Origin of the sequence: Marinobacter sp. GH_1 (assembly GCF_048595985.1) — a bacterium.
In the GTDB taxonomy this organism is placed as follows: domain Bacteria; phylum Pseudomonadota; class Gammaproteobacteria; order Pseudomonadales; family Oleiphilaceae; genus Marinobacter; species Marinobacter shengliensis.
Genome location: NZ_CP184460.1, coordinates 2,641,466 through 2,698,826 on the forward strand (window position 1 = coordinate 2,641,466; position 57,361 = coordinate 2,698,826).

Annotated in this window: 50 protein-coding genes, 3 tRNA genes and 1 rRNA gene (1 of these 54 only partly in view); 32 read left to right on the forward strand and 22 right to left on the reverse strand. The window is 55.9% G+C overall.

All coding sequences use genetic code 11. From position 1 onward, the window contains the following. Window positions 1–267: 267 nt before the first annotated feature. From ACNSOI_RS12060 to ACNSOI_RS12090, 7 genes are all read right to left on the reverse strand, one after another. Window positions 268–343 (reverse strand) — tRNA-Ala (locus ACNSOI_RS12060). 124 nt (window positions 344–467) lie between these two features. Next, window positions 468–544 (reverse strand) — tRNA-Ile (locus ACNSOI_RS12065). 111 nt (window positions 545–655) lie between these two features. Next, a 16S ribosomal RNA gene (locus ACNSOI_RS12070) occupies window positions 656–2,196 on the reverse strand. Between the two features lie 496 nt (window positions 2,197–2,692). Then, window positions 2,693–3,895, reverse strand: a complete 1,203-nt coding sequence (gene purT / locus ACNSOI_RS12075; protein WP_420194117.1) for a formate-dependent phosphoribosylglycinamide formyltransferase — start codon at window positions 3,893–3,895, stop codon at window positions 2,693–2,695. 22 nt (window positions 3,896–3,917) lie between these two features. Beyond that, window positions 3,918–4,100, reverse strand: a complete 183-nt coding sequence (locus ACNSOI_RS12080) for a DUF1289 domain-containing protein (RefSeq protein WP_072676999.1) — start codon at window positions 4,098–4,100, stop codon at window positions 3,918–3,920. 2 nt (window positions 4,101–4,102) lie between these two features. Continuing rightward, window positions 4,103–4,630: a gamma carbonic anhydrase family protein gene (locus ACNSOI_RS12085; RefSeq protein WP_152438437.1), complete on the reverse strand. Its 528-nt coding sequence runs from the start codon at window positions 4,628–4,630 to the stop codon at window positions 4,103–4,105. A 17-nt stretch (window positions 4,631–4,647) separates the two neighbouring features. After that, window positions 4,648–5,229 (reverse strand): NUDIX hydrolase, encoded by a 582-nt coding sequence (locus tag ACNSOI_RS12090; protein ID WP_058090203.1) that lies wholly within the window; start codon window positions 5,227–5,229, stop codon window positions 4,648–4,650. Between the two features lie 95 nt (window positions 5,230–5,324). Here ACNSOI_RS12090 and ACNSOI_RS12095 point away from each other — a divergent pair, with 95 nt between their 5' ends. Next, window positions 5,325–5,873 carry an NUDIX hydrolase gene (locus ACNSOI_RS12095; protein ID WP_420194118.1) on the forward strand — a complete coding sequence of 183 codons (549 nt, stop codon included), beginning with the start codon at window positions 5,325–5,327 and terminating at the stop codon, window positions 5,871–5,873. Here ACNSOI_RS12095 and ACNSOI_RS12100 read toward each other — a convergent pair whose 3' ends face one another. Together ACNSOI_RS12100 and purL are read right to left on the reverse strand one after the other, a co-directional pair. Next, window positions 5,874–6,185 carry a YqfO family protein gene (locus ACNSOI_RS12100; RefSeq protein ID WP_061333142.1) on the reverse strand — a complete coding sequence of 104 codons (312 nt, stop codon included), beginning with the start codon at window positions 6,183–6,185 and terminating at the stop codon, window positions 5,874–5,876. It abuts the gene before it with no gap. Between the two features lie 434 nt (window positions 6,186–6,619). Beyond that, window positions 6,620–10,525, reverse strand: a complete 3,906-nt coding sequence (gene purL / locus ACNSOI_RS12105) for a phosphoribosylformylglycinamidine synthase (protein ID WP_420194119.1) — start codon at window positions 10,523–10,525, stop codon at window positions 6,620–6,622. Between the two features lie 253 nt (window positions 10,526–10,778). On the opposite strand from purL, the gene mltF reads away from it, so the two are divergent. Continuing rightward, window positions 10,779–12,311 (forward strand): membrane-bound lytic murein transglycosylase MltF, encoded by a 1,533-nt coding sequence (gene mltF, locus ACNSOI_RS12110; protein ID WP_420194120.1) that lies wholly within the window; start codon window positions 10,779–10,781, stop codon window positions 12,309–12,311. A gap of 21 nt (window positions 12,312–12,332) precedes the next feature. Here the strand turns inward: mltF and ACNSOI_RS12115 are convergent, their stop codons facing one another. Continuing rightward, complete coding sequence (locus ACNSOI_RS12115; protein WP_420194121.1) at window positions 12,333–12,827, reverse strand: regulatory protein RecX; 495 nt, start codon at window positions 12,825–12,827, stop codon at window positions 12,333–12,335. Between the two features lie 146 nt (window positions 12,828–12,973). On the opposite strand from ACNSOI_RS12115, the gene ACNSOI_RS12120 reads away from it, so the two are divergent. Beyond that, a complete protein-coding gene (locus ACNSOI_RS12120; protein WP_420194122.1) occupies window positions 12,974–15,439 on the forward strand; it encodes a DUF349 domain-containing protein in 2,466 nt (821 codons plus the stop codon). 2 nt (window positions 15,440–15,441) lie between these two features. On the opposite strand, the gene ACNSOI_RS12125 is transcribed toward ACNSOI_RS12120, so the two are convergent. Further along, complete coding sequence (locus ACNSOI_RS12125) at window positions 15,442–15,705, reverse strand: late competence development ComFB family protein (RefSeq protein ID WP_058090209.1); 264 nt, start codon at window positions 15,703–15,705, stop codon at window positions 15,442–15,444. Window positions 15,706–15,895: 190 nt separating this feature from the next. On the opposite strand from ACNSOI_RS12125, the gene ACNSOI_RS12130 reads away from it, so the two are divergent. The 4 genes from ACNSOI_RS12130 (at window position 15,896) to ACNSOI_RS12145 (ending at window position 22,489) form a co-directional block, all read left to right on the forward strand. Beyond that, window positions 15,896–17,104 carry an acetyl-CoA C-acetyltransferase gene (locus ACNSOI_RS12130; protein WP_058090210.1) on the forward strand — a complete coding sequence of 403 codons (1,209 nt, stop codon included), beginning with the start codon at window positions 15,896–15,898 and terminating at the stop codon, window positions 17,102–17,104. A 29-nt stretch (window positions 17,105–17,133) separates the two neighbouring features. Beyond that, window positions 17,134–19,284, forward strand: coding sequence for a 3-hydroxyacyl-CoA dehydrogenase NAD-binding domain-containing protein (locus ACNSOI_RS12135; RefSeq protein ID WP_420194123.1), 2,151 nt, complete (start codon window positions 17,134–17,136; stop codon window positions 19,282–19,284). 266 nt (window positions 19,285–19,550) lie between these two features. Then, complete coding sequence (locus ACNSOI_RS12140) at window positions 19,551–21,725, forward strand: carboxy terminal-processing peptidase (protein ID WP_138436156.1); 2,175 nt, start codon at window positions 19,551–19,553, stop codon at window positions 21,723–21,725. A 5-nt stretch (window positions 21,726–21,730) separates the two neighbouring features. Next, complete coding sequence (locus tag ACNSOI_RS12145; RefSeq protein ID WP_061333135.1) at window positions 21,731–22,489, forward strand: helix-turn-helix domain-containing protein; 759 nt, start codon at window positions 21,731–21,733, stop codon at window positions 22,487–22,489. Here the strand turns inward: ACNSOI_RS12145 and mtnA are convergent. Further along, on the reverse strand, window positions 22,478–23,533 hold the full coding sequence (gene mtnA, locus ACNSOI_RS12150) for an S-methyl-5-thioribose-1-phosphate isomerase (RefSeq protein WP_061333134.1): 1,056 nt from the start codon (window positions 23,531–23,533) through the stop codon (window positions 22,478–22,480). The two genes, ACNSOI_RS12145 and mtnA, sit on opposite strands and share 12 nt — an antisense overlap. 194 nt (window positions 23,534–23,727) lie before the next feature. On the opposite strand from mtnA, the gene ACNSOI_RS12155 reads away from it, so the two are divergent. From ACNSOI_RS12155 to rdgC, 8 genes are all read left to right on the forward strand, one after another. Beyond that, entirely contained in the window at window positions 23,728–25,056 is a 1,329-nt protein-coding gene (locus ACNSOI_RS12155) for a TRZ/ATZ family hydrolase (RefSeq protein ID WP_286250491.1), read from the forward strand. Between the two features lie 23 nt (window positions 25,057–25,079). Beyond that, a complete protein-coding gene (gene ubiG, locus ACNSOI_RS12160; protein WP_061333132.1) occupies window positions 25,080–25,796 on the forward strand; it encodes a bifunctional 2-polyprenyl-6-hydroxyphenol methylase/3-demethylubiquinol 3-O-methyltransferase UbiG in 717 nt (238 codons plus the stop codon). Further along, window positions 25,786–26,451: an HAD family hydrolase gene (locus tag ACNSOI_RS12165; protein WP_061333131.1), complete on the forward strand. Its 666-nt coding sequence runs from the start codon at window positions 25,786–25,788 to the stop codon at window positions 26,449–26,451. Before ubiG ends, ACNSOI_RS12165 begins: the two co-directional genes overlap by 11 nt. Window positions 26,452–26,516: 65 nt before the next feature. Then, window positions 26,517–27,269 (forward strand): YciK family oxidoreductase, encoded by a 753-nt coding sequence (locus tag ACNSOI_RS12170; protein ID WP_061333130.1) that lies wholly within the window; start codon window positions 26,517–26,519, stop codon window positions 27,267–27,269. Continuing rightward, a complete protein-coding gene (locus tag ACNSOI_RS12175) occupies window positions 27,269–27,502 on the forward strand; it encodes a glutaredoxin family protein (protein ID WP_058090219.1) in 234 nt (77 codons plus the stop codon). Before ACNSOI_RS12170 ends, ACNSOI_RS12175 begins: the two co-directional genes overlap by 1 nt. A 12-nt stretch (window positions 27,503–27,514) precedes the next feature. Continuing rightward, complete coding sequence (gene yaaA / locus ACNSOI_RS12180; protein WP_061333129.1) at window positions 27,515–28,285, forward strand: peroxide stress protein YaaA; 771 nt, start codon at window positions 27,515–27,517, stop codon at window positions 28,283–28,285. A gap of 26 nt (window positions 28,286–28,311) precedes the next feature. After that, window positions 28,312–28,512 carry a DUF2788 domain-containing protein gene (locus ACNSOI_RS12185; RefSeq protein ID WP_058090221.1) on the forward strand — a complete coding sequence of 67 codons (201 nt, stop codon included), beginning with the start codon at window positions 28,312–28,314 and terminating at the stop codon, window positions 28,510–28,512. A gap of 99 nt (window positions 28,513–28,611) precedes the next feature. Beyond that, complete coding sequence (rdgC, locus tag ACNSOI_RS12190; protein WP_072676985.1) at window positions 28,612–29,538, forward strand: recombination-associated protein RdgC; 927 nt, start codon at window positions 28,612–28,614, stop codon at window positions 29,536–29,538. A gap of 15 nt (window positions 29,539–29,553) precedes the next feature. Here the strand turns inward: rdgC and ACNSOI_RS12195 are convergent, their stop codons facing one another. Next, complete coding sequence (locus ACNSOI_RS12195) at window positions 29,554–32,301, reverse strand: GNAT family N-acetyltransferase (protein WP_061333127.1); 2,748 nt, start codon at window positions 32,299–32,301, stop codon at window positions 29,554–29,556. 207 nt (window positions 32,302–32,508) lie between these two features. Here ACNSOI_RS12195 and ACNSOI_RS12200 point away from each other — a divergent pair, with 207 nt between their 5' ends. Then, window positions 32,509–33,435, forward strand: coding sequence for a histone deacetylase family protein (locus tag ACNSOI_RS12200; protein ID WP_072676983.1), 927 nt, complete (start codon window positions 32,509–32,511; stop codon window positions 33,433–33,435). Window positions 33,436–33,450: 15 nt separating this feature from the next. Here the strand turns inward: ACNSOI_RS12200 and ACNSOI_RS12205 are convergent, their stop codons facing one another. Further along, on the reverse strand, window positions 33,451–34,377 hold the full coding sequence (locus ACNSOI_RS12205; RefSeq protein ID WP_420194124.1) for a flagellar protein MotY: 927 nt from the start codon (window positions 34,375–34,377) through the stop codon (window positions 33,451–33,453). 159 nt (window positions 34,378–34,536) lie between these two features. On the opposite strand from ACNSOI_RS12205, the gene pyrC reads away from it, so the two are divergent. Beyond that, on the forward strand, window positions 34,537–35,568 hold the full coding sequence (pyrC, locus tag ACNSOI_RS12210) for a dihydroorotase (protein ID WP_420194125.1): 1,032 nt from the start codon (window positions 34,537–34,539) through the stop codon (window positions 35,566–35,568). A 37-nt stretch (window positions 35,569–35,605) separates the two neighbouring features. Then, window positions 35,606–36,271: a ribonuclease T gene (gene rnt, locus ACNSOI_RS12215; RefSeq protein WP_072676981.1), complete on the forward strand. Its 666-nt coding sequence runs from the start codon at window positions 35,606–35,608 to the stop codon at window positions 36,269–36,271. A 57-nt stretch (window positions 36,272–36,328) separates the two neighbouring features. Here rnt and ACNSOI_RS12220 read toward each other — a convergent pair whose 3' ends face one another. Then, on the reverse strand, window positions 36,329–38,314 hold the full coding sequence (locus ACNSOI_RS12220; RefSeq protein ID WP_061333123.1) for an SDR family oxidoreductase: 1,986 nt from the start codon (window positions 38,312–38,314) through the stop codon (window positions 36,329–36,331). A 378-nt stretch (window positions 38,315–38,692) separates the two neighbouring features. Here ACNSOI_RS12220 and ACNSOI_RS12225 point away from each other — a divergent pair, with 378 nt between their 5' ends. Both ACNSOI_RS12225 and ACNSOI_RS12230 read left to right on the forward strand, forming a co-directional pair. Further along, window positions 38,693–38,992 (forward strand): hypothetical protein, encoded by a 300-nt coding sequence (locus ACNSOI_RS12225; RefSeq protein WP_061333122.1) that lies wholly within the window; start codon window positions 38,693–38,695, stop codon window positions 38,990–38,992. Between the two features lie 36 nt (window positions 38,993–39,028). Then, window positions 39,029–41,881, forward strand: coding sequence for an insulinase family protein (locus ACNSOI_RS12230; RefSeq protein WP_420194126.1), 2,853 nt, complete (start codon window positions 39,029–39,031; stop codon window positions 41,879–41,881). Here ACNSOI_RS12230 and ACNSOI_RS12235 read toward each other — a convergent pair. After that, the gene (locus ACNSOI_RS12235; protein ID WP_286250517.1) at window positions 41,878–42,519 is read right to left on the reverse strand and encodes a TIGR04282 family arsenosugar biosynthesis glycosyltransferase; all 642 of its coding nucleotides are present in this window, start codon (window positions 42,517–42,519) and stop codon (window positions 41,878–41,880) included. The two genes, ACNSOI_RS12230 and ACNSOI_RS12235, sit on opposite strands and share 4 nt — an antisense overlap. Further along, window positions 42,506–43,225: a TIGR04283 family arsenosugar biosynthesis glycosyltransferase gene (locus ACNSOI_RS12240; RefSeq protein ID WP_420194127.1), complete on the reverse strand. Its 720-nt coding sequence runs from the start codon at window positions 43,223–43,225 to the stop codon at window positions 42,506–42,508. The genes ACNSOI_RS12235 and ACNSOI_RS12240 overlap by 14 nt, the downstream gene beginning before the upstream one ends. Window positions 43,226–43,554: 329 nt before the next feature. Between ACNSOI_RS12240 and ACNSOI_RS12245 the strand changes: the two genes are divergently transcribed. Further along, window positions 43,555–44,778: a tyrosine-type recombinase/integrase gene (locus ACNSOI_RS12245; protein WP_420194128.1), complete on the forward strand. Its 1,224-nt coding sequence runs from the start codon at window positions 43,555–43,557 to the stop codon at window positions 44,776–44,778. Window positions 44,779–44,787: 9 nt separating this feature from the next. After that, window positions 44,788–45,711, forward strand: coding sequence for a hypothetical protein (locus ACNSOI_RS12250; protein WP_420194129.1), 924 nt, complete (start codon window positions 44,788–44,790; stop codon window positions 45,709–45,711). A gap of 180 nt (window positions 45,712–45,891) precedes the next feature. Here ACNSOI_RS12250 and ACNSOI_RS12255 read toward each other — a convergent pair whose 3' ends face one another. Both ACNSOI_RS12255 and ACNSOI_RS12260 read right to left on the reverse strand, forming a co-directional pair. Continuing rightward, a complete protein-coding gene (locus ACNSOI_RS12255; protein WP_420194130.1) occupies window positions 45,892–47,865 on the reverse strand; it encodes an AAA family ATPase in 1,974 nt (657 codons plus the stop codon). Window positions 47,866–47,944: 79 nt separating this feature from the next. Further along, the gene (locus ACNSOI_RS12260; protein ID WP_420194131.1) at window positions 47,945–48,160 is read right to left on the reverse strand and encodes a helix-turn-helix transcriptional regulator; all 216 of its coding nucleotides are present in this window, start codon (window positions 48,158–48,160) and stop codon (window positions 47,945–47,947) included. 1,013 nt (window positions 48,161–49,173) lie between these two features. Between ACNSOI_RS12260 and ACNSOI_RS12265 the strand changes: the two genes are divergently transcribed. The 7 genes from ACNSOI_RS12265 to ACNSOI_RS12295 all read left to right on the forward strand — a co-directional run bounded on the left by ACNSOI_RS12265 (window position 49,174) and on the right by ACNSOI_RS12295 (window position 51,932). Then, window positions 49,174–49,698 carry a hypothetical protein gene (locus tag ACNSOI_RS12265; protein WP_420194132.1) on the forward strand — a complete coding sequence of 175 codons (525 nt, stop codon included), beginning with the start codon at window positions 49,174–49,176 and terminating at the stop codon, window positions 49,696–49,698. Window positions 49,699–49,712: 14 nt separating this feature from the next. Further along, window positions 49,713–50,294 (forward strand): hypothetical protein, encoded by a 582-nt coding sequence (locus ACNSOI_RS12270; RefSeq protein ID WP_420194133.1) that lies wholly within the window; start codon window positions 49,713–49,715, stop codon window positions 50,292–50,294. Next, window positions 50,287–50,445 (forward strand): hypothetical protein, encoded by a 159-nt coding sequence (locus ACNSOI_RS12275; protein ID WP_420194134.1) that lies wholly within the window; start codon window positions 50,287–50,289, stop codon window positions 50,443–50,445. Before ACNSOI_RS12270 ends, ACNSOI_RS12275 begins: the two co-directional genes overlap by 8 nt. Window positions 50,446–50,628: 183 nt before the next feature. Continuing rightward, the gene (locus ACNSOI_RS12280) at window positions 50,629–51,108 is read left to right on the forward strand and encodes a hypothetical protein (RefSeq protein WP_420194135.1); all 480 of its coding nucleotides are present in this window, start codon (window positions 50,629–50,631) and stop codon (window positions 51,106–51,108) included. Beyond that, complete coding sequence (locus ACNSOI_RS12285) at window positions 51,095–51,472, forward strand: hypothetical protein (protein ID WP_420194136.1); 378 nt, start codon at window positions 51,095–51,097, stop codon at window positions 51,470–51,472. Before ACNSOI_RS12280 ends, ACNSOI_RS12285 begins: the two co-directional genes overlap by 14 nt. Beyond that, window positions 51,469–51,684, forward strand: coding sequence for a hypothetical protein (locus ACNSOI_RS12290; RefSeq protein ID WP_420194137.1), 216 nt, complete (start codon window positions 51,469–51,471; stop codon window positions 51,682–51,684). The genes ACNSOI_RS12285 and ACNSOI_RS12290 overlap by 4 nt, the downstream gene beginning before the upstream one ends. A 171-nt stretch (window positions 51,685–51,855) precedes the next feature. Next, window positions 51,856–51,932: transfer RNA gene (locus ACNSOI_RS12295), tRNA-Arg, on the forward strand. A gap of 77 nt (window positions 51,933–52,009) precedes the next feature. Here the strand turns inward: ACNSOI_RS12295 and ACNSOI_RS12300 are convergent. Continuing rightward, window positions 52,010–52,564, reverse strand: a complete 555-nt coding sequence (locus ACNSOI_RS12300) for a PEP-CTERM sorting domain-containing protein (protein WP_286250521.1) — start codon at window positions 52,562–52,564, stop codon at window positions 52,010–52,012. 215 nt (window positions 52,565–52,779) lie between these two features. Between ACNSOI_RS12300 and ACNSOI_RS12305 the strand changes: the two genes are divergently transcribed. Next, window positions 52,780–53,454 carry a spermidine synthase gene (locus tag ACNSOI_RS12305; RefSeq protein ID WP_058090233.1) on the forward strand — a complete coding sequence of 225 codons (675 nt, stop codon included), beginning with the start codon at window positions 52,780–52,782 and terminating at the stop codon, window positions 53,452–53,454. A gap of 145 nt (window positions 53,455–53,599) precedes the next feature. After that, window positions 53,600–54,133: a hypothetical protein gene (locus ACNSOI_RS12310; RefSeq protein WP_286250524.1), complete on the forward strand. Its 534-nt coding sequence runs from the start codon at window positions 53,600–53,602 to the stop codon at window positions 54,131–54,133. Here ACNSOI_RS12310 and ACNSOI_RS12315 read toward each other — a convergent pair. Next, window positions 54,126–55,166, reverse strand: a complete 1,041-nt coding sequence (locus ACNSOI_RS12315) for a hypothetical protein (protein WP_420194138.1) — start codon at window positions 55,164–55,166, stop codon at window positions 54,126–54,128. The genes ACNSOI_RS12310 and ACNSOI_RS12315 overlap by 8 nt on opposite strands. Window positions 55,167–55,380: 214 nt before the next feature. Here ACNSOI_RS12315 and ACNSOI_RS12320 point away from each other — a divergent pair, with 214 nt between their 5' ends. Further along, window positions 55,381–57,225 (forward strand): diguanylate cyclase domain-containing protein, encoded by a 1,845-nt coding sequence (locus ACNSOI_RS12320; RefSeq protein WP_420194139.1) that lies wholly within the window; start codon window positions 55,381–55,383, stop codon window positions 57,223–57,225. Between the two features lie 6 nt (window positions 57,226–57,231). Here ACNSOI_RS12320 and ACNSOI_RS12325 read toward each other — a convergent pair whose 3' ends face one another. Then, window positions 57,232–57,361, reverse strand: the final stretch of a protein-coding gene (locus ACNSOI_RS12325; RefSeq protein WP_197463858.1) for a condensin complex protein MksE. The gene runs 494 nt beyond the window's last position; only the last 130 of its 624 coding nucleotides appear in the window; the start codon falls outside the window, past its right edge; its stop codon occupies window positions 57,232–57,234.

A 57,361-nucleotide genomic window follows, 5' to 3' on the forward strand; every position in this document is an offset into this window, starting at 1 on the left:
CAGGAAGACGATAACTGGAGACAGTTCCTTGAAGCGATATAACAACCACTTCAACGACAACACCGGATAACGCTTGAAATCGCTATCACTTTGAACAGTTTCTCTCGGAGATAATGAGAGAAATCTATTCGTGTTCTATCTCGTCCAATTTGTTAAAGAGCAAATCTGACCCAGTGATCAGAAAGAAGGACTTCGCTTAACAACCGATGTCATTAAATCGAAATACTTGTTTCTGCACACTGCTAACCGGAGTTAGTCAGTAAAGTTTGGTGGAGCTAGGCAGGATCGAACTGCCGACCTCCTGCGTGCAAGGCAGGCGCTCTCCCAGCTGAGCTATAGCCCCTCATCGAAACCACTCACCAAGCCGGCCAGATGCCGTACTCGGAAAATCGTTCAGATCTAGGCGCTTTCAGGTGTAGCGTGCGAGTAGCACGTGAGCCTGGAAGCAACGACGAGCTGAGCGATTTTGGTGGGTCTGGGTGGACTTGAACCACCGACCTCACCCTTATCAGGGGTGCGCTCTAACCACCTGAGCTACAGACCCGGTTTTGCTTGTCATACAACAAGCCAAGTCGGGTCTGAAAGACCCTTTTGCTCTCTTTATTAGCCAACCAAGTAATTCGTGTGGACTCTGACCGAAGCATTCGGCTTCGTTTAAGGAGGTGATCCAGCCGCAGGTTCCCCTACGGCTACCTTGTTACGACTTCACCCCAGTCATGAACCACACCGTGGTAATCGTCCTCCCGAAGGTTAGACTAACTACTTCTGGTGCAATCCACTCCCATGGTGTGACGGGCGGTGTGTACAAGGCCCGGGAACGTATTCACCGCGACATTCTGATTCGCGATTACTAGCGATTCCGACTTCACGGAGTCGAGTTGCAGACTCCGATCCGGACTACGACGCGTTTTAAGGGATTGGCGCACTCTCGCGAGTTGGCAGCCCTCTGTACGCGCCATTGTAGCACGTGTGTAGCCCTGGCCGTAAGGGCCATGATGACCTGACGTCATCCCCACCTTCCTCCGGTTTGTCACCGGCAGTCTCCCTGGAGTTCTCAGCATTACCTGCTAGCAACCAGGGATAGGGGTTGCGCTCGTTACGGGACTTAACCCAACATCTCACGACACGAGCTGACGACGGCCATGCAGCACCTGTCTCAGAGTTCCCGAAGGCACCAATCCATCTCTGGAAAGTTCTCTGGATGTCAAGGCCAGGTAAGGTTCTTCGCGTTGCGTCGAATTAAACCACATGCTCCACCGCTTGTGCGGGCCCCCGTCAATTCATTTGAGTTTTAACCTTGCGGCCGTACTCCCCAGGCGGTCAACTTAGTGCGTTAGCTGCGCCACTAAGACTTCAAGAGTCCCAACGGCTAGTTGACATCGTTTACGGCGTGGACTACCAGGGTATCTAATCCTGTTTGCTCCCCACGCTTTCGCACCTCAGTGTCAGTGTTGGTCCAGGTAGCCGCCTTCGCCACTGGTGTTCCTTCCTATATCTACGCATTTCACCGCTACACAGGAAATTCCACTACCCTCTACCACACTCTAGTCAGACAGTTCGAAATGCCGTTCCCAGGTTAAGCCCGGGGCTTTCACATCTCGCTTACCTAACCACCTACGCGCGCTTTACGCCCAGTAATTCCGATTAACGCTTGCACCCTCCGTATTACCGCGGCTGCTGGCACGGAGTTAGCCGGTGCTTCTTCTGCGAGTAACGTCAATCCCTGAAGGTATTAACTTCAGAGCCTTCCTCCTCGCTGAAAGTGCTTTACAACCCGAAAGCCTTCTTCACACACGCGGCATGGCTGGATCAGGGTTGCCCCCATTGTCCAATATTCCCCACTGCTGCCTCCCGTAGGAGTTCGGGCCGTGTCTCAGTCCCGATGTGGCTGATCATCCTCTCAGACCAGCTACGGATCGTCGCCTTGGTAGGCCTTTACCCCACCAACTAGCTAATCCGACTTAGGCTCATCCAGTAGCGCAAGGTCCGAAGATCCCCTGCTTTCTCCCGTAGGACGTATGCGGTATTAATCCGGGTTTCCCCGGGCTATCCCCCACTACTGGGCAGATTCCTAAGCATTACTCACCCGTCCGCCGCTCGTCAGCGGGGTGCAAGCACCCCCTGTTACCGCTCGACTTGCATGTGTTAAGCCTGCCGCCAGCGTTCAATCTGAGCCATGATCAAACTCTTCAGTTTAAATCATACAAGAACTCGAAAGTTCTTAATTCTTGCTCAAGACAAAACTCAATTTCGACGAGTCACTGTCCTGATATTTCGTATCCGAAATACCTCGGCCAGCGCCCACACGAATTACTTGGTTAACTTTTTAAAGAGCGTTTGAGCTGTTGCTCAATCAAGGCCGCGTATTCTACATCGTTCCGCTGCCCTGTCAACCGTTTATTTTTCGCTGTTTCCGCTTCCGAAAACCGCCGAAAAACTGCCCGGCTTACTGCCTGTTTCGAGGTGCGCATTCTACACTGAACCGCCTTCCTGTCAACCGCTTTCTGAAGAATCTTTCGAACTTTTTCTTCAGTGCTTTCAAGCAGTTATCGCCGAGGCCTTACCCCTTCTCCGTGGCCAGCCCCTCAAGCGAGATGCGCATTCTACAGACCTCAGCCGAGGAGTCAACGGTGGATTTGAACTTTTTTCGGAAGGCCACTTTCCAGCCCTCAGAGAGCCCTCATCCACCCTCTCAGTCTAGATCCACTTTAACCTGCTGCGCTACCTTGATTGCACGCTGGCGCGCTTCTTCTATGGTACTGCCTTTGGCGAGGGCAACACCCATACGCCGACGCCCTTTCAACTCCGGCTTACCGAACAGGCGAACCTGGGTATCAGGCTCTGCCAGGGCATGTTCCAGCCCCGAGAACACCACGTTATCGGAATCTCCCTCCGGCAGGATGACCGCCGACGCGGTTGGGCCCTGTTGGCGAATGGCAGGGATGGGCATACCCAAAATGGCGCGGGCATGCAGCGCGAACTCTGGAAGGTCCTGGGACATCAAGGTGACCAGGCCAGTATCGTGGGGTCTGGGAGAAACCTCCGAGAACCATACCTGGTCACCCTTAATGAACAGCTCAACACCGTAGATGCCGTAGCCACCCAGATTCTCTACCACTGCCCGTGCAATCTCTGTTGCTCGGGTAAACGCCGCATCGGACATAGGGTGTGGCTGCCATGACTCACGGTAATCGCCGTCTTCCTGCCTGTGACCAATCGGATCACAGAATGAAATACCATCGCGATGCCTCACTGTCAGCAGGGTGATTTCATAGTCGAAGTCCACAAAGCCTTCGACGATCACCCGACCCTTGCCAGCCCTACCACCGGTTTGGGCGTACTCCCAAGCAGCCTCTACCTCCGCTACACTCTTCACCGTACTCTGACCTTTACCGGACGAGCTCATAACCGGCTTCACCACCAATGGCAACCCGACCTCATCAATGGCAGCCAGATACTCTTCCCTGGTACCGGCAAAACGGTACTTTGATGTGCTTAGCCCAAGCTCCTCAGCCGCAAGCCGGCGGATACCTTCGCGATTCATGGTCAGATTAACCGCCCGGGCGGTGGGCACCACGCTGTAGCCTTCTTCCTCCAATCGAACCAGCTCGGCGGTGGCAATCGCCTCAATCTCCGGAACGATCAGGTCAGGCTTCTCCGCTTCAACGATGGCGCGCAACGCTGCACCATCCAGCATATCGATAACGTGGCTCCGATGCGCAACCTGCATGGCGGGCGCATTCTCGTATCGGTCGACTGCAATCACTTCTATGCCGAAACGTTGCAGCTCTATAACCACCTCTTTCCCGAGCTCCCCGGCACCGCAAAAAAGCACACGGGTAGCCGATGGCTTCAGAGGCGTGCCAATACGCACCGTTCTGTTTGAACCAGTCATATAGTTTGATGTCCTGTTACTGTCAGAGTGCGACCTGCTTTTCCCGTTCCGCCACTTTCAGCAGAACCTCCCGTCGCTCGTCATTACTCATGGTGGTCCAGCGGAGGATTTCATCTCCTGTGCGCTGGCAACCGATACACATGTCATTTTCGTCCAGCGCGCAAACATTCACGCATGGCGATCGAACCTTGTCGGCCACCTTCATCTTCAGATATCCACCTTTGTCAGTGTCGCCAGGTAGCGCTCTGCATTTTTTACATAGTGCATTGCGCTGAACTCGAGCATCTTTTTCTGGTTATCGTTGAGTTCGCGGCGAATTTTCCCTGGAGAGCCCACCACCATCGAGCCATCCGGCACTTCCATACCCTCCGGGATCAGAGTATTTGCTCCGATCAGACAGTGTTTGCCAATCTTCGCGCCGTTCAGAATCACCGCATTGATCCCAACCAGGGAGTAGTCGCCGATCTCGCATCCGTGCAGCATGGCTTTGTGGCCAACCGTCACCCCACGCCCAAGGGTTAGCGGAATGCCCGGGTCGGTATGCAGTACTGAGCCATCCTGTACGTTCGTTTCGGGGCCGATCGTAATCAGTTCGTTATCACCACGAATGACAACATTGAACCAGATACTCGATTTTTCCATCAGCTTTACGCGCCCGATCACCGTGGCGTTGTGGGCGACAAACTGGCCATCGCCTTCCTTTTCTGGCTGATATTGATCAATTCTGTAAAACATCAATCTCTCCGGCTAATTCAACGGGGTGGCTCGAGAATATCGATTCCGGCATCGTACACAGCATTCAGAAAATCGACCAGCACCACCGCAGACAACCCCCATATCTGATACTGCTGCCAACGATAGCAGGGCACGTACAGAGTGCTGTTCAGAAAACTGAGCGTGTCGGTACGCTCCCTTTGATCTTCCAGGAACCAGGAGATCGGAACTCGGAAGACACTTTCGATCTCGTGGGGGTTTGGCTCCAGGGGATGATCGCCTGGCACAACGCCCACGTATGGAGTGACAAGGATACGGTGCAGCGACATAACCTGGCTTAACGGCGCAATGACTTTTACCTGATCCGGGGGCAGACCGATTTCTTCGTGGGTTTCACGCAGTGCGGTTGCAATCAGGGAGGCGTCGTCAGGATCCCGCTTGCCGCCAGGATAGGCCACCTGCCCCCGATGCGTTTTGAGGTTGGATGACCTCAGGGTAAAAATCATCTCCGGATCACGCTCGTTATCCGTAATAGGCACCAGGATACCGGCTTCAGGGTAGTCCAGTGCCAGTTGTCTGGGCGCGTAATTCGACAATCGCTCGGTTAACAGGTCTTGCACTCTTTACTCCGGCAACTTCCTGATATTGAGTGAGACACAGGCAGTCCGGATCGTTAAACTGACTACCAACGGACACTCAGTATACGGGGAAAACGATGAAGTATTGCAGCACTTGCGGCCAACCGGTTGAGCAACGCATTCCCGAAGGCGACAATCGGCACCGTTATGTTTGCATCAGCTGCGAGACCATACATTACCAGAACCCGCGGATTGTCGCCGGTACGGTTCCCGTATGGGAAGGCAGAATCCTGCTATGTCGCCGAGCCATCGAACCCCGGTATGGCTATTGGACTCTGCCGGCAGGCTTCATGGAAAATGCAGAAACGACGATAGAAGCAGCAGCCCGGGAAACCCGCGAGGAAGCACTGGCGGAAGTGGACATTCAGGGGCTTTACTCCATCATCGATGTTCCGCACATCAACCAGGTCCACATGTTCTACCGTGCCACACTTAAAGACGGCCTATTCGGCGCCGGAGAAGAATCTCTGGAATCAAAACTGTTCGAGCCGGCCGATATTCCCTGGGATGAGATATCTTTCCCCACGGTACGCAAAACGCTTGAGCTGTTCCTTGTGGACATGAAGTCTGAATCCTACAACGTCCATGTCACCGATATTCGCCACCCAATGGCGAAAAAAGCCTGATCAGAACGTTTCCAGGCGATACACCTCATAGGCGGGCTCCTCGTAAGGATGGGCCTGCTTGAGTGCATAGACTGCAGGCTTGATAAGCTCGTCGCTACACACCAGTTCCACCTTGAATTCCCTAACACGCTCAAGCTCTCCCTGGCTTCCCAGAAACGGATCACTCCCCGCCAGGGGTCGGAACTGCCCCTCGCCTTCACACTGCCATGCGCAGCTGTCGTAATCTCCGATTTTTCCCGCGCCAGCATCAAATAATGCCTGCTTGGTTTGCTCAAGATGGCTCTCCGGTACGAAGTAGCAAAGCTTGTACATAGTCACCCTCAAATTGGTCAACTTTTATCCGGAACAAGGCATTACAAACTTACCCACAGAATCTGTGGATAACTCTGGGGAAAGTTTTTGGGAATCGGCCTCCAACCCCCACAGTTACTGACCTCCCCTCAAATTGGCGACAAAATCGCCCATTTGTTTTTATTTATATTTTTCAATATCTTACGATGCTATAGCAAAAAATGAACGCAATTCTTGGACTTTGTTCACAGTTCAGCCAGCAAAGCACCAGGAATGTGCATAAAGTTCTCTAGTCAAGGCCTTGACTGACAAATTTCAGAACTTTTAGAGATTTTATTTGCTCACTTTTTGCGCAGCAAGCCTCATCATTGAGCATAAAAAAACCGGTCCGAGAAATGCCCCGTCAGGGACACTCTGCAGACCGGTTTCCATCACGCCCGGATTGACTGGCTTAATCAGCCAAGCCAGCGCCTCGCATTCCTGAACATGCGGATCCAGGGACCATCTTCCTGCCAGCCATCTGGCCGCCAGGAGTGCTGCACCGCCCGGAAAACACGCTCTGGGTGCGGCATCATGATGGTCACCCGGCCATCCCGGGAAGTAACACCAGTAATGCCAGCCTCTGAACCGTTGGGGTTGTACGGATACCGCGCGGTCTGCTGGCCCCGGTTGTCCACATACCGCATGGCCACCAACTCGCTGTCTGCAAGGGACTGAGCCGAATTACCAGAGGCAAACTCCACTCGACCCTCACCATGGGCAACGGCAATCGGCATGCGAGAACCGGCCATGCCATCAAGGAACGCAGACGGTGACTGCGCCACCTCCACCATGACCAGGCGGGCCTCAAACTGTTCGGACTGGTTACGTACAAAACGCGGCCAACCTTCGCTTCCCGGAATCAGTTCATGCAAGTTGGAAAGCATCTGGCAACCATTGCAAACGCCCAACGCGAGAGTGTCCTGACGGTTGAAGAAGGCAGCAAACTGATCTCGCACCCGATCATTGAACAGAATGGACTTGGCCCAACCCTCACCGGCGCCCAGAACATCGCCGTAGGAGAAACCACCACAGGCAACCAGGTTCTGGAATGTCTCGAGCGTAATGCGACCGGACAGCAGATCGCTCATATGGACGTCTACTGCCTCGAAACCAGCCCGATCAAACGCTGCCGCCATTTCAACCTGGCCGTTAACGCCCTGCTCCCGAAGCACCGCAACCTTCGGGCGTGCACCGGTACTGATATACGGCGCAGCAATATCTTCATTGATGTCGTAACTAAGCTCAACACTCAACCCCGGATCGTTCTCGTCCAGCAGGTTGTCGAACTCTTCCTGGGCGCAGTCCGCGTTATCCCGCAGCGACTGGATACGGTAACTGGTTTCCGCCCACAGACGCTGCAGCTCGGTACGGGATTCATCCACCACGGTGTCACCACCGAATGTCAGGCGCACGCGGTCCTTGTCATTCAGTGTGCCCACAACGCTTGTATGGTCGCCCAGGCCGGCGGCCGAGAACTGCTGCAGGACAAAGCTGGTGTCGTCACGGCGAACCTGGATCACAGCGCCCAGTTCTTCGTTGAAGAGCTCACGGGCAAACTGGGAGCTGTCTTCGGCAAGACCATCCAGCTTGATGTCCAGACCTGTCCGGCCTGCAAACGCCATTTCCGCCAGCGTGACAAACAGACCACCGTCTGAGCGGTCATGGTAAGCCAGCAGCTTGCCGTCGGCGTTCAAGCCCTGCACGACTGCAAAGAAAGCCTTGATATCTTCCGGATCATCCAGGTCAGGCGCTACCGCGCCAACCTGACGGTACACCTGCGCCAGTGCAGAGCCACCAAGGCGATTCTGGCCGGCGGCCAGGTCAATCAGAATAAGGTCTGTTTCACCGGCATCCGATCGCAACTGCGGAGTAAGTGTACGGGCAACGTCGGTTACCGGCGCAAAACCACTGACAATCAGAGACAGCGGTGCGGTAACACTCTTCTGCTCACCGTTGTCCTCTTCCCAGGTGGTTTTCATCGACATGGAATCTTTACCCACCGGGATGGTAATACCCAGGTCCGGACACAATTCCATGCCAACCGCTTTTACGGTCTCGTACAGATTCTCGTCTTCACCCGGATGACCGGCTGCAGCCATCCAGTTCGCCGACAGACGAATGTCAGAGAGCTTACCGATAGCTGCTGCCGCCAGGTTGGTGATCACTTCACCTACGGCCATACGGCCCGAGGCTGGGGCATCAATCACCGCCAGTGGCGTGCGCTCACCCATGGCCATGGCTTCACCGGCACGCACATCAAACGACGCGGCGGTAACCGCTACGTCACTGACCGGCACCTGCCAGGGACCAACCATCTGATCACGGGCGACCAAACCGGTGATGGTGCGGTCACCGATGGTAATCAGGAAGCTTTTGGAGCCCACCGACGGCAAGCGGAGTACGCGACGAATGGCGTCGTGCAAATCGATCTTGGTGGAATCGAAGATCGGTTTGGTAAACGACGAACGCGCAACACTGCGATGCATTCTCGGCGGTTTGCCAAACAACACTTCCATTGGCAGGTCGACAGGCTTGTCATCAAAATAGGAGTCACCCAGTTCCAGGTGGTGCGCTTCGGTAGCTTCACCGATCACGGCATAAGGACAGCGCTCACGGCGGCAAAGGGCATCGAACGAGTCCAGATTTTCCGGTGCCACGGCCATCACGTAGCGTTCCTGGGATTCGTTACACCAGATTTCCAGGGGTGACATGCCCGGCTCGTCACTCGGGATGTCACGCAATTCGAATTTGCCGCCCCGGCCCCCATCTTTGACCAGTTCAGGCATGGCGTTGGAGAGACCGCCCGCGCCCACATCGTGGATGAAGCAAATCGGGTTGTCTTCCCCCATCTGCCAGCAACGGTCAATCACTTCCTGGCAACGGCGTTCCATCTCCGGGTTGTCCCGTTGAACCGACGCAAAATCCAGATTCTCATTGCTGGAACCGGAATCCATGGAGGACGCAGCGCCACCTCCAAGTCCGATCAACATGGAAGGGCCGCCCAGCACGATCAGTTTGGCGCCGACCGGGATATTGCCCTTCTCGACGTGATTCTCGCGAATGTTACCCAGGCCGCCGGCAATCATGATGGGCTTGTGGTAACCACGCACTTCTTCACCCGCCGCACCGGGAACCTTCTCTTCAAAGGTCCGGAAGTAACCCGCCAGGTTGGGCCGGCCAAACTCGTTATTGAAAGCGGCACCACCGATGGGACCTTCAATCATGATATCCAGCGGCGAGGCGATCCGGTCCGGCTTGCCATAACCAAACTCCCAAGGCTGCTCGTCGCCCGGAATATTAAGGTTGGAAACGGTAAAGCCGGCAAGGCCCGCCTTGGGCTTGGAACCACGACCGGTCGCACCTTCATCGCGGATCTCGCCACCGGAGCCTGTTGCGGCGCCGGCAAAGGGTGAGATAGCAGTCGGGTGGTTATGGGTTTCCACCTTCATCAGAATATGCACCGGCTCCCGGTTATAACTGTAAACACCGGTTTCCGGTGCCGGGAAGAAACGGCCCGCCTCGCTACCAGTAATAACTGCAGCGTTGTCCTTATAGGCAGAGAGCACACCTTCGCTGTTCATCTCGAAGGTGTTCTTGATCATTGCAAACAGGGATTTTTCCTGGCCTTCGCCATCAATATCCCAGGAGGCGTTAAAGATCTTGTGGCGGCAATGCTCCGAGTTTGCCTGGGCAAACATCATCAGCTCGACGTCCGTCGGATCACGCTCAAGGTCGGTGAACGCCGTTACCAGGTAATCGATCTCGTCGTCGGCCAGGGCAAGGCCGAGGCGCCCGTTTGCCTCAACCAAAGCACCCCGGCCACCGGCCAGCACCGGCACCCGGCCGAGGGGCCGGGGCTCGTCATGACTGAACAGCAACTCGGCGCCACCCGTCTCATGGAATACTTTCTGGGTCATCCGGTCATGCAGCAGGGTTGCAATTTTTTCTCGCTGTTCGAGGCCAAGCTTGCTGGAGGAGCGAACGTAGTAAGCGATACCGCGTTCAATTCTGCGAATCTGTCGCAGGCCACAGTTGCGAGCGATATCGGTAGCCTTACTGGACCACGGAGAAAGTGTGCCTGGGCGCGGGACCACCAGAAACAAAACACCATCTGGCTGCTCCAGTTCGACACTGGGTCCGTAGGTCAGAAGGCGATCAAGTATTGCCTGTTCCGCATCGGAAAGGTCGGCATCGAGATCCACAAAGTGCATGAATTCTGCGTACACATGCTCCACATCAGGAACAAGTTGCTGAATCCGGGAGTGCAGCTTTCTGGAACGGAAAGGCGAGAGCGCGGGAGCGCCGCGAAGTTCAAGCATGATATCAACCTGTATCGCGCGAATCGGGGGACGTCTGAAAGGCCGCCATGATACTTGAAACCGAACGCAGGATACAGCGCAAGGTAGGTTCTTTAGCGGCTGTACAATTAACATTGTTTTGCACAGTCATTAATCAGTTTGATTGACCCCGCTGAAGTCTCAGGGGATCATTGGTCAGGAGCATGGAAAGCCTCAGGCATCATAAAACAGGAAAAACAGTGACCCGGTCACAACCTCCTGAACATTGAGCTATATGGAGATCAGGGATTTGTCGCGATTTTTCAGGCATCTTCGCAGTACCAGTTTACCGCTGGCGTTAGTGTTGACCACAGCATTGTCCGCGACCGGCTGTTCCCGCCCGACCACGCTCCAGGAGGTCAGGGACGTGGGTGTGCTTCACGTGATTACCCGCGTAGCGCCTTCCATCTACTACGAGGGCCGAGACGCACCAACCGGATACGATTACGAGCTTGCCAGCCGGTTCGCTGAAGAACTGGGGGTCGAACTGCGTGTGCGGGTGGCCGAAGACAACACCGAAATTCTCTCCGTACTCTCGCGTAATTACGCCCACATCGGCCTCGCAGGCATGGCGGAGCAACCCGATTTTGAAAGCAGGTATCGCGCAGTTCCCATCGGCGTGCAGGCGCAATCGGTTGTGGTTTATAACCGTGATTTCCCCCGTCCAGCCTCACTGGCCGACCTTGGCGGTGAAACCCTGCACCTGCTCGCTGACAGCAACCATGAGCACCTGATTGCCGATGACCCGGAAGGCACCCAGGTTCACCGGCACATCCATCCTGGGCTGGATGCTGCGGGGCTGCTGGCGAGGGTTGAAACCGGAGAAATTGCCTACGCTGCCGTTTCATCGAATGAGCTGGACCTGAACCATGTCTACTTTCCGATGGTCAAGGAAGGCTTTGCTCTAGGTGAGCCCAGAGACCTGGTGTGGCTGTTCCCGATCGCCCAGGACGAAACGCTGGCAAACGCTGCCAAAGATTTTCTGGAGCGGGCCAGGGGCAATGGCTCGATGGCCCAACTGGCAGAACGCTTTTACGGCCACCTCGACCGTTTGAACTATGTGGGCGCGCGCACATTTATGCACCACGTGGAAAATCGCCTGCCGAAGTACCAGTCGCTGTTCCAGAATTACGCAAGAGACATTGACCTCGACTGGCGACTGCTGGCTGCGATCGGTTACCAGGAATCCCACTGGCGCCCGAACGCAGTGTCACCCACCGGGGTTCGGGGCTTGATGATGCTCACCCGCACCACCGCCAGCTACATCGGCATCAACAACCGCCTTGATCCTGAAGAGAGCATTGAAGGTGGCGCCCGCTATTTCAAGATGGTGCACGCCAAGATCCCCGAGCGTATTCCGGAGCCTGACCGCACCTGGTTCGCCCTGGCATCTTACAATGTCGGGTTCGGCCACCTGGAAGATGCGAGAAGGTTGACGGAATCCGCCGGAAGAAATCCGGATCGCTGGATGGATGTTAAAGAGTTTCTGCCGCTGCTGGCCCAGAAAGAGTGGTACACCAAAACCCGCTTTGGCTATGCCCGCGGCCACGAACCGGTGGTGTACGTTCAGAACATTCGCCGGTATTACGATGTACTCACCCGCATCACGGAGCCCGACCAACCCAAACCTGACGCTGATCAGGAAGTGGTGTGGCTTGATCGGCAGTCTGAAGAAGCAGCCGCACAGACAGAATCACCTGAGACGCCGGGGCCGGATTTGCGGGCAGCCTTGCCGCCGGAACTGGGGATGATTCCACCCACTCTGTAAGTGGGCAGTTGCTCCCCAGACTCACCACGAGAACCCATCGCCCCATTCTTCCTCACGTGCTCCCAGCGCCCGCTCTACCTGAGTCGCGGAGAAGCCTCTGCGACTCAGGAATCGTGACTGCCGTAGCTTCTCCGGCAAATCATCGTCCAGCCGCCCCAGACCGTAACGTTTGGCACGCAAGCGAACAGCCCGCTGGCACCAGTCTTCCTCTGAGACTTCATCGAGACATTCCGGAGTGAAATGAACGCCCCGCTGTTGCAGCTCTGCCAGAATCCTCAAGGGCCCATAGCCAAGGTCCATTCTCTGCCGGGCATACACATCGGCGAAGCGCTGATCGCTCAGCCAGCCTTCGTGCTCATACTCGTCGAGAACAGTATCAATCAGATCGCCTTCAATATGCCGTTGCCGCAGTTTTAATGCCAGCTCGTAACGACTGTGCTCTCGGCGGGCGAGCAGGCGCAGTGCCGCAGAGCGGGCTTTGTATTCCGGGTCCTGATCTTTTTCGTGTTTTGCCATAAAGCCCCTTCCCGCAAATGCATCCAAAACGCTAGACTAGCGGCCGATTCTTTCAACTACCCGGCCCACGCCTGTGAGCCGATGAACGGTGGCGGCCCACTTTGCCGCCACTGCTGACTGGTTTCAATCCCGAAGGATACCTTTGTATGGCTGCATTCATTCAGAAACTGTTCAAGTCTCGCAAGGCCAACCCGGCAACCGCACCCCGGACACCGGCAAAATCTGAACCCAGTCAACCCTCACAGGAAGAAACCAGGCAACTCCTGAAAAACCAGCAGGAACAACAACTCGGAAGCAACCCGGACCAGGCCCAACTGACAACATTGGCGATTGACGGGGTGACCGCAGCCATCCGACTTGAAGCTGCCGCCGCTCTTACAGATGAGACCCAGCTACAGCAGGTCCAGAAACAGGCCAAGGGCCGGGACAAAAGTGTTTACCAGACCGTCAAGCAGAGCCTTCAAAGCCTGAAGGAACAGCAAGCTGCCGAAGCCGCCGTTCGCCAGCGAATAAAAACCCTGATCGGCCAGGCTGAAGACCAGGCCGCCAGTGAAGACCTCAAGCTCTATCAGGCGCGGCTGGAGGCACTGCAGGATAACTGGAGTGAGGTCCAGTCAAGCGCCACAGCAGAGCAATCCCAGCAGTTTCTGGAAGCCGTGCACCAGTGCCGGGAGCGCCTGAAACAGATGGAACAGGCGCGGCAGGAGGAGGCACGCCACCGGGAACAGGCGCTTCAACGCTCAGAGACACTGGCCCTGCTTGAGCAGACCCTGAACGACCTGACTTCCCAGGAATCCAGCACCCTACCCTCCCTATCCGCCCTGGATGCCCTGCAGAAGACCCAGGAAAACCGATGGCTGGAAGCCACCCGGAATACCCAGGTAGAGAAGCAGGAGCAAAAAGATTACGAATCGCGAATGCTGGCACTGCGCAACTATCTCAGTGCGGTTCGACGGTTTACACAGGCCAGGGACACTCTCTCAGAACTAACACAGGTAGCAGGTACTGAAGAGGCTGACGATGGCCATCGTCAGAAAGCCCTGGCGCTGCTGAAGGAAATTGAGTGGCCATCAGACTTCCCCCAGCCAGCTGAGCTTGCGCCGGTTCGCAAACTGGCGGGCAAACCACGGCCAGCTCAGCCGGCCGGCGGCAACCGGGACGAGCAGAAAGCCGCCGCCGAGGCACTGCACAACACCCTTCCGAAGCTGGAATCGGCCCTCGAGGCCAAGCAGTTCAAGGAATCCAAGCAGCTGCTCAAGCTCGCCCAGAACCAGTTCCAACAATTGGACGGTCGCCAGCGCAAACAGCTTCAGGCCAGGATGCAACTGCTCACCGGCCAGTTCCGAGAGCTGAGCGACTGGCAAGGGTTTGCGACAGAACCCAAACAACTCGCCCTCTGTGAACAGATGGAGCACCTGGCGGATCAGCCCATTGAGCCGGAGATCAAAGCCGAGCGCATCAAAGAACTGCAGAACGAATGGCGCGACTTGGGTGGCTCATCCGACCGGTCGCTCTGGAGTCGTTTCAAAGCGGCGTCCGATACAGCTTACGAGCCCTGCAAAGCCTACTTTGAGGCAAAATCGGACCTGAAAGAGGCCAACCTGCACACGCGGGAAGCGATCTGTGACCAACTGGAGCATTTCCTGGCCAATGCAGACTGGTCGGCCATCGACTGGAAGGCGGCCGAGCGCATTCACCAAACCGCCCGTCAGGAATGGAAAAGCGCCTGGCCGGTGGATTTCAAAGACAATCGCCTGGTTCAGAAGCGTTTCGACGAGCTTCTCAAAAAACTGGAACGTCCTCTTGACGATGAACGCCTGAAGAACGAAGCCCTGAAGCAGACCATTGTTGACCGCGCAAGGGCACTGATCGAGCACGAACCCCTGCAGGAAGCCATGGAGCAGGCGAAGGCACTGCAAACCGAATGGAAAGCCATCGGCATTACCCGCCACCGGGAAGATCGCAAAATGTGGCAGGCATTCCGCAAAGCCTGTGACCAGATTTTTGCGCGCCGGGATGCCCAGCGTTCAGCACGTCAGCAGGCGACAGAAGAGGCGGACCAGGCCGCACAGGCCGTGCTGGCCCAATACCAACACCTGGGCGCAGAAGCCGATGACGCCGTGCTGAGTGAAGCCCGGGGTGCGGTAAAGCAGATTGCCGGCGGCGGGCTTTCGGGTGAGGTTAAAGAACGGGTTCAACAGCTGCGACAACGGCTGGACAGGATTACCCAGGCCAGAGCAATGGCCAATACTCTCGAGTCCTGGAAAACGCTGATCACCGACAAGGCCCAGGGACGCCTGGCCGACGATGCCCTGCCATCCCATTGGGCCAAATTGTGCAACGGGACCGACCGATTAGCTGGCAGAGATCTGGCCATACGGGCCGAAATTCTGGCGGGCGCACCCACTCCGGAACAGGACCAGCAGCGCCGGATGGAAATTCAGGTTCAGAGGCTGGCAGAGGGGCTTGGTAATGGTGAGACCGAAACGCCGCTCAAAGAGCTGGAACGACTGGTGGCCCTATGGTGCAGCCAGCCTGGCGGCGATGATGTAACGCCGGAAAATGCCGACCGTCTGAACCGGGCGCTGGATGCCATGCTTGCGTCAGGCTGAACTCAGTCCCGCTGGTGCTCACTGACAAAATCCCTGGCCTGCTTCACCGCGGCCAGGGATTTCTGTTTCATCTCTTTCAACTCTTCATCTGCCAGATAAAACATCATATCAATCGTGTGCCGATAGTAGCGGGCGGGCAACCGGTTCAAAGCCACACACATCACGTCTGTCAGGTAATCCGCCGTGTCCGTTTCCTGCCGAGTGGCATCAATGGCGTCCAGCACCAGCCGTTCGTAGAAGTTGTCGATCGCGTCTCTCAGTGACATAACCACACCTATGCCTGCTTGCTGATGATCTACTCTTCAACATAGAAGGCGAACCGCCTGCTGTCATTGTGACTGAGCAATTTAGCCAATGGGATTGGCAGCGCCTGTCATTACCCAGCGCAGCGAGTAACCGCTATGGTTACTGCTCTGAATCTAACGTGCCCGGAAAACAATCAACAGAGGAACAACCATGACAACCGAGGCGTACATCTTCGATGCCGTCCGCACGCCACGCGGCCGCGGAAAGAAAGACGGATCTTTGCACAGTGTCAAACCCATCTCCCTGCTGACCACCGTGCTCAAGGCGCTGCAGGAGCGTAACCAGCTCGATACCGCCCAGGTAGACGACATTGTAATGGGTTGTGTCACCGCCGTGGGCGATCAGGGTGCGGATATCGCCAAGACCGCAGCCCTGGCCGCCGACTGGGACGAAAAAGTGGCCGGCGTCACTTTGAACCGTTTCTGCGCCTCCGGCCTGGAAGCCGTTAACCTGGCTGCCATGAAAGTGCGTTCCGGATGGGAAGACATGGTGGTTGCCGGTGGTGTAGAGGCGATGTCTCGCGTTCCGATGGGCTCCGATGGCGGCGCCTGGGCCACAGACCCGGAAACCAACCTGCACACCGGTTTCATGCCTCAGGGCATCGGTGCCGATCTGATCGCCACTCTGGAAGGCTTCAGTCGCGAAGATGTCGATGGCTTTGCTGTGAAATCCCAGCAAAAAGCGGCCAGCGCCTGGGATAAGGGCTACTTTGCGAAATCCATTGTGCCGGTCACCGACCAGAACGGCGTGGTCATCCTGGACCGGGACGAGCATGTACGCGGTAACACCACCGTAGAATCCCTGGCCGGCCTCAAGCCCTCGTTCCAGATGATGGGCGAAATGGGCTTTGATGGCGTCGCCCGAGAGAAGTATCACTACGTAGAGAAGATCAATCACGTGCACCACGCCGGCAATTCCTCCGGCATTGTCGACGGCGCCACCGCCATGCTGATCGGCAGCGAAGCCAAAGGCAAAGAACTGGGCCTGAAGCCCCGCGCCCGCATTGTCGCCACTGCGGTTACCAGCACCGACCCCACCATCATGCTCACCGGCCCTGCCCCCGCCGCCCGCAAGGCGCTGGAGAAAGCCGGTATGACGGTGGACCAGATCGACCTGTTTGAAGTGAACGAAGCCTTCGCCTCGGTGGTGATGCGCTTCCAGAAAGAACTGTCCGTTCCGGACGAGAAAGTGAATGTAAACGGCGGCGCCATCGCCATGGGCCACCCGCTGGGTGCTACCGGCGCCATCATCCTTGGCACTCTGCTGGATGAACTGGAACGCCGTGAACTGCGCTACGGCCTGGCCACCCTGTGTGTGGGCGGCGGCATGGGCATTGCCACCATCATCGAGCGCGTCTGAACACCACTTTCAAAAAAAAGGAACCGACCATGAGTGCCATCCAATACGACCTGGGTTCAGACCAGATTCTGACCCTGACCATCGACATGCCAGGCCAGTCCGCCAATACCATGAATGGCGAATTTCGGACCGCCCTGACCGACACCGTCAATAAAGTCAAAGGTGACCTGGACAACATCAAAGGTATCATTCTCGCCTCCGCCAAGAAGACCTTCTTCGCCGGCGGCGACCTGAACGAACTGTACAAAGTCACCCGCCAGCAGGCCAAAGAATTCGAAGATATGGTCAACGGCCTGAAAGCCGACATGCGGGTGCTGGAAACCTGTGGCAAACCTGTGGTGGCTGCCATCAACGGCACCGCTCTGGGTGGTGGCCTGGAACTCGCCCTGGCCTGCCATCACCGCGTTGCCATTGATGACGACCGCACCCAACTAGGCTTGCCAGAGGTGACCTTGGGCCTGCTACCCGGCGGTGGCGGTACCCAGCGTCTTCCCCGGATGATTGGTCTGGAAGCGGCCTTCCCGTTCCTGATGGAAGGCAAGAAAGTAAATCCGAAAGCCGCCCTGAAAGCGGGTATCGTGAACGAGTTGGCCAGTTCACCGGAAGACATGATCGCCAAGGCCCGAGCCTTCATCGAAGCCAACCCCAAGTGCCAGCAGCCCTGGGACCAGAAAGGCTTCCGATTCCCCGGCGGCGCCCCGCACCATCCTGCCATGGCGCAGAAGCTGGCCATCGCACCCGCGATGCTCAAGCAAAAAACCAAGGGCTGTTACCCTGCCCCTGAGCGGATTCTGGCCGCCGCCGTGGAAGGCGCCCAGGTGGACTTCGACAACGGCAGTCTGATTGAAACCCGCTACTTCGCCGAGCTGGCCACCGGCCAGGTGGCCAAGAACATGACCGGCACCTTCTGGTTCCAGCTCAACGCCATCAAGGCTGGCGGCAGCCGCCCGGACGGTGTTGAAAAAGAAACTTTCAAGAAAGTCGGGGTATTGGGTGCCGGCATGATGGGTGCCGGCATTGCCTACTCCACCGCCAGCCGCGGCATTGAGGTGGTGCTTAAGGATGTTTCCGTGGAAAACGCGGAGAAAGGCAAACGCTACTCCGAAAACCTGCTGGCCAAGAAAGTCAGCCGCGGCCGCATGACCGAAGCCCAGAAAGACGAGGTGCTGGCCCGCATTAAAGCCACGGGTTCCGCCGACGATCTGGAAGGTTGCGATCTGATCATCGAAGCAGTCTTTGAAGACAGCGATCTCAAAGCCAAGGTAACCCAGGAAGCCGAGCCGAAAATGGTGGCCAACGGCATCTTTGCCTCCAACACCTCCACCATTCCCATTACCCAGTTGGCCAAGGCTTCTGCCAAGCCGGACAACTTCATCGGTCTGCACTTTTTCTCCCCGGTGGACAAAATGCAGCTGGTGGAAATCATCGTTGGCGAGAATACCTCTGACGACACCCTGGCCCGGGCCTTCGATTACGTGCAGCAAATCGGCAAGATCCCCATTGTGGTGAACGACAGCCGCGGCTTCTTCACCTCCCGAGTGTTCGGTACGTTCGTGAACGAAGGCATCAGTATGCTGGCTGAAGGCATTCATCCCTCAAGTATCGAGAATGCAGGGCTTCTGGCCGGCATGCCGGTGGGGCCACTGGCCATCTCCGACGAAGTCAGCATGACGCTGATGCAGCACATCCGCGCGCAGAGCAAGAAAGACACCGAAGCCGCCGGCGGCACCTGGCAGCCACACCCGGCCGAAGCTGTCATCGATGCCATGGTCGACACCCATGGTCGCAAGGGCAAAGCCGCCGGTGCCGGTTTCTACGAGTACCCGGAGAAAGGTAAAAAGTACCTGTGGCCGGAACTGGAGAACCTGTTCGTAGACCAGGCCAAGGCTCGCAGCGCCCAGCTGCAGGACCTGAAAGACCGCATTCTGTTCATGCAGGCGATCGAGACCATCCGTTGTCTCGAGGAAGGCGTGCTGAGAACCGTGGAAGATGCCAACATTGGCAGCATCTTCGGCATCGGCTACGCCCCCTGGACGGGCGGTGCCATCCAGTTCGTCAACCAGTATGGAGTTCGTGCTTTCGCTGAACGGGCACAGCAGCTGGCGGACCAGTATGGTGAGCGCTTCACGCCACCAGCACTGCTTCTGCAAAAGGCAGAAAACAACGAGTCCTTCGCCTGACCCAACCGGCCGGAGGGATTCCTCCTCCGGCCATTTTACGCCCCCTCCTCTTTACTTCCTGCAACCTGCCCCAATCTGAAAAGATAGGCAGCAACGTATATGGACATATTGTCACGAAGCGATACCCATGGCCTATGGCAACAGGTGTAGCGGTTGCCTACAATAAATTCATTACGGGTCAGAGCCGTCGTCACAGTCATCGGCGTCTGAACATGTTAGGCTGAAATCCGATTGTTCAGCCGTCCAGTATCGTCAGGTATGCATTTATGGCCATTGCGGAAAAACTCATGCAGCGTCACACCAAGCCATCCAGAGCCAGCAGGGTGGGCGCTTGCACAGCACTGACACTCTCTTTGCTGATGTCTGGCATGTCCGTCGCGCAGGCAAAAATTGACGACACGGCGGTTTACCAGCCTGTGGCCCCAACCATTGACCAGGCCCGGGCCAACATCCTGATCGCTCGCCAACTGCAATTCACACATTTTCGTAATCTTGGCATCAGTGATGAGCTGTCTGGCGATGTTTTCGATGCGTACCTGAAATACCTGGATGGCCAGCGCATCTATCTGTCCCAACAGGATATCGACCTGCTCGCCAAGGCAAAATCCCGGCTCGGTTCCGCCCTGAAAACAGGCCAGCTTCAGCCAGGGTTCGAGATCTACAACCTGGTCCAGCAGCGCATCATCGAGCGGCTTCAGTTTGCCCTGAACGTTATTGATAACGGCCTGGATGAGCTTGATTTCAACACAGATGAGCGCATTCGGGTGGATCGCTCCAAGGCCGACTGGGAACCAGACCAGGAAGCCCTCGATGCCCTCTGGATCAAGCGAATCAAGAATGCCGTACTGGCCCAGCGCCTGAACGGTACGGAAGACGACACCATCAAAGACAACCTGCGCCGCCGGTATGAAGGTCAGCTGAAACGCGCCTACCAGGCCCGCAGCGAGGATGCGTTTCAGGCGTATATGAATGCCTTTGCCGGCATGTGGGACCCGCACACGTCCTATTTCTCACCGCGCACGTCTGAAAACTTCAACATCAATATGAGCCTGTCACTTGAGGGCATCGGTGCGGTCCTGCAATCCGACAACGAATACACCAAAGTGGTTCGCCTGGTGCCGGGTGGCCCCGCCGCCAAGCAGGGCCAACTGCAAACGGCAGACCGTATTATCTCCGTGGCTCAGGAGGGCGAAAAGCCGGTAAACGTCATTGGCTGGCGTCTGGACGAGGTGGTTGACCTGATACGTGGTCCCCGTAACTCCACCGTTACCCTGGAAGTGATTCCTGCCAACGCCGCCGACGAGAGCGTCACCCGCACCATTGCCATCAGCCGGGATGAAGTCAAACTGGAAGAACAAAGCGCCAGCAAGGACATCATCGAGCTGGACCGTTCCGGCGAAACCTACCGTGTTGGCGTGATCACCATTCCGACCTTTTACGCCGACTTCCAGGCCATGCAGGCCGGTGACCCCAACTACAAGAGCACGACCCGTGACGTTCGCAGGCTTCTGGACGATCTCAAGGAACAAGGTGTTGACGGCGTCGTCATGGACCTCCGCAACAACGGTGGCGGTGCCCTGCATGAGGCCAATGACCTGGTAGGCCTGTTCATCGACAAGGGCCCCACCGTGCAGATTCGTAACGCCAATAATGATGTGCAGATTCTTAACGACGAAGACCCCTCGGTTGCCTACGACGGCCCCCTGGTGGTTTTGGTGAATCGGATGAGTGCCTCGGCCTCGGAGATCTTTGCCGGCGCCATTCAGGATTACGGCCGCGGCCTGGTGGTGGGCTCTCAGACGTTCGGCAAGGGTACGGTTCAAGCCGTGCGGCCACTGAACCACGGCCAGCTGAAGATCACCCAATCCAAGTTCTATCGGGTGTCTGGTGGTTCTACCCAACATAAGGGTGTCATTCCGGATATCGAGATTCCGTCACGGGTCGACACGTCGCGAATTGGCGAAGACGCGCTGGATCATGCCCTGCCCTGGGACCAGATCGAAGCCGTGCCCCACACCCGGTACTTTGATTTCAGCGGTGTTATTGACGAGCTGCGCAGGCGCCATGAAGCCCGTTTCTCGGCCAGCCCCGAATTCAGCCTGCTGGAGCAGGAAATTGAGTTCCTGACCAAGCAACGTGAAATGACCTACGTCAGCCTCAATATGGATGAACGCAAGGCACACCACGAACAGATTGAGAGAACTCGGCTGACCATTGCCAACGCACGTCGGGAACTGCGCGGAGAAGAGCCGTTCAAGACCCTGGATGAGCTGGAACAATGGCAGGACGAACAGGCCGCAGATCTCGACAGCACCGATGAAGAGCTGGACTTCGTGATCCGCGAGGGTGGTCATATCATGGCCGACCTGCTCGAGCTTGATCAGCGTACCGCGTCTATCCTGAAGCCAACACAATTTGCCGCCAAGGCTGAAGCCAGATAATCGCCATGGCTGACCGGGCAACGAAGGATCAACCGGAAAGCAGCCAACGGGCCCGCGTCCTGCAGGACATGCTGCTGGACGCCCTGCATGCCATGCGTTCCATGGAGCAGGTGGAAAGCATTGAACAGCCCGGCGGCCGGAATAAAACCTCCGACGGCATTATTGATCGCATTGTGGGCTTTACCGGCTCGGCACTCCGCCTGGGTGCCCGGGCCACCGACACCTCATTGCGGGTGGGACGGGCCCTGGTCAATTCCCAGGACCAGCTGCGAACCATGCTCGCTGCCGGCCAGTCCCTGAAAGACATCCGGGAGGTGGCCGGCCTCACCCTGTCTGAGATGAGCGAGGCGCTGAACCTCAAGGATAAGTCCCTGCTTGAGGCCATCGAAAACGGCACCTCTACCCTGTCTTTCGAGCTGATTCTGCGCCTGGCGGCGCTGATCGCCAGGAACGACCCCATTCCGTTCATCATGCGTACCACCCGGAACTATAATCCGGAGGTGTGGCAGATTCTGAACGATTGGGGCATCGGCCGCATTCCCCTGCAGTTCGAGCGGGAAAGGGAATTTATCAATATCTTCCGGCGCCACGATGACGCCCGCAATCTCTCGGACGAGGGGTTCCGCAAGGTATTGGAGTTCACCCGCCATAGCTTCGAGATGTCGATGCACTTTATCGAACAACAGGAAGCCGAGATGGAGGAGCTGAAGGCAAGCCTGCAGCCCTCCGGACCTACAGAGAAAAAAGCGCCCTCAGGCAAATAATGCACGCATACCGGTGATGTTCGGATTCCTGACAGCGCCTTTTTCTGTAACAATCGCATCAATCAGGCTGGCTGGCGTCACATCAAACACCGGGTTGAACACCTCCACGCCAGCCGGTGCCAGCGGAATTCCCCGAATTTCCCGCACCTCGGTGCCATCACGTTCTTCGATAGGAATATCCTGGCCGGACTCCAGCGCCATATCCACTGTGCTGGAGGGTGCCACCACCATGAAACCGACCTTGTGATGGCGGGCCAGAACGGCCAGATTGTATGTACCTATCTTGTTCGCCACATCGCCATTGGCGGTAATCCGGTCGGCCCCAACGATCACCCACTTAACTCTGCCGGAAGCCATGATGGCCGCCGCTGCGCCATCGGCGTTCAGGGTGACCGGAATTTTGTCGCGGGTGAGTTCCCACGCCGTCAGCCTGCTGCCCTGCAACCAGGGCCGGGTTTCGTCCGCGTACACCCGGCTCAGCAGCTTTTCCTCGTGCAACCGGCGTATCACGCCGAGCGCCGTGCCATAGCCGCCGGTTGCCAGGGCACCGGTGTTGCAGTGCGTCAGCACCGACATGGCCTTTTCAGGCGCCATGACTTCCAGCGCATGGTCCGCCATGGCAAGGTTCGCCGCCAGATCTTCCTCATGAATGCGCACTGCTTCGGCGGCCAGCTGACGGGTGGCTTCGGCCAGGGATTCACAGCGCTCAAACACGCCTTTCATGCGCTCAAGAGCCCAGAACAGGTTAACCGCCGTTGGCCTGGATTGCGCCAGCTCGTCAATGGCCTTGTGCACCTCTGCCCGCCAATCGCCTGCGCCCGCATGCCTGGCGGCCAGGGCAACACCATAGGCGGCACTGATGCCGATCGCAGGGGCTCCGCGCACCACCATATCGGTAATGCACTGGGCAACACCGGAAGCGCCTTCCGCTTTAATCCAATGCTCTTCTGCAGGCAGCAGGCGTTGGTCCAGCAACTCGAGGCTATCGCCATGCCAGCGCAGGGCCACGGTGCCCATCGATCGATTGGCAGTGTGTTTTGCCATAGTCAACTCCATTCCGGTGGCTGAAAGCCGCCAGTATAACGCCAAGGCGCCCGTTTGCCTGCCCGGTTTGAGCATCAATGCCCTTCTGGCAAGGCATGACCTTGCCGTCGGGGTAGTTCTGCCATCGGCAGCTGGTTATACTTTGCAGCTGAATTTCAGGGCTTGGCCAAGCCCCACAACACAAAGGCAGGTTAATGACGGCAGACACCATCACTGCAGCCGATAGTCGAATCAACGCCCGCTGGCTGATTCCCGTAGAACCCTTCGGCGTTGTACTGGAGCACCAGGCGGTGATCCTGCGGGGCAGCCGCATTGCAGATGTGCTGTCGCAATCAGAAGCAGACCTGAAATACCGCACCCGCGAGACCGTCAACCTTGACCGGCATGTGGTCCTGCCCGGGCTGATCAACCTGCACGGTCACACCGCCATGTCGCTGTTCCGGGGCCTGGCCGATGATCTGCCCCTGATGACCTGGCTGAACGACCACATCTGGCCCGCCGAAGGCAAGTTCGTCAGCGAGCCGTTTGTGCTGGACGGCACGCGGCTGGCGATGGCGGAAATGCTCCGTACCGGTACCACCACCTTCTCCGACATGTACTTCTTCCCGGAAGTCACGGCCCAGGCGGCCCACGACGCCGGTATGCGTGCCCAGGTGTGTTTTCCACTGATGGATATGCCCACGGTTTGGGGCTCCGGGCCGGAAGAATACCTGCGTAAAGGAGCGGCCTTGATCGAGCAATGGCAGGGCGACGACTACATCATGCCGGCGATTGGGCCCCATGCCCCCTATACGGTTTCTGACCAGCCGTTGAAAAACGCCGTCGCCCTGGCTGAGAGAACCGGCGCGGCGATCCAGCTCCACCTTCATGAAACCGCCTTTGAAGTCGATGAAGCCCTGAAAGCGACCGCGACACGGCCTGTCACCCGGATGGCGGAGCTGGGGGTTCTTGGCAGCAATACCCAGTGCGTGCACATGACCCAGATTGACGATTCGGACCTGGAACAGCTGGTGCGCTCGGGCGCCCACATCGTGCATTGCCCGGAATCCAACCTGAAGCTGGCCAGCGGCCTGTGCCCGGTCCAGAAACTCATGGACCACGGTATCAATGTCACCATCGGCACGGATGGCGCCGCCAGCAACAACGACCTGGACCTGTTCGGTGAGCTGAAAACCGCAGCCATGGTCGCCAAGGTGGTGGCCGGGGATGCCTCGGCGTTGTCGGCCCACCGGGCGCTGGAAATGGCCACCCTGAACGGTGCACGGGCGCTTGGACGGGATCAGGAATTGGGTTCCCTGGTGCCCGGCAAGCTGGCAGACCTGATTGCCGTGGACCTGAGCGACCCCTTCCTGCAGCCGGTCTACGACCCGGCATCCCACCTGGTTTACAGTAACCATGGCCGGGCAGTAAGCCACAGCTGGATTCACGGCGTACCTCAATTACAGGACGGTCGCCTGACCCGTATCGACGTGCCTGACCTGATGCTTCGGGTCAGTGAATGGCGGCAACAGATTCTCAGTTAACCTTTTCACCCAGGTGTAGCACCATGAGCAACCAGAACGTAGACCAGAACGAGATTGCCAAGTTTGAGGCTCTGGCCAGCCGTTGGTGGGACCCCACCAGCGAATTCAAGCCATTGCACGACATCAACCCTCTGCGCCTGAATTACATTGACGAGCGGGTAGCCCTGGCCGGCAAAAAGGTGCTGGACGTCGGTTGCGGCGGTGGCCTGTTGTCGGAAGGCATGGCCCTGCGCGGCGCCCATGTAACCGGTATCGATATGGGCGAAGCACCCTTGTCAGTCGCCAAACTTCACGGTTTGGAATCGGGCGTGAACGTTGATTACCGGCAAACCACCGTCGAAGAGCTGGCGCGTGACCCGGAACATGCCGGCCAGTACGACGCCGTCACCTGCCTGGAAATGCTGGAGCATGTGCCGGACCCTGCTTCGGTTATCCGTGCCTGCGCCGCCATGTTGCGCCCGGGTGGCCACATGTTTGTCTCCACGATTAACCGGAACCCGAAGTCTTTCCTGTTTGCCATCGTGGGCGCGGAATATGTGCTCAACATGCTGCCCAAGGGCACCCATGAGTGGAAAAAGTTTATCCGGCCTTCGGAGATGTCCGACCACCTGCGCCATGCTGGCCTGGAAGTCCAGGAACTCACCGGCATGACCTACAACCCGCTAACCAAGGTGTACAAACTGGGCCGGGATGTCGACGTCAACTACCTGATGCACGCGCGGGATATTCGTGAAGACTGACGCTCTCCCTTCAGCCGTACTGTTCGATCTGGACGGCACGCTGATTGATACCGCCCCGGATTTCATCCGCTGTCTGAATATGCTGCGGCAACAGCACAAGCTGGAGGCCTTACCGGCGGAGCATATCCGGCGTTCGGTATCTAACGGCGCCCGGGCGATGATCCGGGTCGGCTTTGGCCTGGAGCCGGAACACCCGGATTACCTGGAAAAGCACACGGCGTTTCTGGACCTGTATGAAGCAGGTGTCGCCATCGAAACCACCCTGTTCGAAGGCATGGACGAGTTGCTGCTTGATCTGGAAAGCCGGTCTATTCCCTGGGGCATTGTCACCAACAAGCCCGCCCGGTTTGCCATTCCCCTGATCGAAGCCCTCGGGCTTGCAGAACGATGCGCCACGCTGATTTGCCCGGACCATGTGACCGAGCGTAAACCACACCCCGAACCGCTGTTCCTAGCATGCCGTGAGATTGGCGCAGAGCCGAAACAGGCTATCTACGTGGGTGACCACGAACGGGACATTGAAGCAGGCCGGAACGCAGGTATGCGCACCATCGCCGTTCGCTACGGCTACATCGAGCAACCGGAATCGGTTGACCTGTGGCAAGCCGATATCATTGTCGATACCGTCAGCGACCTGGCAAAGCTGTTACAATAGCCGCCGATTCATTTTCATCACCGGCCCCAAGCTGGCCAGTAACCGCCTGAACACGGAGACAGGTTATGCAAGATTACCAGGCACCCGCCGATCTTCTGAAAGACCGCATTGTCATGGTAACCGGAGCCGGTAGCGGCATCGGCCGCGCCGCTGCCAAAGCTTATGCTGCCCATGGCGCCACCGTCATTCTGGTTGGCCGCACCGTAGGCAAGCTGGAAGAGGTGTACGATGAAATTGAAGCCGCCGGCCACCCGCAACCGGCCATCGTGCCGATGAACTTCGAGGGTGCGGCGGTCAAGGAATACGAAGAGCTGGCGATGACCCTGGAAGAGAACTTCGGCCGGCTTGATGGATTGCTGCATAACGCCGGCATTCTGGGCTCCCGCAGCCCGGTAGAGCTTTATGATCCAGAAATCTGGAACAAGGTGATGCAGGTAAATGCCACTGCCCCGTTTTTACTCAGCCGGGCGATGATTCCCCTGCTGCGTAAATCCGATGATGCTTCCATGATTTTTACCTCGTCTGGCGTTGGTCGCCAGGCCCGGGCCTACTGGGGTGCCTATGCGGTATCGAAATTTGCCGTCGAAGGCCTGAGCCAGCTGCTGGCGGATGAACTGGATGACAACCGCCACAATATCCGGGTAAACAGTCTGAACCCCGGTGCCACCCGTACCAATATGAGAGTGCTGGCTTATCCGGCAGAAAACCCGAACCAGAACCCGGCGCCGGAAGAACTGATGCCGGTGTACCTGTACCTGATGGGCAAAGACAGCCAGGGTATCAACGGCCAGCAAATCGACGCGCAGCCGAAGAAATAATGGAACTCCTGTTTTACACCACTTCCCAGTGTCATTTGTGCGAGCTGGCAGAAGCGCTTTTGGTCAGCACACCCATGCCGGAGCCGATCCCTGTGGACGTGGTAGACATAGCCCAGTCTGAAGAACTGGTTGAGCGGTACGGCACACGCATTCCGGTGCTGCGCCGCAACGACACCGGCGCGGAGCTGGACTGGCCGTTCACCAGGGACCAGTTACTCACGTTTCTGCAATGAGGATCCGCTGACATGCTGATGATCATCTCCCCCGCCAAGACCCTCGACTACGACAGTCCGTTGGCGACGGAAACCTACACTCAACCGGATTTTCTGGACGATGCCTGCGAGCTGATCGACCAGCTCAAGGAACTGGAGCCGCATCAGGTCAGTAACCTGATGAGCATCAGCGACAAACTCGGCCAACTCAACGCCGACCGGTTCCGCACCTGGCACACCCCCTTTACACCGGACAATGCCCGCCAGGCGATCCTGGCCTTCAAGGGCGATGTCTATACCGGGCTGGACGCCGAAAGTTTCTCTGAACAGGATTTCGCCTTCGCCCAGAAGCATCTGCGCATGCTTTCCGGCCTGTACGGCCTGCTTAAGCCCCTGGATCTGATGCAGCCATACCGCCTGGAGATGGGCACCAGGTTCGAGAACCAGCGAGGCAAAGACCTTTACGCTTTCTGGGGCAGCAAGATTACCGAAGCCCTGAACGAATTACTGGCGCAAGATGACCAGGTGCTGGTAAACCTTGCCTCCAACGAGTACTTCAAGAGTGTGCAAAAGAAGCAGCTCAACGGCCGCCTGATTACGCCCCAGTTCAAGGACTGGAAAAATGGCCAGTACAAGATGATCAGTTTCTACGCCAAGAAGGCCCGGGGCCTGATGTGCCGTTACGCCATTCAGAACCAGATTACCCAGGCCGACGACCTCAAGGGCTTTAACCTTGAAGGCTATTATTTCAGCGAAGACCAATCCGATAAAAACAATTGGGTTTTCCTGCGGGATGAACACTAACCGTACCTGTTGATATCGGAGTAACCATGAACGAAGCAGTCTTCTCCCAGATCGCCATGCTGGTGTTTCTGACGGGCCTTATTGTCTGGATGGGTTTCATCGTTTGGGACCTGGCCAAAAAATCCCAGGCCGGGAAGTTCGGCACCATTGCCCTGTTTACCGTGCTGGGCGCCGGCGTAGTGGGCTTTATCGTGAAAACCGTGCTGGTAGAGATCATGCAGATCTGATCTGCCCGGATAGCCGTCACTTTACGGCCACCACCGTGTGGCCGTATCATCCTCTGCCCTTTTGCAACGCTCCGAACAAACAGCAAGGATTCAGCCCCAATGTGGTTTCGTAACGCCCGGATTTTCCGTTTCACCAAGCCCTTTGATATCACCGCCGAAGCCCTGGAAGAAAAGCTGCAGGCTGATGCTTTCAAGCCCTGCGGCCCCCAGGAAACCACCCGCCAGGGTTGGGTGCCTCCCCTTGGAAAACACGGTGAGCAATTGGTGCACAGCGCCAACGGTTACCACCTGATCGCTCTGCGCAAGGAAGAGAAGATTCTGCCGGGCCCTGTGGTCAAGGAAGCCGTAGAAGAGCGGGCCGAGGCCATCGAGCTGGATCAGGGCCGCAAAGTGCGCAAAAAGGAAAAAGAGGAAATCAAAGAGCAGGTCATGCTGGAAATGCTGCCCCAGGCGTTTTCCCGTAACCGCCGCTGCTTTGCCTACCTGGCACCGCAGGACGGTGTACTGGTGGTCGATGCTGGCTCTGCCAAGCAGGCGGAAGATCTGGCATCCACCCTTCGAAAAAGCCTGGGTTCGCTGCCCGTTCGCCCACCGGCAGTAGAGCAGGCACCCGCCTTCACCTTCACCGGCTGGCTGACGGAAACCATCGATCACCCTGCCAATATCGTGCTGGGCAGCGAATGCGAACTCAAGGATCCATCAGAAGACGGCGGCGTGGTGCGTTGCAAGGGCCTTGACCTGAAAGCCGATGAAATTCGCAACCACCTGGAAACCGGCATGCAGGTCACCAAACTCGCGCTGACCTGGGATGACAACGTCTCTTTCGTTCTGGACGAAGAACTGGGCATTCGCCGGCTGAAATTCGGTGAAACCCTGCAGGACCAGTTGGATGATGTGGATGTGGACGACGCCCTGGCCAAGTTCGACGCCGCCTTTACGCTGATGACCCTGGAACTCTCCCGAATGATTCCCGGGCTGCTGGAAGCGCTCGGCGGTGAAGACCGCTCCGCCATCGTCGAGGAATAAGGCCAAAGGGGGTACTTACAGGTGCCCCCCTTTCCCCAGCCGCTCTTTTTGCCAGTCTTTCACCGGCTCATTCAGCACCAGTCGTAGATCCATCACTTCTTCTTCCGGGTTGTACTTGATTTCAAAACCCAGATGCTCTGCCAACTTCAGCATTGGGCGGTTATCCGCCAGCACGTTGCCGATCATTTCCATGGTGCCCCGGGCACGGCAGTAGTCGATCATCTTCTGCATCAGTGCCACGCCCAGCCCCTCACCTTTCATCCGGTCGTCCACCATCACAGCAAACTCACAGCGCAGGTTGTCTGCGTCTGTCCAGGTGCGAACAGTGCCCAGGGTTTCCTCTCCCTCACCGTCCAGCCGCGGTGCATTGGCGATAAACACCATTTCACGGTCGTAATCGATCTGCACCATCTGGGCGACGTCTTCCCGGGAGAAATGTTTTCGGTACTGGAAGAACCGGTAACGAATGGACTCTGGTGACTGATGTTCGTGGAATGAACGGTGGGCCGGCTCATCTTCCGCCAGCACCGGGCGGATAATGACTCGCCGACCGGATTTTGGCAGCACAATCCACTCTTCCAGCTCCCTCGGGTATGGCTGGATGATCGGTTTGCCCCGGCGGTCATCCAGATCAATGGCAATGTTTACCGCCACCGCCCCCTGCTCATTGAACAGCAGTGGCGCAATCTCCAGGCCCCGAATCTCCGGGATGTCGATGACAATCTGGGACAGGGTGACCAATGTCTCCGACACGGCACGAATGTCTTCCTCAGGCTTGAGGCTGTGCTCCTTCAACAGTTTGTACATGTAGGTGCGGCGCAGCAGCTCGCGGGCCAGCACCATGTTCAGCGGCGGCAAGGCAATTTGCCGGTCGGTCATGATGTTGATCTGAGCCCCCGCTGCACCGCACACCACCAGCGGGCCGAACAAGTTGTCCCGAGTGATCCCCACGCTGAATTCAATGCCACCCACATGCTGATACGAACGCTGCACGGCAAAACCGAGAAATCCGCTGCGGGGGAAGTGCTCCCTGTACTCATCCATCAGGAAGCGGCAGCTATCGATAATGGCTTGCTCACTGTTGAGCTTTTTGACCGTGCCTTTGTAACGGCGCTGGGTAGGGCTCAGGTCCAGAAACGGAAAGCAGCCCTGTTCATGCACCACCGTAATATCAATGGGCCGGCGCTCCACCGCAAACACCTCAAGCACTTCTTCGACATCGTCACAGTAAACGGTGTCGATGGTGTTGATGCCATAATCACAGATCACCCGCCGGGCTTCGCGGTTGGACAGATGCCTCCGGCCATCGCTCAGTGCCCGGGCCACGAGTTTCCGGGTATTGGCACGGTCGGCGAAATGGTCGGTGAAGGATTCCGGTGTTTCTGTCAGCAGTCTCTGCACCCGCTGGTGACGAACGTGCTGCATAAAGGCCATGACCGCCTTCTCCGGATTGAAGAACGACGGCAGGCCGGCACGATAAAATTCTTCACGGGAATCCATCACCGTGCTCTGCCCCAGCCAGCAGGTGAAAATGTTCAGCCGTGTGCCCTTGGAAGCCTGCACCACCGCATCGGCAATCTGCAGGCTGTCCTCGATCAGGGTTGGCGCATACATCACCAACACGTTGGCCACGTTCGGGTCTTTGGCGAGAATCTTGATCGCCTTGCCATAAAGTTCTGGCGTGGCGTCGTAGTTGAGGTCGATCGGGTTTTTCCGGGTCCAGTAGGCCGGCAGCAGCTCCGCCAGGGCATCAACGGACTGCTCCGACAGTTCCGCCAGTTCGCCGCCCAGGTCGGCCAACCGGTCCACCGCCAGCACACCGGGGCCAACCCCGTTGGCCATGATCGCCAACGATTCGCGCCGCAGCGGGCGCATTCGGGTCAGGGTTTCCAGGGCATCAAACATCTGGCCCAGGCCGTCCACCCGCAACACACCGGCTCTCTGCAGCATGGCATCGTAAATCGGGTCACTGCGCTTGATGCCGGCCGGTAACTCATGGGCGAACCACTCCGACTCCGGCACCCGACCGGATTTCACCGCAATGACCGGTTTGGTCCGGGAGGCTACCCGTACCGCCGACATAAAGCGGCGGGGATTGGGAATATTTTCGATGTGCAAAAGGATGGCGCGGGTCTGGGTGTCCTGGGCCAGGTAATCGATCAGGTCGTCGTGATCAATGTCCATGCCGTCGCCCAGTGTCAGGAAGTAGGAAAACCCGACACCCCGGGCAAAAGCCCAGTCAATCACCGAACTGGCAATGGTGCCGGACTGCCCCACAAACGCCACCCGTCCGGGAATGGCGCCCATGTGTGCATAGGTGGCGTTAAGATGACGTGCCGGCACCATCAGGCCGATGGTATTGGGCCCCAATACCCGAATGCCGGTTTCCCGGGCCGCGTCCCGCACCGAATACATCAACGGCTGCCCGGTTTTACTGTGGGTACGTGACATACCGCCGGTCATCACAATGGCGGTACGCACACCACATTCGCCGAGCTTTCGAATCATTTTTGGCACAGTATCCGGTGGCGTACAGATAATGGCCAGGTCCGGGCTAAAATCCAGTTTCGAGACCTTCTTGACGCAAGGAACCCCGTGCACGTTGTCGTAGTCGGTCTGGTTGACCACTACCAGGCGGCCCGGATAGCCGCCACCCAGCAGGTTCCGGAGTACCATACCACCGAGGTTCTCGGCCCGTTCGGAAGCACCAATCACAGCAATGGATTCAGGATTGAACAGGCTTTCCAGATAGCGGGTACTCAAGGTGACTCTCCCTGACCATGGGCGACGAAGATATGGATAAGAATCTCAATAAAACAGGATACTTATCAATTTATAACTTATCTTAGATGGGTATTTCCTGATGTACATCCGGTATCACAACCATTAGACCAAAGAAATACGACAAACTTCGGTTTTCCCTGATAACATGGCCTGAAAAATAAGCATATTCGGGTTCAGGCTAGACGTATGACCACGGCATTTTTTTCCCACGATGACTGCATGAAGCACAATATGGGCCCGGAGCACCCGGAATGCCCTGAGCGAATCTCCACCATACTCGCGTATCTGGCAGACACTCACCTGGAACGGGATCTGGACTGGGTTCGACCAGAAGAAATTACCCGTGACCAGCTGTTAACGGTGCACCCCGAGACTTACCTTCAACAGCTGGATATGATGCAGCCTACCCGGGGCCGGGTGTTTACCGATCCGGACACCGCCATGATGCCGGATACCCTGCGCGCCGCCCGATTGGCCGCCGGCGGCAATATCCAGGCGGTCGATATGGTGATGAGCAGTCAGGTGACCAACGCGTTTGTCTGCGCCCGCCCACCCGGGCACCATGCCGAGCGCTCCAAATCCATGGGGTTCTGCTTCTATAACAACGTGGCACTGGCGGCCATGCGCGCCCTCACCTTCCACCACCTGGAACGGGTTGCGATCGTTGATTTCGATGTGCATCAGGGCAACGGCACGGTAGACATCGTCAGCGGAGACGAACGCATACTGATGTGCTCCAGCTTCCAGCATCCGTTCTATCCGCACTCCCATGTGCATCGCCAGGCGGACAACATTATCAATGCGCCGATCGAGGCCAACTGCTCAGCTCTGGACTACCGTAAAGCGGTGGAAGCAGCGTGGCTTAAGAAATTGCAGGATTTCCGCCCGCAGCTGGTACTGATTTCCGCCGGCTTTGACGGCCACAAACTCGACCCGATGGCAGAACTGAATCTGGAAGTGGACGACTATCGCTGGTTGACGGAAATGCTGATCAGCGTGGCCCATGACCACGCAAATGACCGGATTGTGTCAACTCTGGAGGGGGGATATCACCTGAAAGCGCTGGCCGAAAGCGTCACCGCCCACCTGGACCTGCTCAGCACGGTTTACTGAGAAGTCCCGCTCCATTCAGCCCGAGAAATCCATACCCGGGCCGTTCGCCTGCTGTAACTCCGGGCGCTCGCCCTGCCGTTGCAAGCGAATGGTGGTACGGCGATTATCCGCATGCCGGCGGGAAACCGGGAACTGGTCACCGTGCCCACGCACAATCAGAAGGTCATCATCGATACCGCGGGATCGCAGATAGTCCGCCACCACATTCGCCCGATCTTCGGACAGCGCCCGGTTATCGATGCGGCTGCCAACACTGTCTGAATGGCCGTCCACAAATATCCGCTCAACGGTGGAATCCGCCATTACGTAGGTCACGATGTTATCCAGCAGCTGCCTGTCGGTATCAGACAGGCTGGTACTGCCGCTGACAAACGGCACTCGGGAACGACGAATCTGGTCGTAGTTCACCGGCAGCAGGCTGGATACGCACTCCCGGTAGCCCGAGTACGGGCCTGAGAAATTAACGTTGGAAAGTTGAACCCGCACGGGCCGGTCATCATAACGGGCAGCTCGTGTGACGGTCGGGCGCATCCCCTGCAACAAACCCTGAGTCATCAGGGTTGCCTCACGACTGCTGACCGTGACCGCCCTGGGCTGGTCTGAGACCGTTACCGAGCCGATGGCCCGGGGCGCCACGCCAGGACGCCAGGCTGGCGCTTCCACCACTAGCTGGCCGCGACCGGGGCGCATCACCGGGATCTCGGATTCCAGATAGAAACTCAACGCTTCGCCGGCCCGATGGCGGAAAACCGCCCTGCCGTATCCCGGTACCTCGTGTACCAGAGAACACTCAAACACAGATTCCGACAGGTACCACTGGCTGTTCTCAATGCCGGCACCGTAGCTTGTCGCCAAAACAGGCGTAGCCGCCACTGCAAACAAAGCCGACACGCCTGCAGCTGCCAGCTTTTGATGAAGTATATGGCGAAGCGAATAAGTCATTGTGAGAGCGCCTCGAAAACCGGGTCTGTTTTCAACATGACTGTTTAACGGCGATCAAAATGATTACTTGAGCCACAAAGGGACTGGAATAGCAAAAACATTCCCATCCGCCTTCTGATATAATCCGCAAAATTTTTTGGCTGCTTTGCGGATACCATCATGACCAGAACACTCACCATCACCCGACCCGACGACTGGCACCTGCACGTGCGCGACGGTGCTGTGCTGAACAGCGTGGTGCCGGCCACGGCCGCCTGCTTTGGCCGGGCAATCATCATGCCGAATCTGGTGCCACCGGTAACCGATGCGGCCGCCGCCATGGCTTATCGTGAGCGTATTCGGGCAGCTGCCGGCAGCACCAGCTTTGAACCGCTGATGACACTGTACCTGACGGAAAGTATGACCCCCGAAACCATTCGGGAAGCCAAGGCCGCCGGTGTTGTCGCTGCCAAACTCTACCCCGCGGGCGCCACCACCAATTCCGAGTCCGGCGTTACCGATATCCGCAATATTTACCCGGTTCTTGAAGCCATGGCTGAGTGCGGCATGCTGCTTTTGGTTCACGGCGAAGTGACGGACGCCGACATTGATATCTTCGACCGGGAAAAAGTGTTTCTTGATCGGGTCCTGAGCCCAACCATCGAGGCCTTCCCGACCCTGAAAGTGGTGCTGGAGCACATCACCACGGCGGATTCCGCCGAGTTTGTGCGCGCCCATACCGGCGGCAACCTGGCCGCCACCGTGACGCCACAGCACCTGATGTACAACCGGAATCATATGCTGGTGGGCGGTATCCGCCCCCACCTGTATTGCCTGCCGATCCTGAAACGGAACAAGCATCAGCTGGCGCTGCGCGAAGCGGTTGCCAGCGGCGATCCTCGGTTCTTCCTGGGCACCGATTCCGCACCCCACGCCCGCGACAAAAAGGAAGCCGCCTGCGGCTGCGCCGGTTGCTACTCTGCCTACGGCGCCATTGGCCTGTACGCAGACGTCTTTGAGGAACTCGGCATTCTCGACAAACTGGAAGCCTTTGCCAGCTTCAACGGCGCCGACTTTTACGGCCTGCCACGAAACACCGATACCATTACCCTGGTACGTGAGCCCTGGACCATGCCAGAGCAACTGCCGTTGGCCGACGGTAATATCGTACCCTTGAAGGCCGGTGAAACCGTTCACTGGCGCATGGCGTAACTCATTATTCATTCATAACACGAACATCGGAGTTCGAGTGTCAGAAGAAAACAAGCCGCCACATCCTATGTCCCAACGCTTCCGTGGCTTCCTGCCGGTGGTTGTCGATGTTGAAACCGCCGGTTTCAATCCGGAGCGAGACGCCCTACTGGAAATTGCCGCCGTCATACTGACCATGGACGACGATGGCTTGCTGCGCCGGGGGGAAACCCACGTGCAGCAGATTGACCCCTTCGAAGGCGCCAACCTGGAACAGTCTGCCCTGGACTTCACCGGCATCGACCCCTGGAACCCGGAACGTGAGGCAGTCCCAGAGCGGGAAGGCCTGAGCGAAATATTCTCCCCGATCCGCAAGGCGGTGAAAGCCCACGACTGCAAGCGTGCGGTTCTGGTCGGCCACAACGCCACCTTTGACCACAACTTTGTGTTTGCGGCTGCCTTGCGGGCCGACATCAAACGCAACCCGTTCCACCCGTTCTCCACCTTTGACACAGCAACTCTGGCTGGCCTGGCCTATGGCCATACGGTGCTGGCACAGGCCTGTAAACTGGCGGGCATCCCTTTCAGCAACAAGGAAGCCCACTCCGCAGCCTACGATGCAGAAAAAACCGCTGACCTGTTCTGCGGCATCGTGAACCGCTGGAAAGAGCTGGGCGGTTTTCCGCCGCCGCTCATTGAGCCAGAGGAAGAAGCGACAAGCTGATAACCGCAAGAATCAAAAAAACCCGCCGAAGCGGGTTTTTTCTTACCTGGAGACAGCTTACCAGTAGATACCTCGCATAATGGCCGCGAACGCCACCTGCTCGGTCGACACCTTGGGCTTTTCACCAGACTTGCTACCAGCGGCAGACGGAGAATCCGGGAACATCCGGTAACCGGTGTTCATGATAATCTCACCCATCTTCGGCGCCAGGGCGTGCAGAACCTGGGCAAAGACACCCAGGCGAGTAGCAATACGCTTCGGCCGGTAAACGATGGCATCCGCCACCATCTGCGCAGCTTCATCCGGTGACAGCGTGGGTACCGAATCGTAAATCTTGGTCGGCGCAATCATCGGCGTTTTCACCAACGGCATGTTGATGGTGGTGAACGTCAGATTACGGTCAGACCACTCCGCCGCCGCACACCGGCTGAAGGCATCCAGCGCTGACTTCGACGCCACATAGGCCGAGAAACGTGGTGCGTTGGTCAGTACCCCAATGGACGAGATATTCACCACATGGCCACGGCGGCGCTCCAGCATGGCCGGCGCAAAGCCCATGATCAGGCGCACAGAACCGAAGTAGTTCAGCTGCATGGTGCGCTCGAAATCGTGGAAACGGTCAAACGACAAGGACAGCGAGCGTCGAATAGACCGGCCGGCATTGTTCACCAGTACGTCTACATGGCCGTGATTATCCAAAACCGTCTTTACAAAGCGATCACAGTCTTCCATGTCGGAAAAATCGCACTGGTACGCGTGGATATTACCGCCACGGGCTTCCAGATCGGCTGCCACTTCGTCCAGGGTTTCCTTGGTGCGGGCGCCAATCACCAGGATTGCACCGGCTTCCGCCAGTTTCTGGGCAGTTGCCAGGCCAATACCGGAAGTGGCACCGGTGACAACACACACCTTGCCTTCCACTGTTCCCTTCAGGGTGCGGTCCTTGAACAGATCCGGGTCCAGGTTACGCTCCCAGTAGTCCCAGATCACAGGCGCATAGCTTGGCAGGCGCGGCACGTCGATGCCGGTGCCTTTCAGCGCCCTTTCAGTTTCACGGGCATCGAAACGGGTCGGATAGTTGATGAACGACATTACCGACGGCGGAATGCCCATATCATCCAGAACGGCACTGGCGATGCGCTTAACCGGTGGCAAATTCTTGATGCTCTGGCGAATGAACGGGGGAATAAAGCCAAACATCCGGGAATCAATACGCATCCCCATTTTGGGAGCGTGGCCCGCCTCGCTGAAGATATTGAGGATTTCACCCACTTTATAGGGATCAGAGTCCACCAGATGGAAACACTTGCCGTCTTCCCCTTCGAGATGGGCAATGTGATCCATGGCGTTCACCACGAAATCGACCGGCACAATGTTCAGGCGGCCGCCTTCAATACCAATGGTGGGAACCCATTGCGGCAAGGCATGGCGAATCTTCTGGATCATCTTGAAGAAGTAGTAAGGGCCGTCAACCTTGTCCATCTCGCCGGTTTCGGAATGGCCAATCACCATGCCGGGGCGATAGATACGGAACGGCACCTTGCACTCATCCCGCACCACTTTTTCGGACTCATGCTTGGTGCGCAGATAGGGGTGGTCCAGCTTCTCGGCTTCCTCAAACATGTCTTCCCGGAAGGTGCCCTTGAACAGGCCTGCCGCCGCTATGGATGACACATGGTGGAAGTGCTTGGCCGCCATGGCCTCAGCCGCCTGAACCGCCGCCCGGGTGCCCTCGATGTTGGTGGCCGCCTGGGACTCTTCATCGGCGCCCATGTCATAGACCGCCGCCAGATGGAAAAAGTGATCGACATTTCCCTTGAGGGATTTCAGGGTCTTGGCGTCGATTCCGAGGTTCTTGCTGGTCAGATCACCAATGACCGCCTTTACCCGGGACTCATCCACACCCCACCGCTCGCGCAGTTTTTCGAGTTTGCCCTGGGACTGTTCACGTACCAGAACATACACCGTACCGCCTCGGGCGAGCAGCTTTTCAACCAGAAAGCGGCCGATAAACCCGGTACCGCCTGTCAGGAAATAATTCATAGGTACTCCATCCTGCCTGTTGCTCTGTTGTTGTCATTACACCAGCACGAGTAAGACTAAAGTCTTACCTGCATTCCATTGGCCGGCATTGTACTTAATTGCAACTTTCATGTATCGAACTTTTTTAGAGCTTTTACTCTGTAACCCTTTGTTTTTGTTAGAGCCTTTACTCTAAAAACCGGCCTTCCGCCTGGTAGAAAATGTCCCTGTTGCCGACACACTGAGTTTGAGATTAGCACAGTAAACACCTGCTGCGAGCCTTGCGACCACAATTACCGATGGGCAATGCAAGGCTCGCCCGGCAATGCGATAATCGGGAACTTACCGCGCCAGACGGCGTCACTAACTAGCCACGATCCTGAGAGTTACCAGACCAGCATGCAAAACGACAGCCCCAATACCGAACGCTACATTGCCATCGCCCGCGCCTGCCTGAAGGCCATCAACGACACCGCCGCTAACAGTGGTAGTCGGGAGGAGAAGATCCAGGCGGTCTATCAGGCGATCGACAAAGCTTTCCAGGCGGAGTTTTCCGAATATCGGCAATCCGTTGCGATCATGGCGACCGTACTTGAACGTATCGCTTCGGGCGAACTGGACGCCGACAAAGCCGCCAGCCTTGCCCGCAAAACCCTGGACCAGCAACCCGCTGGCACCCAATCCGGGATCATGCACTGAGCAAAACCCCCACTTTGACCGGACAGAAGAGGCACCATGACAGCTGACCGCCCCGTGTTCCAGAACCTGTACCGTTTCCAGTTTGTTTTGTTATTTTTACTTGGCAGTGTGCTGCTCAGCCCTCTGGCTGTTGCCGGCGCATCGCCGACCAAAAGCCCCAACGACCCTAACGAATACCGGTTTCTGGAACTGGACAACGGCCTGCGGGTGATTCTGGCCTCAGACCCCGAAGCCGACAAAGCAGCCGCCTCAATGAATGTCGCCGTTGGCAGCGGCAACGACCCCGCCGACCGCGAGGGTCTGGCACATTTCCTGGAACATATGCTGTTCCTGGGAACCGAGAAGTATCCGGACCCGGGCGAGTACCAGCAGTTCATTCGCAGCCATGGCGGCAGTCATAACGCCTTTACCGCATTTGCCGACACCAACTATTTTTTTGATGTCGAGGCAGAATTCCTTGAGCCGGCCCTTGACCGCTTCGCCCAGCAGTTCTCCCACCCGCTGTTCACACCGGAGCTGGTCGACCGGGAACGTAACGCTGTGCACTCGGAGTACACCGCCAAACTCAAGGAAGATGGCCGCCGGTTCCTGTCTGTTCTGAAGGCCGGGGGCAACCCCGATCACGCCTTCAATCAGTTTGCCGTCGGTAACCTGACAACCCTGGAAAACACTGAAGAGAACCCCCTGAGACCAGACCTGATCCAGTTCTGGCAGGACCAGTATTCCGCCAACATCATGACACTGGCAGTTTACGGCCCGCAGCCCCTCGACCAGTTAGAGCAGATGGTCCGGGAACGCTTTATCGCCATCGAAAACCGAAACCTGAAGGCCAAGACACACCCACAGCCGCTGTACGTTGAGAGCAGATTGCCCGAACGCATCACTGCTGAAAGCCTGCGAGATTCCCGCAGCATGACGCTGTCGTTCCCGATCCCATCGCAGCGGGACAATTACCGGACCAAACCGGCATCCTATGTGGCCAATCTGCTTGGCCACGAGGGCCCCGGCAGCCTGTTTGACACCCTCAAACAGGCGGGCCTGGTGGAGTCGTTGTCCGCCGGGCTGGGGATGGATACCGGGGATCATGCCACGCTGGACATCCGTATGTCTCTCACGCGCGAAGGCCTCGAACGGCAGGACGAGATCATCGCGCTGGCGTTTCGGTACATCGATAAGGTCCGGCAATCCGGAGTCAACGAAGACCGCTTCGAGGAAATGAAACAGCTTGCGGTGATTGACTTCCGGTTTCGCGAGCGCAGTGAGCCGATGCGCGAAGCCATGCGCCTATCCAGCCTTTTACGGGACTATCCACCGGAAGATCTGTTGAGCGCGCCCTGGCTGATGGATCGTTACGCTCCGGAACAGTACAAAGCGCTTCTGGAACGCCTGACGCCCGATAACCTCAAAGTCTGGGTGTCTGCCCCCAACCAGAATTTCGAAGCGCCGCAGTTTACGCAGTGGTATCAGACACCCTGGCAGAGAGCGCCGCTCAGCGTCGAAAGTGAGGTAGAGTCCACGCTGGCTGAGCGCCTGGCCCTGCCCGCCGCCAATCCGTTTGTTCCGGAAAACCTGGAGCTGGTACCCGGAAACACCATGGCCCAGCCAGTGCTGCTGGACGAACTGGATGGTCTGGCTGTCTGGTACGCCAGGGACACCCAGTTCAACACGCCCAAAGCCAACGTGTTTATCAGCCTGCGCACTCCGCAGGCGAGATCCTCCGCCCGCAACGAGGTGCTAACCCAATTGCTGGTGGACGCCATCGATACCAACCTGAACGCCTGGGCCTATTCTGCGCGGCTGGCCGGGCTGGACTACAGCATTTACCCACATCTTCGGGGTGTGACCATCCGGGTGGGTGGCTATAACGACAAGCTCTACAAGTTGGTGAACCGGATTCTGCTGGAATTTGCGGATCCGAAGTTTACTGAGCAGCGTTTCGACGTTGCCCGGCAGAGACTGATCGATGGTCTTGAGAACAAAGCCAAAGACCGGCCGGTTCAGCAAACCTCGGAATTCATTCAAACGGCCCTCATCGATGGCACCTTTCCGGTACCGGATAAACTCGCTGCCGCGCGTGAAGTCACCCTGAACGAACTGGAAGCCTTTGGCGCCCGCCTGGTTGCACAAACAGACCCGGTAATGCTGGCCCACGGCAACCTGACGGAGGCAACGACACTGAATATGGCACGGCAGGTTCAGGCCATGGTATTGAACAATCGGGAGCGCACCACGGTAGACCGCTCGCGCATGCGCCAGCTGCCGCAGGGTCAAACCCTGGCGACGCTGACTCTGGAACACCCGGATACCGGCTATACGCTGTACTTGCAGGGGCGCGACACCTCCTATGAGGAGCGGGCAAGGTTCCGCCTGCTGGCGCAGATTCTGAGCAGCCCCTTCTATGAGGACATCCGTACCAACCGCCAGCTGGGCTACATCGTTTACGCCACCGCTTTCGAGATACTGGAAACACCGGCCCTGGGGCTGGTTGTGCAATCTCCGGAAGCAACGGCTGAAGCCATTGACCAGGCGGTGATGGAATTCGCTGAAGGGTACGCAGACCGCCTGGCAGAGTTAACGTCCGAGCGACTGGCTCGGGAGAAACAAGCGGTGATCAGCCAGTTGCTTCAGCGAGACCGGCAGTTAGGTGAGGTGTCGGGCCGTTACTGGCGGGAAATCGACCGGGGGAACACCGCCTTCGACAGCCGGGAGCGCCTGGCGGAGGCCATTCAAAAAGTCACCCTGGATCAGCTGAAAACGACCTTCCGCAACGCCATGATAGAGCGCCAAAGGGCACTGCTGGTGGTTACGGGCGATGATGGCGAGAACAGCCGGTCCGTTCTTGACCGACTGCGCCAGCGGGATGCCGTGCCAGCCCGAGTAGAACGCTAACGTTCGCCAACCATACGCCGGAAGCGCTGCCAGTCTTCCGGCTCGTCCACATCCCAGCGGGGTTCCAGCAGGTAAACGCTGAGCCCCGCAGCATCCATCCTCTGCAGGGTTTGCTGCATAACATCTGGCGTACCCCAGGCAATACCTTCCAGCGCACCGGGCGCCAGCCTGCGAGCACCGATTAACACATAACCACCATCATCCGACGGGCCCAGCACCACATCGTAATGCTCCAGAGCCGCTACCGCGGAGCGCACATAACCGGGGTCTACTGAAGGACAATCACTGCCAATCACCACGGCCCGGTGATGAGATGCAATACCCTGGCCCAACGCCCTGGCCATTCGCTCCCCCAGATCGCCACCTTGCTGAAAAGACTGGGGCAATTTGGCTGCTTCGATATTGGCCAGCAAGGGAGCAGCTTCTTCAGGCGGCTGATCCAACGGACGATCCCACCAGAAGCTGACGTCATAGCCCGTGGCACACAGATTATCCAGTACCTCCAGACTCAGGGTGATATGAGCCTGTAGCGCGCCCTCAATACCGAGGGCCGGAATTAACCGGGTTTTGACCCGGCCCGCCTGCGGCCATTTGGCAAACTGCATGAGAATCGCCGGTGAATGATCAGTGTCTTGCATGGCGCACGTTCCTCCGCCAAAGGGCCGCCAGGGATTCGGGGCTGTCACCCCGCCAATAACGCCAACGCAGGCGCCACATCAGCACAATTGTGGGCCACACACCGCCCTGCTCCCAGCGCCGGCTGTCGGTAATCACCGGCGACGAAATACAGTAAGGGCGTGCCACCAGTTTCAGGCGTTTGGACAACTCCACGTCTTCCATCAACGGCATGGCGCGATAGCCACCCAACGCTTCGAACACGTCCCGACGCACGAAAATACCCTGATCTCCAGTGCACACGCCGGTGAGCCGGGAGCGCCAGTTCATAAACCAGGCAATCACCGAAAACATGACGTGCCGGCCGCTCAGGCGAACGTCAAATCGCCCCCAGGGGCGACCAAGGCGTTGGCTTTCACTTAACTGTTCGAGGGCATCGGGGGGAAGGCGCGTATCCGCATGCAGGAACAAAATCAGGTCGCCACGGGCAGCGGCAGCGCCCGCGTTCATTTGCACTGCCCGCCCAGGTTCCGATACCAGCAACCGGTCACACAACGGGCGCGACAGGTCAGCCGTGTTATCCGGGCTGCCGCCGTCTACCACAATCACTTCGTGACCGGCCTGGCGGATGGGCTGTAGCCTCTGCAAAGATTCTTCAATACCGGCCGCCTCCCGCCACACGGGCACGACCACGCTCAAAGACAAAGCAATCCGGGAATTGGCATCCATAAAAGCGACAGACCAAGAGAACAAGGCCCAACCATAACCGGACACCCCTTGAGCCACAAGCCCTTGCCGGCTATCATACCGCCTCTTCTGAAATGCCCCCGTAGCTCATCTGGATAGAGCGTCCCCCTCCTAAGGGGTTTCAATCACCCTACTCCAGCCCCCTTGCACGTATTACCAAATAGCAAAACCGCCCTGTAGCCCTTTATTCCCAAGGGATTTCAAACCATACTGTTGCTATGTGGGCATACGTGATCCTACGCCGTTACACGCCACCAGCGTTACACAGGCGTTACACGTTGCTCGTACACAGGCGTTACAGGGGCTGAAAAATGGCGAACAAAGCAAAATTTACTGACAAATTTATCCGCGACCTAGCACCACAGAGCACCCGTGTGAGGGTATGGGATACCGAAAACCCTTACCTAGTGCTGGACGTCCTACCCACCGGCAAGAAGGTTTTTAGAGCCTACTACCGGCGAGCAGGTAAGCCAGCCTACAGCACTATAGATGCATACGGCGCTATCACCCTAAAGGAAGCCCGTGATGCAGTGCTAAAGATACGCTCCCAAGCCCGTGAGGGTATTTGCCCGGTTGAAGAACGCCGTAAAGCAAAAGAGAAGGCAGAAGAGAAACGTAAAATAGAAGACAACCACCGGGAGCTAGTGTTACGAACATTCCTGGAAGAAGTGTATATCCCAGATGCAAAACGCAGAGGGCTGAAGACTACTGACAAAACTGAGCAGATGGTTAAAACCCATTTTGCAGATTTCCTAGATCACCGGATTGACCAGATCACTCCGAAGATGATTGAGAAGTGGCAAGCCGACACACTGGCTAAAGGATTGAAACCTACTTCAATCAACAGAGCGCTGAACCCGCTTAGGGCGATCATGAGTATTGCGGTTGATAAAGAATATCTAGAAGCCCATCCCCTGAAACGCTGCAAGAACCTAGACACCAAAGATACGCCCGGTAACCGATACCTGTTGCCCGAAGAAGAAAAGCGGTTGCGGGAGACTTTAGAAGTACGGAATAAGCTAAAGCTGAAACAACTCGCCCCCGGTGATAACAGGCTATACGGCGATCACATAATGCCGATTGTTTTGGTGGCGCTGAATACGGGTATGCGTCGGGGCGAGATATTCCAGTTACGCTGGGAGAATGTCAGCTTCCACGACAACCTGATTACTGTTACGGCGGAAACCGCTAAGTCTTCACGGAAGCGTTACATCAATATGAACAAGGAAACCCAACGGGTGCTGAAAGATTGGCACAAGCATAGCACCCGTGAGGGATTGGTATTCCCTAATCCGGAAACCGGCAAACCCTTGGTAGAAATAAAAAGTATGTGGAGCACTATCCTGAAGGATGCGGGGGTTAAAAACTTTAGATTCCACGACTTGCGCCATACATTCGCCAGCAAGCTCGTTATGAAGGGCGCTCCGCTTTACATGGTACAAAAGCTCCTGGGACACAGCACCATAGAGATGACCATGCGCTACGCTCACCTTTCACCAGACAGCACGGCGCAAGCTGTAGCTCTGCTAGACTGAGGAATCGCTATGCAGCCTAAAAGCCTGAAAGAGTACTTTGATAATATCTACAGTAGTAAGTTAAACCTACTGACAATACCTGTTATCGACTTAGAAAAAGATCAGGAGTTTGAAAAGCCGTTGCTGTCCTGTATGGGTAGGGACATTGATCTAAAGACTAAAGCCACTACCCGAAAGGCTGTGAAATGGTTTTTACGAGAGGTGTCTGATAAGTATTACAAGTGCCAACTTGGACACTGTGATTCCGATTGCCTATGCAAGCGCTCACGGTCTGGTGAAAATGCGTACTGGCGCTTCTTTGACATAGCAGAGCATCCGCGATATAACCAGCTTGAAATGGAAGTCCGGCGGGAACTCTTTTATAAACAAACCGGGATTCTTTTGGAAGGCAATGGGTACGAGCAAATAGTTGAATTTTCACGCGATGATAAAAACCGATCTGCATTAAAAGATATCAATGAAAGGGCTTCAGAATACCTTGTAGACCAACTTCTTGTAGATTATGCCTACATGGAAACGGAAGGGTATCAAGCCGCAAAGTTTAACTTGACCAAAATTGAATATGAAGAACTGACAATCATCGCTAAGAAAAGACATAGCAGGAAACAGCCTATCAGTTATGAGTTACAGGCTTTTCTTGTGGAAAACATAAATGAGAAGAAGCTAAAAGGTGGAGATTCTGCCAACCCGCGTATCGGTAACGGCTCTATAGACTACCGGATAATATACATGATCAAGGAAAGGGCCGAAGCGGAAGGGTTAGATTACAGAAAGCTGGAAAACAAACACCCGGTAATCCAGCAAGTGTGTGATGAGATTAACCACTGGGGGTATTTTAAAGCGGTTAACCCTGTTGTACGCGGAAAAGATGTACCGAAGGACTGCACCATCAAAGCTGTACGTGAGCGCTACCTTGCCAAACACCCAACGTAACCACCGGGGGCTAAGTCAGGCTAGCGCCGCCTCAGACGATCTGTACGGCGCTTTTACCCCCTACCCTATACCAACCTCCGCCCCGAACCTGTAAACCGACCTGTAAGCGCCCGTTGGGTTGGCTAGGGAATGCCCGTACCAGTGTAAGGCAAACCCGCTAATACCAGTCCTTACAGCGACTCACCCGGAATTATGTAACGCCTGTGTAACCTTGTCGCTGATTTCCAGTAGTTCCCCGTCCTGTAGCAGCGCCCCTTTCTCAATGAGATTTTTCACTGCTTCGTAGGCGCGTTGCTGGCTAACGCCTTCCTCCCGCAACCTGCTTCTCAGCTCATCACCTGTAATTGCCAACTCCTCATCAACAATCGCAATAGCCTTTTTCTGGTTGCGCCCGGTAATCTTTATCTGGTCTGCACAATCTTTAAAATCACTCATCTCGCTTTCTCCATCGTTTATTGCTACGCCATAGGAAACAGGGTCACCGTCTTCATCAAATCCTAATTCCACGCTTTCAATATGGAACAATTCATTAAACAGTTTGCCGGTACTGTTGTTCTTTAACTTGGTACACTCAACGCTAATAAACTCGGTCTTCGGTTGTTTCTTTACAATATATTCAGCATCCAATGCCGCATATAGAACACTACTCCCCCGCGCCCGGTCTTTGTCCTTATGCCCTGTGTGATGAACAAACATAACGCAGCAATCAAGACGATCACGCAGCATACGCAGCCCATCGAAAAACTTATTCATATCGCCAGTGCTGTTTTCATCCCCACCACCGAAACAGGTGGCAAGCGTGTCAAGAATTATCAACCGGGGGCTTAGACCACAATCAACAATCTCATCAACAAAAGCTTCCACGTTTTTAGGGTTAGACATATCTTCGGGACTGGGGAGCATATACAACGGCGCTGAGTCGTTTATATCGTGGTGCTGGCGGTAAGCATGGGAACGCATACTGATACCACCGTCGTCCTCGCCAGCGACATATAAAACGTCACCTGGAGCCTTTACCAAATGACCGCAATAATCAGCGCCCGTGGCTACAGAAAAGGCAATATCTAAAGCAATAAACGACTTACCAGTAAATGAGTCACCATATATCCCACAAATACCCGCTCTTGGAAGAAACCCTTTAACAAGCCAGTTGATATTAAGCTTTACTTCTCGCGCTGGATTACCTAAATTAATAAAGCGGTTATCTTCTTTACTGCCTTTAGCCGACACGGCTTTGCCAGCCATCGAGGTCGTGTCGGTTGTTTTTAAGAACTCCAGCGTTACCGGCTGCTTAATACAACCCTTTTCAAACCCGCTATTTATATTCCGCTTTATTTCCGATGCTGGTAACGGTTCTTCCTGATTCTCAGCCGCCTCCGTTAACGCCTGCAATACTTTTTGTTTACCTAGTAGACCAGCTTTAACCCATTCCGCGATGATACCGCTTTGGGAGAATATGGTTGTTTTACGCCCTTTACCTTGTGCGGCTGGTTGCAGCTCAATGACTTCGCAGCATTGCTCTAGCTGTGCCTGTGCTCGCCGCTTGTACCCTTTCCATTCCTCTGGTGAAACGGAATCTCTCGGTATCTTGCTGGTGTGTGCTGGTTCATCTTCTGAGTCTTCAGCTTTAAGTCTTTTTGAGAATTTTTGTATCGCCTGATTTTGGACATGGTTAATCTCCTTCGGTGTGCCCTTTAAATGCTTGCCGGTAAACGTGACGTATTGACCACCATCAAACAGATCAAACGAAGGGCCAGCATCGGCCTTGAGATCGTCATGGTTGTCGTAGATGCAGTTAACCCCCACCACCGGGAGCTTACCTTTGCAAAGGATGTGGAGACCGTTACCGCTGGGAGAGTATTCGGTGTAGCTGTTACAGCTATCGACGACTTCTTGCGCTACCGGGTGTAGCTTGCCGTCAGTGATAGCATTATCAATGTCTATGCAAACAACGCCTTGACCGGTTACGAAACCTAATTCAGCGCCCGTGGTTTTCGCCGTTTGATAATCAACTAATAGGGAATCAGAAGTGAATTCGCTGTTATATCTATCTTTGGTTCGTGGCGTTCCATCCGAATAGATGGGGCGCTTGCGACCCTTTACTAACTTCCAGTTAAGCCATCGCTGTTCTGGCTTTATGGTTTCGATTGACATTACCGCTCCTAGAAATTAAGGAGCTGATGTAAAGCTGTGTTACTGGTTTCGTGTTACTGTTTTGGATCAGCTCTTATGATTATGCTTCGGTTGAAGAAACGTGATGTTCGGCTAATGAACCGACAGATTCAAACTGGTCAATCCACGCATCCAGGTCTTCGCGCTTATACCTTACAGCCCGACCAATCTTGCAGAACTTCGGGCCTCCGCCTTTTACCCTCATCTCGGTAATGGTTTGTTTAGCTAGCCCGATATAGATAGCCGCTTGTTCTGTATTTAACAGCCGTGGTTCCATGATGACTCCTGTTAGTTGCCTTAATCCACGGTGAGCAGTATGTAGCGGTAACAGGGGTGTGAAAATGGGGGCTTAATTGCAGTGAGTACCCCTCAAAACAAAAAGGAGTTTTGCCACACGGTTTTGAAACCGTGTTATGCCCTAAAATTAGCGCCAAAAGCAGCAATCACACGGTTTTGCTCAATCCCTTGTGGCGCAAGGGCTACAGCGCAACCACACGGTTTTACAAAAATACCCCACACGGTTCCTACTTGCTACGCTACCGCCTAACCACACGGTTTTCCGCAAAGTCTTGCGCTGCAAGGGCTACAGAACGATCACACGGTTTTGGCTATTTTTCAGCAACTTCGCTGTAGACCAAGCGCCCGTTGGGATTAAGGGCAACCACACGGTTTTGCTTAATACCACACGGTTTTACCAAAACATTGTGGTCACTTAGCACCACCACACGGTTGTTGCTACCCCCCTTGAGGGGTAGCAACCAAAACCGTGTGGCTACAGTGAAGCGTGTTATTTCTCAGCAAATAAAACGAGATTAGCGCTCCAGATTAGAAATACCCCAACCGGGCGCTATATAAGCGGTTACGTTATGCAGGGTTTAAGGCGCGGATAACCAATCTGCCTGAGGGCGCTCAGAAGATCGCCAGATAAGTTTTAAGGGGTTGGGTAATGGCAATGTACTGGTCAGCCCTGTGTCGTCCTTAAAATCGGTTTAAAAGGTCGTGGCGGTTTAGTTGTAAATTACAAGTACAAGGCGCACGCCCCAAAGCAAAGCCAGCCGTCCAAGAGCTTGCCCTACCAAATGCCTTTCTGAACAGCGATTTAGATTCCATAAGCCATTGTTTTTACGGTCTTTAGGCTAAAGTCCGCCAGCCACTACCGCTATCCATGTAACGACTGTGTAACGCCAGCCCGGAAATGAGGGGTGGTCACCGCGCCTGAGTACCCATTTGTTACGCCCTATATGCGGGGCAAACTGTATTCAACATAAACAACGGCCTCAGGAGGCTTATATGTCAACGCAACTGACAAACCGAGTAGAAGCACTTTTACAGAAATACTATCAGGAACAGGAATTGGTACAACCGAAGATTAGCGCTCTTGAGGCAAAGATTAGAGAGCTTAAAAACGGCGTTCGCGCTGACGGTAATGAACACCGTGAAATCATGAACCAGCTTAAAGAACTTAGCAACCCCAATCAATTTGATGGGAATGGCGTCCGTATTAACCCGGCTCCATACCTAAAGCTGATCAGGCAGATTGAATCCTTGCCGGTAACGAAGTCAACCCCAACGGGTGCTAACAAAGGTAGTAAACACGGTCAGGCTCTTGGAAGACTTCAGGAGATCATTGACGGCGCATTGTTTGAAGATGAACGAGCAAGGGAAGTAGTTCACCAAGTAAAAACAATGGTAGAGAACAAAAGGCTTTCAGTCATGGAAGCAACCATCATTCTAAACCTTTTCCTATATGAACCCGTTGGAAGTAATGGCCGCGCAACCGGTGAAGCTCGTTTGGCTTCCGTTCAATATAATTAATCAGGAGAAACCCGATGACCGTTCAATCAGAAGTAAAGAAAATCAAAACCAAAGTAATCAGCATTAATGAAAAAGCAAAGGAAACCTTTGACAAGCTGGAAGTGGAAACCCGCCAGCAACTTTCGGAAGCCGTCGCCGGATACAGCGTTATTAAAGACAACATCGAAAAGGAAATCGTTAAAGTAGAACAAGCGATTGAAGATTACTTTAAATCAGAACAATTCCTAAGTCTTACACCTGAGCAAATCCAATTTGATGCAGAAGTACGGGCTGAACTTAAACATCATAACCAGTGGATGCCGCCGGAGAATGATTATTGCGTCAACTTTTACGATGTTCGTTGGAACTCTCGCACGGCTGCGGCTGCATTGCGCCAAGACCCTGAAAAGCATATGACCATTACCCCAGTAGCAGCAAGGGACCGAAGGGCGCTACAGGAGATGGTACTGGCTGACGCTGGCGGTGAAGCGGCAAAGCTACTGCCTAAATTGGAAAGCCTGGAAGCGGATAAACGTAAGGTTGAAATTGAAATTGGCAAATTCAACGATCATAACGAATTTTATTCAACTGTCCTTATAGGGGTCAATTATGAGTAACAAACTAAAGCGCAAACAGAAGAAGCAGAAGAAGACAAATCAACCGGAAGACAAAAACTTGGAGAAACACAACCGGGTATTAGCTAATAAGGCTTTTGAGGAAAAGCAAAAGCAACGGTTTAATCAAATCGCTATGCGGAGGTTTCAATAATGAGTGTAACTAAGATCGGTACTAATCAGTTCATGTTTAAAGACATCATCCCTGACGATAGCGTTACAACCGCACCACCAGCACCCGTTGGGAAACCGAATAATAATCAGTCCGATACCGTTAATGAAGCCAGACAGAAAATGGTAGAGCGTCACCGGAATGCATGGAAGAAGGGGCGGAACAATGGCGAAAGCTAATCTGTCTCGCAACTCCAAAGGTCAGTTCGTAACTGGTAATGAGGGTGGCGGTTCAGTAGCACGGGCAAGGGTTACTAGAGATAAAGTTTTAAAGGCGCTAAAGCGTAACAGCATGACAGAGGCCGATTGGCTTGATCGCATGATTCGTCATTCAGGCCAAGATAAAACAGCTAAAGACTTTATCAACAGAACCCTGTTCCCTACCTATAAAGCAGAACAGCAACCCATCAAATTCAATATGCAGGGCGAAACCCTTGTTGAAAAAGCCGAGAACATTCTGGCCGAAGTAGCCAAGGGGAAACTCTCAGTGGAAAACGGGGTGCAACTCCTCCGGGCGCTTAAAGAGCTAGGAAGCCTTATCGAGTTTGAGGAACTGGCGTCCAAGATTGAAAAGCTGGAAGCGCAAATTACCGAAGGGTTTAACAAACTGACAGACACTGAGGACGATGAAGATGATTGGGATTAACGGAGTACTCACCCGCTTTAAAGAGATCGCACCACTGGACGAGCCAGCGTGTACGAAAGAACACCACGAATACAAAAAGGAAACCGTTACAGATGCATTTGCCGTTGAAGAACTGGTTAACATCTTTCAGGACGAAGTGCTTGACCTCTACCCTCGTGAACGGGAATTGCTATTGCTTAATACCCTATATGTTCGTAGAGCAATGGTTCGTTTTATCAACAGTCGTTATTTTGATGATATCAACCTGATTGCACCCGTACACAACAAAGTCCGCGACCTGGAGAGCAAGCTAACACAGGTACAAGAACAACTCCGCCAGCAGGAACAGCGGCTACAGCAACTTGAGCAGGCGGCAACCAAGTGAACAAGGCGACTCTCAGAAGACGGCTAGCGGACATGGAAGGCCGCGCCACTACCCTAGCCCGGAAAGCGGATTCTAAGCGGGCTAGCGTGTCTCTGAGGGCGTTTAAGGAATATTACGACTGGAGCCTTGACAACCCCGGCAAGGAATATCACGATACCGGCCTGCAACGGCTGGTTGATGGCTTCTTTGCCAAGTTTGATGCAGAGTTTTAACCCCCACGGTAGCTATCCCAACCCGCCAGCAATACCCCTTGTTTATACGTCACGCTATGTGGCCGGTGTTACACAGACGTTGCACAGCACACGTTACACGCCCCCAGTCGGCAAAATTGTTACACTGAAATCAACTGCAAGTGATTGTTAAATAAGGGATTTTTAAGAAATGCCCCCGTAGCTCATCTGGATAGAGCGTCCCCCTCCTAAGGGGAAGGTAGCAGGTTCGAGTCCTGCCGGGGGTACCAAACAACCTTATTCAAGTGTTGTTATTACCCTCGACCACTGAACACTCTTGCACCCTGAGAGAGAAGGTCAACCGCCTCTAGCAGGGTACCCGGAAAACGCCCCTGATTGACTTGACCCATCGGTACCCGGCAATCCCCAGCAAACCCGCAAGCAACAGCAATAGACTGGAAGGCTCGGGGACCTTGGCCGGCGCAATCTTCTTAAGGCGACCAGTCAGCCAGTAGTAGTCCCCAGAGTCCCGATTACCGACGTGCGCACCCTCAAACGGTGCGGTTAGGTGCAGGTTGTCGAAAATATCCTTGCCGGCCTCGAGGTAAAACAGGTCGAGAAAAAGGAAAAACTCAAAGTTATCCACCACAAAGGGCTCGAATCCGTTCTCGTAAAGGGCGTCGGTATCGGATATCGGTTGGTCATACATCAATGGCACAAGCCCAGTCCAACTGAACGTTATCGGGTCACTGGTAAACTGAACAGAAACCAGGCCACGCAGCACCGAATCAACCTCGATGATCGCGGTGGCATTATGACTCTCGTACGGGTTCATAATGGGGTGGTCGTAGCTGTAGGTGATTAGCGCGGCGTTTGCGGCCGGCGCCAAACAGGCAAGCACAATAGTCAGTAGATTCTTCACGCGTTCAGTCCCTCGATTTACCTATGATCCATCAGGTAATTTAAAGCAATTATCGAACCATGGCACGTATCACTGGGTTTTCAAACGGCCAGCAGAACGGCGCACCAAGTCACATGTAAAATATTCTGACACCGAATTTTTGGAGCGCTCACGCTTAGCTGCGCCCAGTTTGGGGTTACAATGCCGCCTACCCTGTCACCACCGGAATCCATCGAATGGCCCGCTTTAACGAAATTGGCACCGCAACCATCCCCGGCAACGGCACCCGCTTGCGCCTGCTGCAGCGCAATGACGAGTTTTCCATCAAGATCGCCGGGGCGCCTGGTGAACTGATGAACAGCCGGTTGCATGGTTCTGAAGATGCCCTTGCCACGCTGGCCTGTGAACGCCTGAGCCATCTGCCAGAGCCGCGTATTCTGATTGGCGGGCTGGGGATGGGTTTTACCCTGGCGGCGGCATTGGCATCAACCGGTGAAAAAGCGCGGGTGACGGTGGCGGAGCTGGTCCCGGAGGTTGAAACATGGAACCGTGGCCCCTTGGGCTCGGCGGCCGGCTATCCGCTGAACGATGCCCGAGCCCAGGTGCACATAGGCGACGTAGCAGAACTTCTGAGACAGGGTGATGGCAACTGGGATGCCATTTTGCTGGATGTTGATAACGGCCCGGAAGGCCTTACCCGCAAGGAAAACAACTGGATCTACTCACCCGAAGGCATTGCTGCTGCCCAGAAATCCCTGAGTAGGGACGGCATTCTGGCCTACTGGTCCGCCGGCCCGGAACACGCCTTCACCGAACGCCTGCGCCGGGCAGGCTTCTCGGTAGAGCCAGTCGTTGTGCGCGCCCTGCGCCCCGGCAAAGGCGCACGCCACACCATCTGGCTGGCCTGGTAACCATTGCGACAGGTTCCGATCCTGTCACTGTTACATTGCGATAAAGTCATTCGAAATACAGGTTCATATGAACTAGGCTGGACTATAAAGCCGTTATGTTTCGACGAAGATCTTATCTTTGCAGAAGCACTCAGGAGGTATTTCCATGAAACCCTCAGTGAGTATTACCGGTGAACACCAGGCCCATAAAGTCGCCGCAATATTCGAAACCGAATCGGATGCAAACGGCGTAGCCCAAACATTGTCACGAGATACCAGCCTGGATGATGAACAGGTTCTTGTTGTAACCCCCCACGACCAACATCAAGGTGAAGCGCTGGAGCCCGAGAACAAGGGTATATGGCATACGCTGTTACGCTCGCACCTCTGGCTGGGCGTTAGTGGCGCAATCGCAGGTTTTATTCTGTTCCTGATTCTCAGTGCTGCCGGGGTGGGCTTTGTTGTGCAGAACACCATGGCTGCAGCGGCCGTTCTGGCTGCGCTTGGCGGGGTTCTTGGCTTGCTGCTTGCAGGCGGCGTTACTCTCAGGCCTGACCACACCCCTTACGTTGTGAAAGCGCAGACTGCCCTGACGGAAGGCAAGTATGTACTGACAGTCCATGCCTCAAGCTCGGAGCAGCTCAAGGAGGCCACAACCGTTCTCAAAAACCGGAACGTCAAATTGGTACGCACTATCTGAGGCCGCGAGCTTGGGTCCAGGAAGCCGGAACGAACCACAGGCAAACCCGCGTCATCCAGCGTAACAGCAACAGGAACGGCAGCAGAATCAGAAACCAGCCGGGCACCTGTACCATCCAGGGCGGCACACCGAGTACTTTGGCTGCACCGGCGAACAGGTCGTTCAGCACCAACGGGTGTCGAACGGCCACATAGGCCAGGGCAGCCACGGCGGGCCATCTGGCATGACCAACCATAACCGAGGCCATGCGCCCGGCCCGGGCAAGGCGGGTGCTGTACGCCGCTGAACGGGCAGTGACAGTAGAAGCCCGCGCCGTGGTGGCTGCCGCCCTGCCCGCTTTCAGAAACTTCACCGCACTGCCGATAACAATGGCATCCACGGCGGCCCAGCCCACATCGCTGGCACGAATGGGCTGATCGGTGCGATACCGGGATTCCAGGGTGCGAATGCCGCTGGTAAAGAACTGGGTAACGCCTTCGGTGATGCGATCGGTCCAGATCCACTCGACATTCCCGTCCGGGCCCACCACAAACTGACCGGTGAAATCCTGCCCTTCCTTGTTGGCAAAATTGACGGCATACCAGGCGCGCTGTTCGGGTGTGAGGGTTTGGCGGGTTCCGGCCACGCGATTCATCAGCTCGATAGATCTGACCGGGTTCTGGTAAAAATGGATAACCGGAGGTATCAGGTACTCACCGTGGGCTTTCAGGGCATCCTGAAACTCGGGTTCCTCCCCGAATAACTCCATCAGCCACCTGGTGTGTTCCGGATACACCTGCAGCGCCGCCTGGGCCTTCAACAACAGCAGGCGGTCGTCCCGATAATCGAGCAGCAGGGCCTGCACCGGCAGTGGCTCGGCAAGCACCGTCGAACCTGCGCCAAATACATCCTGGGCATGCAGGCGTACCAGCCGCTCTTCCACCGGTTGCGGCTGAAACCGAACCGCCACCAGCACGGCAACAGCCAGCGCAATCAGTGCCAGCCAGAGCAAACTCCGGCGACGGTGGGTTCTGAACAGCACAGGCTCTTGCATCGAGTACTCCCGGCAACCTGAAAGGTTTTAGTCTACACGGAACGCCGGCACCATTGGAGTCATGCATCGCTAACCGCTGTCCCTTCAAGGAACACAGGAGAGTGCAAGCCATTTGACCCGTAGCAGTTAATCACATAAAAGTACCGCAATCCGCTTTACGGTTTGCAAGAAATGGATACCATTGCCTCAGGTAGTGCTTTTCGGACCCGTCTTGATGGATATTTTTGAGCAGAAACGCCGCATCATCACCACCGCCATTGTTGCCGTGGTTATGACGGGCATCATTATTGCCGCAGTGGTTTCTGCTCCACTGATCAACCAGATTCACACCCAGGCGGCACAGACAGCTGGGGGCGTTGCAGACGCGAAAGCCGAGAACGTCAGAGCTGTTTTCGATCAGCACCAGGACCTGGCCCGCCAGACCGCCAGCCGCTCAGAACTGGCAAAGGTGCTGGGCCAATACGCCAAAGGTGAGGTTTCAGCCGGTGTTGTGCACACGTTTTCCCGCCCGAGACTGCAAGACGCAGCCCGAATCATAGAAGACCTTGCAGTATTAATCCGATACGACGCTGCCGGCAACGAACTGGTCAGGGTCGGGCCCTGGGCCAATGATCTACCTGCGGATATCCCTCTCTCCGATACCCTGGACATCAATGCATTCGCGCTGGTGTCCGGCGAAACCAGCGGCCCGCTGCTGCAGGCAGCAAGCCCAATACTGACCGAAGGACGGGTGGTAGGTTATGACCAGCTTCTGTTCTCGCCGGACTCTCTGGCGCGGGTCTTCCAGGGGCAGCCGGATTCATCACTTTGTCTGCTCGACAACCAGAGAACCAAGCGCGTTATCCTGAACCCACAGACGGATCAGATCGAGCTGACGGCCCCTGAGGGCTGCCTGGCTGTCAGGCAGGGAGTGTCCACCCGAGACCGCTCCGGTGCTTTCCGGGCAAGGCTTGACGATGGTTCCAGAGTGCTCACGTTCCACCGGCCACTGGCGGGTTATGGCTGGGAACTGCATATGTACACCCGAACCTCACGGGTTTTCGCCAACGTTATCGTTGATATCATGATCAGTATTCTGGCTATCCTTATGCTCTCTGCGCTGGCGGGGTTGCTGGTCTGGAGGTCACTGAAACCGATTGTCGGCGCGATGGTAAAGCAAACGTCTCAGATCGCCCGTTCCACCGAAGAGCTGCGGCTGGCCTACCAGGTGTTCGAACACACTCATGAGGCGATTCTGATCACCGATGCAAACTTTATGATCGTTCGGGCCAACCCTGCTTTTTCCGACATTACCGGTGAAGCAAACAGAGCGTTACATCGCAAGCCACTGACAGACTTTCTGGACTGTCAGAAAGGAAAAGGTGTTGTTCTGGAGGAGATTCGGAAACAGCTGGTCACGGTGAACGCCTGGCAAGGTGAGGTCTGGCTGAAGGGCCATCAGGGCCTCACCATTCCCAACCTGATGACGGTGTCACCCGTCAGAAACAAAAATGGCCAGATCCGGCAACTGGTGCTGACCTTCAGCAATATCACGGAGCGGGTACAGGCCGAGAAACAGATGATCCGGCTTGCTCATTACGATGAATTGACCGGCCTGCCTAACCGCGTGGCACTGGAGAACCACCTGGAGCAGGCCATTCAGCAGGCGCGCCGGGACAACAGCCATTTTGCCCTGATGTTCCTGGATCTGGATAAGTTCAAGCCAGTGAATGATAACTATGGCCATCAGGTGGGTGACGAGCTGCTACGCAATGTTGGCAAGCGCCTGAAACACTGCATTCGCAGCAGCGATGTGGTGGGCCGGCGAGGCGGTGACGAGTTTGTGGTGATTACCGGGCCGCTGCATGGCGATGATGACGCCAAACCTATTGCCGACAAAATCGTTGCAGTTCTGAACGATGTTTTCCACATCCAGGGGCACAATATCCAGATAGGCGCCTCGGTTGGCGTTGCGCTCTATCCGGACCACGGCATGGCGGCGGAAGACCTCCTTAAACAGGCTGACGCGGCCATGTACCGGGTTAAAACCAGCGGCCGTAACGCCGTGGCCTATGCCTGAAACCGCTCAGGCCTGCTCGTATTCCTGCACCAGCTGGCCGAGAAAATACAGGCCTGCCGAGCTGAGAAAATACCGTCCGGCACCAGCCCGGAACACCAGATTCCGCTTTTCCAGATAATCCAGGGCCTCAGTGAGC

What these genes read in the sequence shown, in the direction of transcription:
- ACNSOI_RS12130 (WP_058090210.1), top strand. Translation starts at nt 15,896, where the DNA reads ATGACAACCGAGGCGTACATCTTCGATGCCGTCCGCACGCCACGCGGC.
- yaaA (WP_061333129.1), top strand. Translation starts at nt 27,515, where the DNA reads ATGCTGATGATCATCTCCCCCGCCAAGACCCTCGACTACGACAGTCCG.
- ACNSOI_RS12270 (WP_420194133.1), top strand. Translation starts at nt 49,713, where the DNA reads ATGACCGTTCAATCAGAAGTAAAGAAAATCAAAACCAAAGTAATCAGC.
- ACNSOI_RS12250 (WP_420194129.1), top strand. Translation starts at nt 44,788, where the DNA reads ATGCAGCCTAAAAGCCTGAAAGAGTACTTTGATAATATCTACAGTAGT.
- ACNSOI_RS12235 (WP_286250517.1), bottom strand. Translation starts at nt 42,519, where the DNA reads ATGCAAGACACTGATCATTCACCGGCGATTCTCATGCAGTTTGCCAAA.
- ACNSOI_RS12280 (WP_420194135.1), top strand. Translation starts at nt 50,629, where the DNA reads ATGGCGAAAGCTAATCTGTCTCGCAACTCCAAAGGTCAGTTCGTAACT.
- ACNSOI_RS12275 (WP_420194134.1), top strand. Translation starts at nt 50,287, where the DNA reads ATGAGTAACAAACTAAAGCGCAAACAGAAGAAGCAGAAGAAGACAAAT.
- ACNSOI_RS12305 (WP_058090233.1), top strand. Translation starts at nt 52,780, where the DNA reads ATGGCCCGCTTTAACGAAATTGGCACCGCAACCATCCCCGGCAACGGC.
- purL (WP_420194119.1), bottom strand. Translation starts at nt 10,525, where the DNA reads ATGCTTGAACTTCGCGGCGCTCCCGCGCTCTCGCCTTTCCGTTCCAGA.
- ACNSOI_RS12320 (WP_420194139.1), top strand. Translation starts at nt 55,381, where the DNA reads ATGGATATTTTTGAGCAGAAACGCCGCATCATCACCACCGCCATTGTT.
- rdgC (WP_072676985.1), top strand. Translation starts at nt 28,612, where the DNA reads ATGTGGTTTCGTAACGCCCGGATTTTCCGTTTCACCAAGCCCTTTGAT.
- ACNSOI_RS12100 (WP_061333142.1), bottom strand. Translation starts at nt 6,185, where the DNA reads ATGTACAAGCTTTGCTACTTCGTACCGGAGAGCCATCTTGAGCAAACC.
- ACNSOI_RS12170 (WP_061333130.1), top strand. Translation starts at nt 26,517, where the DNA reads ATGCAAGATTACCAGGCACCCGCCGATCTTCTGAAAGACCGCATTGTC.
- ACNSOI_RS12080 (WP_072676999.1), bottom strand. Translation starts at nt 4,100, where the DNA reads ATGAAGGTGGCCGACAAGGTTCGATCGCCATGCGTGAATGTTTGCGCG.
- ACNSOI_RS12135 (WP_420194123.1), top strand. Translation starts at nt 17,134, where the DNA reads ATGAGTGCCATCCAATACGACCTGGGTTCAGACCAGATTCTGACCCTG.
- ACNSOI_RS12145 (WP_061333135.1), top strand. Translation starts at nt 21,731, where the DNA reads ATGGCTGACCGGGCAACGAAGGATCAACCGGAAAGCAGCCAACGGGCC.
- mtnA (WP_061333134.1), bottom strand. Translation starts at nt 23,533, where the DNA reads ATGGCAAAACACACTGCCAATCGATCGATGGGCACCGTGGCCCTGCGC.
- ACNSOI_RS12115 (WP_420194121.1), bottom strand. Translation starts at nt 12,827, where the DNA reads ATGGCAAAACACGAAAAAGATCAGGACCCGGAATACAAAGCCCGCTCT.
- ACNSOI_RS12285 (WP_420194136.1), top strand. Translation starts at nt 51,095, where the DNA reads ATGATTGGGATTAACGGAGTACTCACCCGCTTTAAAGAGATCGCACCA.
- ACNSOI_RS12230 (WP_420194126.1), top strand. Translation starts at nt 39,029, where the DNA reads ATGACAGCTGACCGCCCCGTGTTCCAGAACCTGTACCGTTTCCAGTTT.
- ACNSOI_RS12200 (WP_072676983.1), top strand. Translation starts at nt 32,509, where the DNA reads ATGACCACGGCATTTTTTTCCCACGATGACTGCATGAAGCACAATATG.
- ACNSOI_RS12245 (WP_420194128.1), top strand. Translation starts at nt 43,555, where the DNA reads ATGGCGAACAAAGCAAAATTTACTGACAAATTTATCCGCGACCTAGCA.
- ACNSOI_RS12185 (WP_058090221.1), top strand. Translation starts at nt 28,312, where the DNA reads ATGAACGAAGCAGTCTTCTCCCAGATCGCCATGCTGGTGTTTCTGACG.
- pyrC (WP_420194125.1), top strand. Translation starts at nt 34,537, where the DNA reads ATGACCAGAACACTCACCATCACCCGACCCGACGACTGGCACCTGCAC.
- ubiG (WP_061333132.1), top strand. Translation starts at nt 25,080, where the DNA reads ATGAGCAACCAGAACGTAGACCAGAACGAGATTGCCAAGTTTGAGGCT.
- ACNSOI_RS12085 (WP_152438437.1), bottom strand. Translation starts at nt 4,630, where the DNA reads ATGTTTTACAGAATTGATCAATATCAGCCAGAAAAGGAAGGCGATGGC.
- ACNSOI_RS12140 (WP_138436156.1), top strand. Translation starts at nt 19,551, where the DNA reads ATGGCCATTGCGGAAAAACTCATGCAGCGTCACACCAAGCCATCCAGA.
- purT (WP_420194117.1), bottom strand. Translation starts at nt 3,895, where the DNA reads ATGACTGGTTCAAACAGAACGGTGCGTATTGGCACGCCTCTGAAGCCA.
- ACNSOI_RS12120 (WP_420194122.1), top strand. Translation starts at nt 12,974, where the DNA reads ATGGCTGCATTCATTCAGAAACTGTTCAAGTCTCGCAAGGCCAACCCG.
- ACNSOI_RS12095 (WP_420194118.1), top strand. Translation starts at nt 5,325, where the DNA reads ATGAAGTATTGCAGCACTTGCGGCCAACCGGTTGAGCAACGCATTCCC.
- ACNSOI_RS12260 (WP_420194131.1), bottom strand. Translation starts at nt 48,160, where the DNA reads ATGGAACCACGGCTGTTAAATACAGAACAAGCGGCTATCTATATCGGG.
- ACNSOI_RS12125 (WP_058090209.1), bottom strand. Translation starts at nt 15,705, where the DNA reads ATGTCACTGAGAGACGCGATCGACAACTTCTACGAACGGCTGGTGCTG.
- ACNSOI_RS12175 (WP_058090219.1), top strand. Translation starts at nt 27,269, where the DNA reads ATGGAACTCCTGTTTTACACCACTTCCCAGTGTCATTTGTGCGAGCTG.
- ACNSOI_RS12220 (WP_061333123.1), bottom strand. Translation starts at nt 38,314, where the DNA reads ATGAATTATTTCCTGACAGGCGGTACCGGGTTTATCGGCCGCTTTCTG.
- ACNSOI_RS12240 (WP_420194127.1), bottom strand. Translation starts at nt 43,225, where the DNA reads ATGGATGCCAATTCCCGGATTGCTTTGTCTTTGAGCGTGGTCGTGCCC.
- ACNSOI_RS12205 (WP_420194124.1), bottom strand. Translation starts at nt 34,377, where the DNA reads ATGACTTATTCGCTTCGCCATATACTTCATCAAAAGCTGGCAGCTGCA.
- ACNSOI_RS12155 (WP_286250491.1), top strand. Translation starts at nt 23,728, where the DNA reads ATGACGGCAGACACCATCACTGCAGCCGATAGTCGAATCAACGCCCGC.
- ACNSOI_RS12315 (WP_420194138.1), bottom strand. Translation starts at nt 55,166, where the DNA reads ATGCAAGAGCCTGTGCTGTTCAGAACCCACCGTCGCCGGAGTTTGCTC.
- mltF (WP_420194120.1), top strand. Translation starts at nt 10,779, where the DNA reads ATGGAGATCAGGGATTTGTCGCGATTTTTCAGGCATCTTCGCAGTACC.
- ACNSOI_RS12265 (WP_420194132.1), top strand. Translation starts at nt 49,174, where the DNA reads ATGTCAACGCAACTGACAAACCGAGTAGAAGCACTTTTACAGAAATAC.
- ACNSOI_RS12225 (WP_061333122.1), top strand. Translation starts at nt 38,693, where the DNA reads ATGCAAAACGACAGCCCCAATACCGAACGCTACATTGCCATCGCCCGC.
- ACNSOI_RS12255 (WP_420194130.1), bottom strand. Translation starts at nt 47,865, where the DNA reads ATGTCAATCGAAACCATAAAGCCAGAACAGCGATGGCTTAACTGGAAG.
- ACNSOI_RS12310 (WP_286250524.1), top strand. Translation starts at nt 53,600, where the DNA reads ATGAAACCCTCAGTGAGTATTACCGGTGAACACCAGGCCCATAAAGTC.